Origin of the sequence: Nocardia sp. NPDC059195 (assembly GCF_042754695.1) — a bacterium.
Classification (GTDB): domain Bacteria; phylum Actinomycetota; class Actinomycetes; order Mycobacteriales; family Mycobacteriaceae; genus Nocardia.
This window is the reverse complement of the sequence record NZ_JBHZBG010000010.1, coordinates 75,598-131,021: the sequence shown is the minus strand read 5'-3', so window position 1 is coordinate 131,021 and position 55,424 is coordinate 75,598. Positions and strand designations below refer to the sequence as shown.

Annotated in this window: 55 protein-coding genes, 1 tRNA gene and 1 pseudogene; 19 read left to right on the top strand and 38 right to left on the bottom strand. The window is 66.8% G+C overall.

The genetic code is table 11. From position 1 onward, the window contains the following. Both ACFXKN_RS15530 and ACFXKN_RS15525 read right to left on the bottom strand, forming a co-directional pair. Positions 1–423 (bottom strand): hypothetical protein, encoded by a 423-nt coding sequence (locus ACFXKN_RS15530; protein ID WP_379433215.1) that lies wholly within the window; start codon positions 421–423, stop codon positions 1–3. A 129-nt stretch (positions 424–552) separates the two neighbouring features. Beyond that, positions 553–1,383: a helix-turn-helix domain-containing protein gene (locus ACFXKN_RS15525; protein WP_378956587.1), complete on the bottom strand. Its 831-nt coding sequence runs from the start codon at positions 1,381–1,383 to the stop codon at positions 553–555. Positions 1,384–1,445: 62 nt separating this feature from the next. On the opposite strand from ACFXKN_RS15525, the gene ACFXKN_RS15520 reads away from it, so the two are divergent. Continuing rightward, positions 1,446–1,913: a VOC family protein gene (locus ACFXKN_RS15520; RefSeq protein WP_379433214.1), complete on the top strand. Its 468-nt coding sequence runs from the start codon at positions 1,446–1,448 to the stop codon at positions 1,911–1,913. A 116-nt stretch (positions 1,914–2,029) separates the two neighbouring features. Here ACFXKN_RS15520 and uvrB read toward each other — a convergent pair whose 3' ends face one another. Continuing rightward, complete coding sequence (gene uvrB / locus ACFXKN_RS15515; protein WP_379433213.1) at positions 2,030–4,210, bottom strand: excinuclease ABC subunit UvrB; 2,181 nt, start codon at positions 4,208–4,210, stop codon at positions 2,030–2,032. Between the two features lie 370 nt (positions 4,211–4,580). On the opposite strand from uvrB, the gene ACFXKN_RS15510 reads away from it, so the two are divergent. Continuing rightward, positions 4,581–5,201: a DUF402 domain-containing protein gene (locus ACFXKN_RS15510; protein WP_378956614.1), complete on the top strand. Its 621-nt coding sequence runs from the start codon at positions 4,581–4,583 to the stop codon at positions 5,199–5,201. A gap of 46 nt (positions 5,202–5,247) precedes the next feature. Continuing rightward, positions 5,248–5,799: a DUF402 domain-containing protein gene (locus ACFXKN_RS15505; RefSeq protein ID WP_378956620.1), complete on the top strand. Its 552-nt coding sequence runs from the start codon at positions 5,248–5,250 to the stop codon at positions 5,797–5,799. Positions 5,800–5,826: 27 nt separating this feature from the next. Here the strand turns inward: ACFXKN_RS15505 and ACFXKN_RS15500 are convergent, their stop codons facing one another. Together ACFXKN_RS15500 and coaE are read right to left on the bottom strand one after the other, a co-directional pair. After that, positions 5,827–6,258: a hypothetical protein gene (locus ACFXKN_RS15500; protein ID WP_378661173.1), complete on the bottom strand. Its 432-nt coding sequence runs from the start codon at positions 6,256–6,258 to the stop codon at positions 5,827–5,829. A 120-nt stretch (positions 6,259–6,378) separates the two neighbouring features. Beyond that, a complete protein-coding gene (gene coaE, locus ACFXKN_RS15495) occupies positions 6,379–7,581 on the bottom strand; it encodes a dephospho-CoA kinase (RefSeq protein WP_379433212.1) in 1,203 nt (400 codons plus the stop codon). Between the two features lie 149 nt (positions 7,582–7,730). Here coaE and ACFXKN_RS15490 point away from each other — a divergent pair, with 149 nt between their 5' ends. Further along, positions 7,731–7,943 (top strand): hypothetical protein, encoded by a 213-nt coding sequence (locus ACFXKN_RS15490; protein WP_379433211.1) that lies wholly within the window; start codon positions 7,731–7,733, stop codon positions 7,941–7,943. 36 nt (positions 7,944–7,979) lie between these two features. On the opposite strand, the gene ACFXKN_RS15485 is transcribed toward ACFXKN_RS15490, so the two are convergent. Next, on the bottom strand, positions 7,980–9,521 hold the full coding sequence (locus ACFXKN_RS15485; RefSeq protein WP_379433210.1) for a phospholipase C: 1,542 nt from the start codon (positions 9,519–9,521) through the stop codon (positions 7,980–7,982). 69 nt (positions 9,522–9,590) lie between these two features. After that, positions 9,591–10,295, bottom strand: coding sequence for a TetR/AcrR family transcriptional regulator (locus ACFXKN_RS15480; protein WP_379433209.1), 705 nt, complete (start codon positions 10,293–10,295; stop codon positions 9,591–9,593). Positions 10,296–10,386: 91 nt separating this feature from the next. Between ACFXKN_RS15480 and ACFXKN_RS15475 the strand changes: the two genes are divergently transcribed. Then, positions 10,387–11,061 carry an NAD(P)-dependent oxidoreductase gene (locus ACFXKN_RS15475; protein WP_378956708.1) on the top strand — a complete coding sequence of 225 codons (675 nt, stop codon included), beginning with the start codon at positions 10,387–10,389 and terminating at the stop codon, positions 11,059–11,061. A gap of 96 nt (positions 11,062–11,157) precedes the next feature. Here ACFXKN_RS15475 and rpsA read toward each other — a convergent pair whose 3' ends face one another. Continuing rightward, positions 11,158–12,636, bottom strand: a complete 1,479-nt coding sequence (gene rpsA / locus ACFXKN_RS15470; RefSeq protein WP_056824523.1) for a 30S ribosomal protein S1 — start codon at positions 12,634–12,636, stop codon at positions 11,158–11,160. Between the two features lie 228 nt (positions 12,637–12,864). Between rpsA and ACFXKN_RS15465 the strand changes: the two genes are divergently transcribed. After that, positions 12,865–13,713, top strand: coding sequence for a class I SAM-dependent methyltransferase (locus ACFXKN_RS15465; protein WP_379433208.1), 849 nt, complete (start codon positions 12,865–12,867; stop codon positions 13,711–13,713). Here the strand turns inward: ACFXKN_RS15465 and ACFXKN_RS15460 are convergent. Beyond that, positions 13,710–14,264 (bottom strand): hypothetical protein, encoded by a 555-nt coding sequence (locus ACFXKN_RS15460; RefSeq protein WP_379433207.1) that lies wholly within the window; start codon positions 14,262–14,264, stop codon positions 13,710–13,712. The two genes, ACFXKN_RS15465 and ACFXKN_RS15460, sit on opposite strands and share 4 nt — an antisense overlap. Positions 14,265–14,295: 31 nt before the next feature. Beyond that, on the bottom strand, positions 14,296–14,646 hold the full coding sequence (locus ACFXKN_RS15455) for a hypothetical protein (RefSeq protein ID WP_379433206.1): 351 nt from the start codon (positions 14,644–14,646) through the stop codon (positions 14,296–14,298). A 103-nt stretch (positions 14,647–14,749) separates the two neighbouring features. Here ACFXKN_RS15455 and ACFXKN_RS15450 point away from each other — a divergent pair, with 103 nt between their 5' ends. Continuing rightward, complete coding sequence (locus ACFXKN_RS15450) at positions 14,750–15,781, top strand: LuxR C-terminal-related transcriptional regulator (RefSeq protein WP_379433205.1); 1,032 nt, start codon at positions 14,750–14,752, stop codon at positions 15,779–15,781. Positions 15,782–16,012: 231 nt separating this feature from the next. Here the strand turns inward: ACFXKN_RS15450 and ACFXKN_RS15445 are convergent, their stop codons facing one another. The 3 genes from ACFXKN_RS15445 to ACFXKN_RS15435 are packed head-to-tail and all read right to left on the bottom strand — an operon-like array spanning position 16,013 to position 18,762. After that, positions 16,013–16,453, bottom strand: coding sequence for a Dabb family protein (locus ACFXKN_RS15445; protein WP_379433204.1), 441 nt, complete (start codon positions 16,451–16,453; stop codon positions 16,013–16,015). After that, complete coding sequence (locus ACFXKN_RS15440; protein ID WP_379433203.1) at positions 16,450–17,304, bottom strand: NAD(P)H-binding protein; 855 nt, start codon at positions 17,302–17,304, stop codon at positions 16,450–16,452. Before ACFXKN_RS15440 ends, ACFXKN_RS15445 begins: the two co-directional genes overlap by 4 nt. A gap of 27 nt (positions 17,305–17,331) precedes the next feature. Beyond that, a complete protein-coding gene (locus ACFXKN_RS15435; RefSeq protein ID WP_379433202.1) occupies positions 17,332–18,762 on the bottom strand; it encodes an MFS transporter in 1,431 nt (476 codons plus the stop codon). Between the two features lie 97 nt (positions 18,763–18,859). Here ACFXKN_RS15435 and ACFXKN_RS15430 point away from each other — a divergent pair, with 97 nt between their 5' ends. Beyond that, the gene (locus ACFXKN_RS15430; protein WP_379433201.1) at positions 18,860–21,535 is read left to right on the top strand and encodes an AAA family ATPase; all 2,676 of its coding nucleotides are present in this window, start codon (positions 18,860–18,862) and stop codon (positions 21,533–21,535) included. 60 nt (positions 21,536–21,595) lie between these two features. On the opposite strand, the gene ACFXKN_RS15425 is transcribed toward ACFXKN_RS15430, so the two are convergent. The 3 genes from ACFXKN_RS15425 to ACFXKN_RS15415 all read right to left on the bottom strand — a co-directional run bounded on the left by ACFXKN_RS15425 (position 21,596) and on the right by ACFXKN_RS15415 (position 24,073). Next, a complete protein-coding gene (locus tag ACFXKN_RS15425; RefSeq protein ID WP_378956797.1) occupies positions 21,596–21,766 on the bottom strand; it encodes a toxin-antitoxin system HicB family antitoxin in 171 nt (56 codons plus the stop codon). A 9-nt stretch (positions 21,767–21,775) separates the two neighbouring features. Beyond that, complete coding sequence (locus tag ACFXKN_RS15420) at positions 21,776–22,663, bottom strand: SPFH domain-containing protein (protein ID WP_379433200.1); 888 nt, start codon at positions 22,661–22,663, stop codon at positions 21,776–21,778. Positions 22,664–22,729: 66 nt separating this feature from the next. After that, the gene (locus ACFXKN_RS15415) at positions 22,730–24,073 is read right to left on the bottom strand and encodes an FAD-binding oxidoreductase (RefSeq protein WP_379433199.1); all 1,344 of its coding nucleotides are present in this window, start codon (positions 24,071–24,073) and stop codon (positions 22,730–22,732) included. Between the two features lie 71 nt (positions 24,074–24,144). Between ACFXKN_RS15415 and ACFXKN_RS15410 the strand changes: the two genes are divergently transcribed. Both ACFXKN_RS15410 and ACFXKN_RS15405 read left to right on the top strand, forming a co-directional pair. Further along, the gene (locus tag ACFXKN_RS15410; RefSeq protein WP_379433198.1) at positions 24,145–25,080 is read left to right on the top strand and encodes a LysR family transcriptional regulator; all 936 of its coding nucleotides are present in this window, start codon (positions 24,145–24,147) and stop codon (positions 25,078–25,080) included. A 107-nt stretch (positions 25,081–25,187) separates the two neighbouring features. After that, on the top strand, positions 25,188–26,735 hold the full coding sequence (locus tag ACFXKN_RS15405) for an acyl-CoA carboxylase subunit beta (RefSeq protein ID WP_379433267.1): 1,548 nt from the start codon (positions 25,188–25,190) through the stop codon (positions 26,733–26,735). A 168-nt stretch (positions 26,736–26,903) separates the two neighbouring features. Here ACFXKN_RS15405 and ACFXKN_RS15400 read toward each other — a convergent pair whose 3' ends face one another. Both ACFXKN_RS15400 and ACFXKN_RS15395 read right to left on the bottom strand, forming a co-directional pair. Next, positions 26,904–27,356 (bottom strand): ABA4-like family protein, encoded by a 453-nt coding sequence (locus ACFXKN_RS15400; protein ID WP_379433197.1) that lies wholly within the window; start codon positions 27,354–27,356, stop codon positions 26,904–26,906. Continuing rightward, positions 27,353–28,300 (bottom strand): hypothetical protein, encoded by a 948-nt coding sequence (locus ACFXKN_RS15395; RefSeq protein ID WP_379433196.1) that lies wholly within the window; start codon positions 28,298–28,300, stop codon positions 27,353–27,355. The genes ACFXKN_RS15400 and ACFXKN_RS15395 overlap by 4 nt, the downstream gene beginning before the upstream one ends. Positions 28,301–28,403: 103 nt before the next feature. Here ACFXKN_RS15395 and ACFXKN_RS15390 point away from each other — a divergent pair, with 103 nt between their 5' ends. After that, positions 28,404–29,045, top strand: coding sequence for a MerR family transcriptional regulator (locus ACFXKN_RS15390; protein WP_379433195.1), 642 nt, complete (start codon positions 28,404–28,406; stop codon positions 29,043–29,045). Positions 29,046–29,100: 55 nt separating this feature from the next. Here ACFXKN_RS15390 and ACFXKN_RS15385 read toward each other — a convergent pair whose 3' ends face one another. The 4 genes from ACFXKN_RS15385 to ACFXKN_RS15370 form a co-directional block, all read right to left on the bottom strand. Further along, a complete protein-coding gene (locus ACFXKN_RS15385) occupies positions 29,101–29,853 on the bottom strand; it encodes an amino acid ABC transporter ATP-binding protein (protein ID WP_378957520.1) in 753 nt (250 codons plus the stop codon). Positions 29,854–29,879: 26 nt separating this feature from the next. After that, positions 29,880–30,818, bottom strand: coding sequence for an ABC transporter permease subunit (locus ACFXKN_RS15380; RefSeq protein WP_379433194.1), 939 nt, complete (start codon positions 30,816–30,818; stop codon positions 29,880–29,882). 1 nt (position 30,819) lies between these two features. After that, entirely contained in the window at positions 30,820–31,725 is a 906-nt protein-coding gene (locus ACFXKN_RS15375; RefSeq protein ID WP_378956892.1) for an ABC transporter substrate-binding protein, read from the bottom strand. 126 nt (positions 31,726–31,851) lie between these two features. Further along, the gene (locus tag ACFXKN_RS15370; RefSeq protein WP_379433193.1) at positions 31,852–32,931 is read right to left on the bottom strand and encodes an isocitrate/isopropylmalate dehydrogenase family protein; all 1,080 of its coding nucleotides are present in this window, start codon (positions 32,929–32,931) and stop codon (positions 31,852–31,854) included. Positions 32,932–33,024: 93 nt separating this feature from the next. Here ACFXKN_RS15370 and ACFXKN_RS15365 point away from each other — a divergent pair, with 93 nt between their 5' ends. Together ACFXKN_RS15365 and trxA are read left to right on the top strand one after the other, a co-directional pair. Continuing rightward, positions 33,025–33,525 carry a 2'-5' RNA ligase family protein gene (locus tag ACFXKN_RS15365; protein ID WP_379433192.1) on the top strand — a complete coding sequence of 167 codons (501 nt, stop codon included), beginning with the start codon at positions 33,025–33,027 and terminating at the stop codon, positions 33,523–33,525. 49 nt (positions 33,526–33,574) lie between these two features. Further along, complete coding sequence (gene trxA, locus ACFXKN_RS15360; protein ID WP_379433191.1) at positions 33,575–33,952, top strand: thioredoxin; 378 nt, start codon at positions 33,575–33,577, stop codon at positions 33,950–33,952. A gap of 72 nt (positions 33,953–34,024) precedes the next feature. Here trxA and ACFXKN_RS15355 read toward each other — a convergent pair whose 3' ends face one another. Continuing rightward, positions 34,025–34,444, bottom strand: a complete 420-nt coding sequence (locus tag ACFXKN_RS15355) for a 2-keto-3-deoxygluconate kinase (protein ID WP_379433190.1) — start codon at positions 34,442–34,444, stop codon at positions 34,025–34,027. A 318-nt stretch (positions 34,445–34,762) separates the two neighbouring features. After that, positions 34,763–35,146 (bottom strand): DUF488 domain-containing protein, encoded by a 384-nt coding sequence (locus ACFXKN_RS15350; protein WP_378956940.1) that lies wholly within the window; start codon positions 35,144–35,146, stop codon positions 34,763–34,765. Between the two features lie 11 nt (positions 35,147–35,157). On the opposite strand from ACFXKN_RS15350, the gene ACFXKN_RS15345 reads away from it, so the two are divergent. Further along, positions 35,158–35,421 carry a DUF6191 domain-containing protein gene (locus ACFXKN_RS15345; protein ID WP_379433266.1) on the top strand — a complete coding sequence of 88 codons (264 nt, stop codon included), beginning with the start codon at positions 35,158–35,160 and terminating at the stop codon, positions 35,419–35,421. Between the two features lie 64 nt (positions 35,422–35,485). Here ACFXKN_RS15345 and ACFXKN_RS15340 read toward each other — a convergent pair whose 3' ends face one another. After that, a complete protein-coding gene (locus ACFXKN_RS15340; protein ID WP_379433189.1) occupies positions 35,486–36,262 on the bottom strand; it encodes an acyl-[acyl-carrier-protein] thioesterase in 777 nt (258 codons plus the stop codon). Positions 36,263–36,504: 242 nt separating this feature from the next. Between ACFXKN_RS15340 and ACFXKN_RS15335 the strand changes: the two genes are divergently transcribed. Together ACFXKN_RS15335 and ACFXKN_RS15330 are read left to right on the top strand one after the other, a co-directional pair. Further along, positions 36,505–37,365: a haloalkane dehalogenase gene (locus ACFXKN_RS15335; protein ID WP_379433188.1), complete on the top strand. Its 861-nt coding sequence runs from the start codon at positions 36,505–36,507 to the stop codon at positions 37,363–37,365. 193 nt (positions 37,366–37,558) lie between these two features. After that, positions 37,559–37,897: an LGFP repeat-containing protein gene (locus tag ACFXKN_RS15330; protein WP_378956971.1), complete on the top strand. Its 339-nt coding sequence runs from the start codon at positions 37,559–37,561 to the stop codon at positions 37,895–37,897. 74 nt (positions 37,898–37,971) lie between these two features. Here the strand turns inward: ACFXKN_RS15330 and polA are convergent, their stop codons facing one another. The 8 genes and pseudogenes from polA to ACFXKN_RS15290 all read right to left on the bottom strand — a co-directional run bounded on the left by polA (position 37,972) and on the right by ACFXKN_RS15290 (position 47,516). After that, positions 37,972–40,710, bottom strand: coding sequence for a DNA polymerase I (polA, locus tag ACFXKN_RS15325; RefSeq protein ID WP_379433187.1), 2,739 nt, complete (start codon positions 40,708–40,710; stop codon positions 37,972–37,974). Between the two features lie 197 nt (positions 40,711–40,907). After that, positions 40,908–41,603, bottom strand: a complete 696-nt coding sequence (locus ACFXKN_RS15320) for an ABC transporter ATP-binding protein (RefSeq protein ID WP_378957527.1) — start codon at positions 41,601–41,603, stop codon at positions 40,908–40,910. A 156-nt stretch (positions 41,604–41,759) separates the two neighbouring features. Beyond that, a pseudogene (locus ACFXKN_RS15315) lies at positions 41,760–42,581 on the bottom strand (ABC transporter ATP-binding protein); the annotation flags it as partial. A 107-nt stretch (positions 42,582–42,688) separates the two neighbouring features. Continuing rightward, positions 42,689–44,113 carry a branched-chain amino acid ABC transporter permease gene (locus ACFXKN_RS15310; protein WP_378957003.1) on the bottom strand — a complete coding sequence of 475 codons (1,425 nt, stop codon included), beginning with the start codon at positions 44,111–44,113 and terminating at the stop codon, positions 42,689–42,691. After that, a complete protein-coding gene (locus tag ACFXKN_RS15305) occupies positions 44,110–45,147 on the bottom strand; it encodes a branched-chain amino acid ABC transporter permease (RefSeq protein ID WP_378957023.1) in 1,038 nt (345 codons plus the stop codon). Before ACFXKN_RS15305 ends, ACFXKN_RS15310 begins: the two co-directional genes overlap by 4 nt. Positions 45,148–45,219: 72 nt before the next feature. Beyond that, complete coding sequence (locus ACFXKN_RS15300) at positions 45,220–46,377, bottom strand: branched-chain amino acid ABC transporter substrate-binding protein (RefSeq protein ID WP_378957098.1); 1,158 nt, start codon at positions 46,375–46,377, stop codon at positions 45,220–45,222. A 272-nt stretch (positions 46,378–46,649) separates the two neighbouring features. Continuing rightward, positions 46,650–47,261, bottom strand: a complete 612-nt coding sequence (locus ACFXKN_RS15295; RefSeq protein ID WP_056824610.1) for an ANTAR domain-containing response regulator — start codon at positions 47,259–47,261, stop codon at positions 46,650–46,652. A 168-nt stretch (positions 47,262–47,429) separates the two neighbouring features. Then, positions 47,430–47,516 (bottom strand) — tRNA-Leu (locus ACFXKN_RS15290). Positions 47,517–47,628: 112 nt separating this feature from the next. Between ACFXKN_RS15290 and ACFXKN_RS15285 the strand changes: the two genes are divergently transcribed. The 3 genes from ACFXKN_RS15285 (at position 47,629) to ACFXKN_RS15275 (ending at position 49,500) form a co-directional block, all read left to right on the top strand. Then, the gene (locus tag ACFXKN_RS15285; RefSeq protein ID WP_379433186.1) at positions 47,629–47,910 is read left to right on the top strand and encodes a hypothetical protein; all 282 of its coding nucleotides are present in this window, start codon (positions 47,629–47,631) and stop codon (positions 47,908–47,910) included. A gap of 427 nt (positions 47,911–48,337) precedes the next feature. Then, positions 48,338–48,958 (top strand): low molecular weight phosphatase family protein, encoded by a 621-nt coding sequence (locus ACFXKN_RS15280; protein ID WP_379433185.1) that lies wholly within the window; start codon positions 48,338–48,340, stop codon positions 48,956–48,958. Positions 48,959–49,116: 158 nt separating this feature from the next. Next, on the top strand, positions 49,117–49,500 hold the full coding sequence (locus tag ACFXKN_RS15275; RefSeq protein ID WP_379433184.1) for a hypothetical protein: 384 nt from the start codon (positions 49,117–49,119) through the stop codon (positions 49,498–49,500). Positions 49,501–49,545: 45 nt separating this feature from the next. On the opposite strand, the gene ACFXKN_RS15270 is transcribed toward ACFXKN_RS15275, so the two are convergent. From ACFXKN_RS15270 to lgt, 5 genes are all read right to left on the bottom strand, one after another. Beyond that, positions 49,546–50,442, bottom strand: a complete 897-nt coding sequence (locus tag ACFXKN_RS15270) for an acyl-CoA thioesterase (RefSeq protein WP_379433183.1) — start codon at positions 50,440–50,442, stop codon at positions 49,546–49,548. Positions 50,443–50,444: 2 nt separating this feature from the next. After that, complete coding sequence (gene pyk, locus ACFXKN_RS15265) at positions 50,445–51,863, bottom strand: pyruvate kinase (RefSeq protein WP_379433182.1); 1,419 nt, start codon at positions 51,861–51,863, stop codon at positions 50,445–50,447. A gap of 205 nt (positions 51,864–52,068) precedes the next feature. Beyond that, complete coding sequence (locus tag ACFXKN_RS15260) at positions 52,069–53,217, bottom strand: RNA-guided endonuclease InsQ/TnpB family protein (protein ID WP_379433181.1); 1,149 nt, start codon at positions 53,215–53,217, stop codon at positions 52,069–52,071. A gap of 140 nt (positions 53,218–53,357) precedes the next feature. Next, positions 53,358–53,909 (bottom strand): NINE protein, encoded by a 552-nt coding sequence (locus ACFXKN_RS15255; RefSeq protein ID WP_378957240.1) that lies wholly within the window; start codon positions 53,907–53,909, stop codon positions 53,358–53,360. A gap of 222 nt (positions 53,910–54,131) precedes the next feature. Further along, on the bottom strand, positions 54,132–55,298 hold the full coding sequence (gene lgt, locus ACFXKN_RS15250) for a prolipoprotein diacylglyceryl transferase (RefSeq protein ID WP_379433180.1): 1,167 nt from the start codon (positions 55,296–55,298) through the stop codon (positions 54,132–54,134). Positions 55,299–55,424 lie beyond the last annotated feature (126 nt).

The window sequence follows — 55,424 nt, the reverse complement described above, 5'->3', positions numbered from 1 at the left end:
TCAGCCGGAGAAACTGGGGAATCCGCAGGCGGCGCTGCCGGTACCGGTATTCGGCGCGACGGTCACCGTGGCGGGGGTGATCCACCAGATACGCCCATAGCCGTCGACTTTCGCCGTCACTTCGTGTGAACCGGCCGCGGAGGGGCGCCAGGAGGTCTTGGTCTCGCCGAACGCCGGGACCGTGACCGTGTCGATCACCTCGCCGTTGTCATAGAAGGTCACCGGCGCACCGGCGTAGCCGGAGCTGTAGCCGACGACATTGACCGCGACCAGCGTGTAGGAACAGCCGGCCTTGGGGTCCTGACTCGAGACGCTGACCCACTGGCCATCGGCATGCGCGGTCGGTGCGAGCAATGCGGTGGCGACCAGGGCGGTCCCGAGGGCGGCGCCCAGACGGGCGGTCCGGTCGAAAGATGTTGTCACTGTTGATGTCCTGACTTCTCCACGCAGCAATGGCCGCCGCGAATGCGGTGACACTATCGACGAATACCGCCACACCAAGTTGAAACGTCAATATTTCAAACCCCCCGATTCTGGGGTCGTTCCACCCGGTCACCGTGCCGTGGAGACCACCTGTGCGCTGCGGGCGTATTCCGTCGGTGACATCCCGATCTCGGCGGTGAATTCTCGGCTGAAATGCGCCTGGTCGAAATAGCCGAGGTCGGCGGCCAGTACCGCGAGATCGAGGCGGCCACGCGCGAGCAGGTCTGCCGCGTCTTGCAATCTGAACCGGCACAGCACCCATTTCGGGCCTGCCCCGACGTAGCGGCGGAACAGCCGTTGCAGGGTGCGGATCGGGATCGCGAAACGGTCGGTGACCTGGTCGACCCTGGTGAGCTCCGGATCGTTCGCCATGGCTGTGACGATGCGCGTCACCAGTGCGTAGTGCGGATCGTCGGTGCGACCGCGGCCCGCGAAGAACTCCTCGACGATGACCTGCCTTCGCTCGTCGGACTGTTCGGCCAGCACCCGTTCGGCCAGCCCCGCGGCCTCTGGCAACACCGCACTCAACGGCGCCGAATCATCGCGTAGCGCTCCGACATCCATGCCAGTGAAGGCACCGAAGCCGCCGGGAGCGAACCGGATGCCGAAGGTCTCGCCTTCCCCCTCGAGCTCGCGCACGTACTTCGTCGTGCACACACCGTTGACGAACCCGCCGGTGCGGGTGGTGCTGCGTTCGAAGGTGACATTCACACACGGGAACGACAGCACCTCGGCCGAATAGCTGGGCTGCCCACGCAGATCCCAGCGCACCACCCAATAGCGGTCCGCGAATTCGGCCAGCGCGGGCCCGACCCCGAGCCGGTGCAGCGACCGGTGTCTGGCCTGCTCGTCGGGGTGCAGGATTCCTTTCACATCACCGGGATCCGGCGCCGCTGTCATCACCGGCCGATCTGTCGCGTTCTTACAAGACGGGTCGCCGGTGGCGGAGCAGGATCGTAGCCATGACCAATCCCGTTGCGCCCATTCCGGAGGGCTACCACTCCATCACCTGTTTCCTGGCCGTGCCGGACGGTAACGCGGCCATCGACTTCTACACCACGGTCTTCGACGCGAAGGTACTCAGCCGGGCCGATCGGCCCGACGGCCAGCCCGCGCACGCCGAACTGCTCATCGGCGATTCCACGCTGCAGCTCGGGATGCCCATCCCCGACAACAATGTTCGTGCCCCCGAGGACTGGGTACACACCTCGGTGGTGCACTACTGCCCCGACGTGGACGCGGTGATCGCCCGTGCGCTCGCCCACGGTGCCCGCAGCGCCGAGGAGCCGCAGACCTTCGTCACCGGCGACCGCTTCGGCGTGGTGATCGACCCCTTCGGCCACCGGTGGGCGGTGATCACCCGCGTCGAGGACGTCTCCAAGGAAGAGGCCGACCGCCGGGTGGCCGCGTGGATGGCCGAGCAGGCGTAGCGACGCACCCGGCTCGGCCCCCGACCGCGCGGGCCTCGCATCCGAGCAGCACGTGCGCGATCGGTCGCGCAGCTCGGGTGCGAGGCCGCCGCTAAGAGCCCGTGGCGTCGGCATGGTCAGGAAATCCCCGCGGCGTCCATGCCGCGCAGCTCCTTCTTCAGGTCGGCGATCTCGTCACGCAACCGGCCCGCCAGCTCGAACTGCAGTTCGCGGGCCGCGTTCATCATCTGCGCGGTGAGTTCGGTGACCAGGTTGGCCAATTCGGCGCGCGGCATCGACTTCACGTCGCGTTCGGCGTAGATGCCCGAGCTGACCGCCCGGCCCGGCTCACCCTGAGCACGCCTGCCGCGGCTGGCGTTGCGACCCGATCCGCCGACGGCCACCTCGTCCTCGGCTTCGGTGTACACCTGGTCCAGGATGTCGGCGATCTTCTTGCGCAGCGGCTGCGGATCGAGGCCGTGTTCTTCGTTGTAGGCGACCTGTTTGGCACGGCGACGGTCGGTCTCGGAGATCGCGTGCTGCATCGAGTCGGTGATCTTGTCCGCGTACATGTGCACTTCGCCGGACACATTGCGCGCCGCGCGGCCGATGGTCTGGATGAGGCTGGTGCTCGACCGCAGGAACCCTTCCTTGTCGGCGTCGAGGATTGCCACCAGGGACACCTCGGGCAGGTCGAGACCCTCGCGCAGCAGGTTGATGCCGACGAGCACGTCGTATTCGCCGAGGCGCAGCTGGCGGAGCAATTCGACGCGGCGCAGCGTGTCGATCTCGGAGTGCAGGTAGCGGACCTTCACGCCCAGGCCGAGCAGGTAATCGGTGAGGTCTTCCGACATCTTCTTGGTGAGCGTGGTGACCAGCACCCGCTCGTTGCGCTGGGCGCGCTCACGGATCTCGTGCACCAGGTCGTCGATCTGGCCCTTGGTCGGTTTGACCACGACCTTCGGGTCGACCAGGCCGGTCGGGCGAATCACCTGCTCGACCACCTCACCGCCGACCTGACCCAGCTCGTAGTTGCCGGGTGTCGCCGACAGATACACCGCCTGACCGATTCGGCCGGCGAATTCCTCCCAGGTCAGCGGGCGGTTGTCGACTGCCGAGGGCAACCGGAAGCCGAAATCGACCAGGTTGCGCTTGCGCGACATGTCACCTTCGAACATGCCACCGATCTGCGGCACCGTGACGTGCGATTCGTCGATCACCAGCAGGAAATCGTCGGGGAAGTAGTCGAGCAGCGTGGCCGGTGCCGAACCCGCCGGACGCCCATCGATGTGGCGCGAATAGTTCTCGATACCCGAGCAGAAGCCGACCTGACGGATCATCTCCAGGTCGTATTCGGTGCGCATGCGTAACCGCTGCGCCTCGAGCAACTTGCCCTGACGCTCCAATTCCGCCAGCCGCGCGGCCAATTCGGCCTCGATGTCGACGACCGCCCGCTCCATCCGCTCCGGACCGGCCACATAGTGGGTAGCCGGGAAGATGCGCGCCGAATCCACTTGGCGCACAACATCACCGGTGAGCGGATGCAGATAGTAGAGCGCCTCGATCTCGTCACCGAAGAACTCGATGCGGATCGCCAGCTCCTCATAGGACGGGATGATCTCCACGGTGTCGCCGCGCACCCGGAACGAGCCACGGGTGAACGACATGTCGTTGCGGGTGTACTGCACGTCGACCAGCAGCCGCAGCAACGCGTCGCGATCGATCTCGCCACCGACTTCGAGCTGCACCGACCGATCCAGATACGACTGCGGGGTGCCGAGGCCGTAGATGCACGACACCGACGCGACCACCACGACATCGCGACGCGAGAGCAGACTCGAGGTCGCCGAGTGCCGTAGCCGCTCGACGTCGTCGTTGATCGAGCTGTCCTTCTCGATGTAGGTGTCGGTCTGGGCGATGTACGCCTCGGGTTGGTAGTAGTCGTAGTAGGAGACGAAGTACTCGACCGCGTTGTTGGGCAGCATCTCGCGCAGCTCGTTGGCGAGCTGCGCGGCGAGGGTCTTGTTCGGCGCCATCACCAGAGTGGGTCGCTGCAACTTCTCGATCAGCCACGCGGTGGTCGCCGATTTACCGGTACCGGTGGCACCGAGCAGGACAACGTCCTTCTCCCCCGCGTTCACCCGGCGCTCGAGCTCCGCGATCGCCGCGGGCTGGTCGCCTGCGGGCGAGTACTCGCTGACCACCTCGAACCGGGCGCCCGTGCGCTCGATCGTGCCGACGGGGCGGTGCTCGGAATGGGCGATCGGGTGACCCCGCTCTTCGTACCCTTCCGTCGGGATCTCGGTTGCGAATGCCATGGACCAAGCTTAGGCGCGACCACTGACACGTTTCGGCGCCGGCGAACCACCGCCCGTTCGCCACGCCCTGCGCCGCGCCGATGACCGTCGGTCGGGACGTGGTCGTTCGGGTGAACTTCTGCTCATCGATACCGTCACAGCGCTGCGCGAACGTGACAGCAACCACTGCAGGCAAACCGGCGGCGACTGCTGTTTCGCCTGGTAGAGGCATCAAGCCCCAACTCGGCGAATTCCGGGCACCTCGACTGATGTCCGAAAAGTCGCTTGCCCCAAAGATATTCGCCGATCGCGGTACCGAATCGAACACGCCATACGGCCCGATGCGGGCGTACCCTGAGTTGATCATCGGCACGTGGTGAAGGACAAGGCCATGAGCGTTCTACTTCCCCTGCTCGTCGCGGCTCCCGCGGTAACCGGATTCGCCGGATACTTCGCCAGAGAGATACGCGGCCCGCACACACCGACCACTGATTCGACAACCGTTTCACCGGCCGCCAGACCCCGGGTCGAATACTTCGACCTCGCCGAGCTGACCGTTACCGATGCCAAGGGCTACATCCACTCGGTCGACCGGTACCGAGTGCAGCCATGGGGCATCTACCTGGCCCGCATTCTCGACCGGCCGCACGGTCGCTACGAGGAGTCGTGGATGTTGCCCGGCCACGCGATTCGCGCCACCATCAGCCACGACCGGCCCGGCCATCACCGCAGCCACGACTACGTGCTCGACATCGTCGAGTTCGCCCAGGTCGGGCCGAAACGGTGGATGGCAACCGACTACTTCCTCGACGTCGCGGTGCGGCGCGGCCGGTCGTCGACGTTGTCCGGATCGAGCGAACTGCTCGCCGCGCACGCCGCGGGCCATGTCGACACCGAGCACGCCGACCGGGCATTCGAACGCGCCGCGCGCGTGCTCGACGGTTTGGCGGCCAACGACCACGATGTCGAACAGTGGTTGCGCTCCCGGGACATCACGCTGACCTGGATGTAGCCGGCGACCGGGCGAGGGTGGGCACGCGCCGGTAGATTCTGCGCTCATGACGCAGGCATCCACCGTGCACGTGCATCCACCCAAGGTCGAGTACTTCGACGTCGCGGCCAAAACGAACACCGACCCCAAAGGGTTCATCCGACCGGTGGAGATCTATCGGGTGGAGCCGTGGGGCCTGTACATGGGTCGTCACTCCGATCACGCGCACTTCCACTACCTGGAATCGTGGTTGCTCCCCGAGCTGTCGCTGCGCGCGTCGAAACTGCACTACAACCCTGGTGTCGATCAGTGGCAGGACATCTATGTCGATGTCGGCGCGTTCACCAGGGAGTCGCCGACGCTGTGGCGCTCGATCGACCATTACCTCGATCTGCTGGTCCGCACCGGGCGTGATGTCCGGCTCGTCGATGTCGACGAACTGCTCGGCGCGCACGCCGACGGCCTGCTCGACGCCGCCCAATGCCAGGCCGCGATCGAACACGCCACCACCGCGATCGACGGGATCGCCGCGCACGGGTATTCGCTGGAGAATTGGTTGAGCACCTTCGGGATGACCCTGACCTGGCGCCGAAACGACGAACCGCCCGGACCTCGGTAGGGGTCCGGGCGGTGCGGGGAGTCGGTGTCAGCCGGCCGACAGGCTCGGGAACAGATCCGCGAGGCCGCCGCCGCACGACGCGCTACCGGTACTGCCCGCCGCACCGACCGTGACGGTGATCGAGTCACTGATCAGCAGCTGACGCGCCTCGAGCTTGTGCTGGCCCGCTGTGGTCGGCTTCCAGGTGATGCTCACCGTGCCCGACAGCAGCGACGGCGACACCGGGCTGCCCGGGATATCCACGCCGTTGTCGGTGAACTTCACCGAGGTCAACCGGTCGACCTCGACGCTCGCGGTCAGCTTGTAGCTGCAACCGACCTTGTGGTCGGTTCCGGCCACGCCGAGGTTGCCGACCCAGGCCGAGGCCTGCGGAGCGGCCAGCACGAGGCTGGCGGCGACGGCGCCGAGTGCGGTGATACCGAAGCCCGCACGGCCGAACTGACGGTGATGTGTTGTCATACGCGCTACAACTTCCCTGTGAATTGAGTCACCCCGTGGTGACTTCGCACAATTTACACAGCGCGCGACAGCATGCGGACGGTTTCCGAAACAATGATGTTTAACAGTTTGGTACGCGGTTCACGCGCGGGCGTGCGCCCACTCGGTGACCACCGGATAGACCGCGTCGAACCACGGTTCCTTCACCACGTAGTAGGCATCACCGGCCGCGTCATCGGTCAGATCCGCCGCCGCGAGTTCGGCCCCACGCTTGACCGCCAGGTACTCCGACCGCACGCTTTCGTTGGCCCGCAACCAGTCGCGCAGGTCGAGCGCGAACCGCTGGCCGAGCGAATCCCGCACACGCAGATGAATATTGGCGGGTCGACCGGGATCGGCGTTGCCGTGCAGGCGCTTGCCCCAACGGGCGAGGTCGGTGCCTTCGGGATCACCCTGACTCGGTTTCGGATTGTCGTGCGTCACCCCCGCGGCCAGAGGGAACCCGGCCGCCGTCAACGCATCGGTCAGCGATTCGGCCGTGGCCATGTCGGCCACCGTCACCTGGATGTCGATGATGTCCTTGGCGGGTAGTCCGTGCACCGCGGTCGATCCGACGTGATCGATGCGCACCGCCGACGCACCACACGCCAGATGCAGCCGGGCGATGATCCTGCGCGCCTGCATGTCCCATTCCTGGTCGGTGACGAGGCGGTAGTCGGCGCGCGCGCGGACGCCCTCGCGCTGATTGCGCTCGAACGGCACCAGCCGTCGCGTCCACAGCTCCCGGACCTGCGCCTCGACCACCTCCGGCGCACCGTTGTTGTCGAGCCACACATCAGCGACCGCGCGGCGCTGTTCGTCGGTGGCCTGCGCGGCGATCCTGACTCGCGCATCCGCTTCGGCTACCCCGCGGTGTTCGACCAGTCTGCGCAGCCTGGTCTTCTCCTCGGCCCCGACCACAACGACGAGTTGCATCAGCGGCGCGAGACCGTTCTCGACGAGCAACGGAATGTCTTGCACCACAACGGCATCCGCGGGCGCGTCGCCGATCAGTTCCGCGGTGCGGGCACCGACCAGCGGATGGGTGATGGCGTTGAGCTTGCCCCGCGACTCGTCGTCGGCGAAGGCCACCGCGGCCAGCGCGGGCCGATCCAGACTGCCGTCGGGGCTCAGGATCGCCGCACCGAACTCCTCGACCAGCGCAGCCAGGCCCGGCGTGCCAGGGGCGACGACCTCGCGAGCGATCGCGTCGGAGTCGATGAGCACCGCCCCGAGCTCGACCAGCGTCCGCGCCACTGTGGATTTACCCGCTCCCATGCCTCCGGTGAGGCCGATCCGCAACATGGGCCCAGTCTCGCATCTCGACCGCCGGGTCGGGGCAGCTCCTGCGACACGCCCACCCCCGGAGCGGCGGAAGGTCCCGGGCCGGGCGCGTCGCGTGGATTAATCTTCCGCGCAGGCGAGAAGGCCGCACCACTACCGACAGGATGATCATGGGTACCAGGAACCACCGGGCGGCCCGCCACCGCCTCGGCATGCAGGGCGGTGTGCACTGCATCGAATTCCCCGCCGTCGCAGCGACTCTCGCCGAATACCGGCGCTCCTGGTTCAGCACCCTGCTCTCCCCCGCCAGACACAGCTTCGCCGCGACGCGCAAACACCCCAGCATGGCCACCGGATACTGGTCCCCCGCTGCCGCGAGCTGACGGTGGGCCCGGCCTGATACCGAGCCCACCCCCGGCTCACACGCCGACGAGACCGCTCGGCGCGCGCCGAGTCCCCGGCTGCTGAGCCGGCATCGCGTTCGGCGGCACCGGGTACGGCACACCCTGTCCCAGCGTGCCCGCCGCGATATTCGGACCGCACTGCGCGATCGCCGCGTCGGCCTTGGGACGCGGGTCGGGCAACACCGGTTTCGCGGCATCCGGCGCCGCCGCGAAGTCGAAGGTGGAGGTCATGTCACCGGTGACGCCGCGTCGCCAGGCGGTCAGGTTCGGCACGTCGACGCCGAATCTGGTTTCCAGCAAACGCAATTGGGAGGTGTGGTCGAACGTCTGCGAGGCGACCAGCCCACCGCGACTGTACGGCGAGATCACCATGCACGGCACCCGGTAGCCCAGTCCGATCGGGCCGGTGATCCCGCCCGCCGCGGGCACCCGGTCCAGTGGCACCGTCAGGGATTCGCCCGCGGTGCCGGGCGGCGGGGTCGGCGGGGTGACGTGGTCGAAGAAGCCGCCGTTCTCGTCGTAGCTGATGATCAGCGCGGTCTTCTCCCACACCGCCGGATTCGAGGTGAGGATATCGAGAAGCTGCACTATCCCTAGCGCGCCGAAAGCCGCCGGCAGCGCGGGGTGTTCGCAGTGCAGCACCGACGGGACCACCCACGACACCGCGGGCAGGGTGTTGTCGGCGACGTCGGCCTGGAAATCGTTCGGATAGGTCGGGGCGATACCGCGGCGCGCCAGTTCGGAATTCGGGTCGGCGGCCTGGGTGAAGCAGCCCATCATGCCGTCCAGAATCATCGACGAGGCCTCGCCGATATCGCGATTGCTGTAGATCTTCCACGGCACCCCACCCTCGGACAGGTTCTCCGGGTAAGTGCGCCAGCTGTAGACGTTCTTCGGGAGCAGGAGGGGCGTCTCCACCAGCGGACCGCCCGCCAGGCCGTCGGGGTCGATACTCGCACTCATCCAGTACAGCCGGTTGGGGTCGGTGGGGCCGAGCACCGAGCAGTGGTAGTTGTCGCAGAGGGTGAATGCCTGCGCGAGCTCGGTATGGATCGGAATGTCCTCCGGCAGGTAGTAACCCATCGCCGCGGGCGCGTTACCCGGCCCTACCGAGGCCACCGACATCGGCATCCAGCCGTCGTTGCGCCCGTTGTTGAATGCCTTGTGCATGCCGGGCCAGGTGTGGTCGGGGTCGTTGATGCACTCCCCGTCCAGGGTGGCGCCGCGAGTGGTGTCGAGCCGAAACGGTTCGACGAAACCCTCTGCGGTGGGCCCGATTCCGGGCGACCACCCGAACTGACGCCACGAAGCCGACGCCTCACCGAACCCGCGCACACCCGACATGGTGCCGAAATAGTGGTCGAAGGACCGGTTTTCCTGCATGAGCAAGACGAAATGCTCGATATCGCCGAGCCCACCCATACCGGCTGGATCGGCGGCAAAAGCTCGGTCGATAATCGGATTCGCCCAGGTGGCAAGCGTTCCCACCGCACCGGCGGCCATCGCCTTCGCAAGGAACTGCCGCCGGTTGAGACCGGCGAAGGGACCAGAACTCATCGGATTGGAGCACCTTTCCCGTAGGGGGATGGAGCAATCGCGCACACGGTACTCCACCTGGGAATGGGCCTATTCTCGCAACCCGAGTGAACGGACCAGATCGAGCATCTCGGCCCGGTAGAGCTTGTCCGGATGTTGCGCCCGAGGCCCGAGATGACCGTAGATCTCCAGCGCGAGCAGCCCGTGCATGCGCCCCCACATCCGCAGTGCGAGAGCCAATCCCGCAGCAGGCAGGTCGGGGAAGTCGCCGCGCACATGATCGACGAGCCCGGGATCGAAATCCGACCAAGCCGGCGCACCAATGGTCTGCAAGCCGGCGGCGTAGGGCCACGCCGCCGCGGCCAGACCCACCAATCCGCTGCACGCCCGCAGTTCGGCATCGCGAGAAGGACCACCGACCGGCGGCTGGTAGCCGAGGACAGGATCGCCGTAGATCAGTTTGAACCCAGCCGGATTGGCGACCGCCCACTCGCGGACGGTCTCACCCCAAGCCACGATCCGACCGGCCGGATCGGTATCGGGTATCGCATCACGCGCGGCTACGGCCCGGTCGACGAGCGAGGTGTAGACGTCGGCGATGAGGGTGGTGATCAGGTTGTCCCTGGCCGGGAAGTAGCCGTACAGCGCACCCGCGGTCATCCCCATCTCCCTGGCGATGGCGCGCAACGAGATCGCGTCGGGGCCACCTTCGGTCAACAGCCGCAACGCGATCGCCTTGATCTCCGCTGTCGCTTCCTCGCGCAATCGCTCGCGCCGATTCCTCACCTCGACCACGGTTGACACCTTACAGTGTTCGTCTACTATCAGCCGTGTCATTACTGAACGCCGTGTAGTAATCGAACACCACGCAGAAACGAGTGGCATTGTGAATATCGGAGTATTCGGCGCGACCGGCGTCATCGGCTCCCGAGTAGTCGCCGAAGCACAGTATCGGGGACACCGGGTGACAGCGTTCACCCGCGATTCGGCCCGCTTTCCTACCGAGCGTGGAGACACAACATGGCGAGCCGCCGACTGGCTCGACGCCGACAGCATCGCCACGGCGATCGCGGGACTCGACGTGGTGATCAGCGCAGTCAACGCGGGGCACGGCATCGCCGACACCATCGCCAAGGCCGGTAATTTCGTCGTCGGCGCGCGGGCGATGGTCGATGCGCTGCAACGACATCCGGAGATCCGGCTGATCGTCGTCGGTGGCGGCGGCAGCCTGGAGGTCGCCCCCGGCCTGCAGCTGGTCGACACCCCGGACTTCACCCGGGTGCTCACCGAGGAACTGCGGGTACCGACCGAGTATCGCGAACCCGTACTCGCCGGTCGCGACGCACTGAACATCTACCGCCAGTCCAATCGGCACTGGACCTATCTGAGCCCGTCCTCGGGCCGCATCGAACCGGGCCCGCGCACCGGGCGCTACCGGCTCGGCGGTGATCAGCTCCTCGACTCCGACACCGATATCTCGGCCGAGGATCTCGCCGTCGCGCTCCTCGACGAGGTCGACCAGCCGCGCCACCTCCAGCGTCGCTTCACTGTCGGACGCTGACGGGAACTTACCCCCGAAAAAAGGCCGAAGGCCCTGGTCCGTGTGGACCAGGGCCTTCGGTAATGCAGTTGTTGATTCAGGCGTTAGCCGACTGAATCAGGCGTTGCCGCTGAGCTTCTCCCGCAGAGCCGCGAGCTGGGCATCGCTGGCCAGCGAGCCGCCCGTGGACTCGGCCGGGCCGGAGGTGGACGCAGCCGCGCTGCCACCGGTCTCGGAGGAGTAGTTGCCCGCGACGGGACCGCCAGCGGCGGCCTCGGCGGCAGCGTCGGCTGCCATCTTCTCCATCTGAGCAGTGTGCATCTTGTGGCGACGCTCGGCCTCGGCGTAGCGGCCTTCCCACTCTTCACGCTGCTTGTCGAACCCGTCGAGCCATTCGTTGGTCTCGGGATCGAAGCCCTCGGGGAAGATGTAGTTGCCCGCATCGTCGTAGCTGTCGGCCATGCCGTACTTCGACGGGTCGAACTCGGCGTTGTAGTCCTCGTTCGCCTGCTTCAGCGACAGCGAGATACGACGACGCTCGAGGTCGATGTCGATGACCTTGACCATGGCGTCGTCGCCGACGGCCACAACCTGGTCCGGGACCTCGACGTGGCGCTCGGCCAGCTCCGAGATGTGGACCAGGCCCTCGATGCCCTCTTCGACGCGCACGAAGGCACCGAAGGGAACCAGCTTGGTGACCTTGCCGGGCACGATCTGGCCGATGGCGTGGGTCCGGGCGAACTGACGCCACGGGTCTTCCTGAGTCGCCTTGAGCGACAGGGAGACACGCTCGCGGTCCAGGTCGACGTCGAGAACCTCGACGGTGACCTCGTTGCCGACCTCGACAACCTCGGACGGGTGGTCGATGTGCTTCCAGGACAGCTCGGACACGTGCACCAGGCCGTCGACGCCACCCAGGTCCACGAAGGCACCGAAGTTGACGATGGAGGACACGACGCCCTTGCGGACCTGGCCCTTCTGGAGCTGGTGCAGGAACTCGCTGCGGACCTCGGACTGGGTCTGCTCGAGCCAGGCGCGACGCGACAGAACCACGTTGTTGCGGTTCTTGTCGAGCTCGATGATCTTGGCCTCGATCTCCTTGCCGACGTACGGCTGGAGGTCGCGGACACGACGCATCTCGACGAGCGAGGCAGGCAGGAAGCCACGGAGGCCGATGTCGAGGATCAGGCCGCCCTTGACGACCTCGATGACGGTGCCCTTGACGGCCTCGTCCTTCTCCTTGAGCTCCTCGATCGTGCCCCACGCGCGCTCGTACTGCGCCCGCTTCTTCGACAGGATCAGGCGGCCTTCCTTGTCCTCCTTCGTGAGGACCAGGGCCTCGACCGCGTCGCCCACGGAAACGACCTCGTTCGGGTCGACATCGTGCTTGATGGAGAGTTCGCGGGAGGGGATGACACCTTCGGTCTTGTAACCGATGTCGAGCAGGACCTCGTCACGATCGACCTTGACGATGGTGCCTTCGACGATGTCACCATCGTTGAAGTACTTGATCGTTGCGTCGATGGCGGCCAGGAAATCCTCGGCGGAGCCAATGTCGTTAATGGCTACCTGCGGCGAGGTGACGGTGGTGGGCATATGTGGGTTTGCTCCGGACGGATTGTGGTCGGTTGCGGACATTGGATCTTTCGGTACGCTGCGAGATCACCGCGACGACGCGACGAAGGGATACCGGTAAAGTATCGCATGGACTGTCGCACTTGCCGCTGATCAACTTCAGCGTCCCTCTACAGCGTGTGTCAGCCTACGCGACCGGCGCCGAGCCGGGCAAACCACCCCCCGCACCACGCCGATACCCTGTTCGGCGTGTCCGACGACGAACGCCATGCGCAGGCCAACGCGCTGCTGGGTACCTCAGCGACCACCCGAACCAAGATCGACTCGCGCGACAGCGAACGCGCGAATCGCCGCTGGTGGGACGCCGACGCCGAGCAGTACCACCAGACCCACGCCGACTTCCTCGGCGTCGACTCCCCCGGCGGCGAGTTCGTGTGGTGCCCGGAGGGCCTGCACGAGGGTGACATGGGCTTCCTCGGGGACGTGACCGGCAAGACCATCCTGGAGATCGGCTGCGGTTCGGCGCCGTGCTCGCGGTGGCTGGCCGGTCACGGCGCGTTCCCGGTCGGGCTCGATATATCGATGGGGATGTTGGAGCGTGGCGTGGCCGCGATGGATCAGGGCGGACCGCGGGTGCCCCTCGTGCAGGCGGGGGCCGAGGCGCTGCCCTTCGCCGACGCGTCGTTCGACCTGGCGTGTTCGGCGTTCGGCGGGGTGCCCTTCGTCGCCGATTCGGCGCTGGTGATGCGCGAGGTAGCGCGGGTGTTGCGGCCGGGCGGGCGCTGGGTGTTCTCGGTGAACCATCCGATGCGCTGGATCTTCCCCGACGATCCGGGCCAGGGAGGCCTGACCGCCACGATCCCCTATTTCGACCGCACCCCTTATGTAGAGGTCGACGGTGACGGTGTGCCGACCTATGTCGAGCACCATCGCACGATCGGGGACCGCGTCCGCGAGATCGTCGGCGCCGGCTTGCACCTGGTCGACATCGTCGAACCGGAGTGGCCGGAGTGGCTCGACCGCGAATGGGGTCAGTGGTCGCCGCTGCGCGGGCAGATCTTCCCCGGAACCGCCATCTTCATCGCCGAGAAGCCCTAGAACGCCGGTAGCGCGGCGAAGGACGCGTCGACCCGCACGCTCGGCACCGTGTCGGCGACCCAGCGGCGCGCCCTGGTCAGCGCGTGGTCGGGGAACTCGGCATCGAAGCGGACGTCGTCGGACAATAGATAGGGCAACCGTCCACGCAGGCCGGGCGCGTACGGGTGGGGCGGACACATCTCGCTGCGCCGAACCTGCCTGCCGATCGAGGTTTCGCGCGCGCCGGGCGGACCGGTCTCGGGGCACATGATCTGGAATACCGCCGAGCACCGGTCCTTGGGCACCACGATCGACGCCGCGAAAACGAGTTCACCGCGCGGACCCGGCAGCTGAGTCTTCTCCACCCGGAGCAGGGCGGGCAGCTGGTCGACCCACACCACGAACGCTTCGATCAGGCAGCCGGTCCGCGCGTGGTGCTCGGCCAGCCGCCTGCGTAACCGCGTCAAGTCGTCGAGTCGAGCGGGTAGGTCAGGCGCGCCGTAGACATAGTTCAGCGCGACGACGTCACGAGTGGCCGGATTCCCCCAGGTCGTGTCGTCCAACTGTTGCATTCCAGGAATGTCGAACGAGATGGGCACCCGATCAAACTACCGGCGCCGCCGACTTCGGTTGTCCCCGTGCGGCGCTCGGCGCGTCGATCAAGGGAGAAACGCGCTCGTCTACCACGTCGACGAGCCAGGCTTTGTGGCTGATCACCATCGCGGTGCTGCGCGGGGTGGCGAGCACGGTCGCCAGCGCGGTGCGAAACGCCTCAGCGGCCGCGCGGTCGTCGAAATCGAGGTCGATGAGCACCCGCGGTGGCGTGCCGTCGACCCGGCCGACACGGTAGGCGCGCACGCCGTGGCCGGCGCGGAACCGCTCGTACTGGTCGAACGCGGCCTTCCAGTCGTCGTAGTCGCGAACGGTGTTGTCGATGTGCAGGGTGATGGCCATGATGACCTCCGTCGTCGTGCCGAATGGGATACCTCGATCATCGGCCGGTCCGATGCGCCGGAACATCCCTGATCCTGGGGGGATCGCGCCGTAGGCTGGATAGGTGCCGAGTATCTTGGCCGACCGGATCGGCCGTTTGTGCCGCGCCGATCACTCCGCCAAACGACTGCGGGAACTCGTCCTGGTCGAGATCCGCGCGGCGATCCCGTTCGCCGGTCATGTCTTCGCGCTCACCGATCCTGTGACCGCCGTCGCGACGGCGCCGCTCGCCGATCTCCCCGGACTCGACCTAGGGCTCGTGCCGGACTTGATCCGCGCCCGCTATCTCACCCCGCTCAATCGCTGGGACACCGTGCGCGGCACCGGCGCCCATTCCCTGCTCGGCGCCACCGACGGCGACCCGGACCGTTCCCTGCTGTGGCGCACCGCGCAGCGCGATCTCGGCATCACCGATTCCGCCACCGTCACCTTCGCCGACCGCTACGGCTGCTGGGGCTTTCTCGAACTGCTCCGCTACACCGAATCCCCGTTCACCAGAGCAGAACTCGCTGCGCTGAGCACGCTGACAACCACGGTCACCGTCGGCCTGCGCCGGACCGTCGGCGCCACCTTCGTCGAATCCGACGCCCGGCTCGCACCCCTCGGCCCCGCCGTTGTACTCCTCGACGACACCCTGCGCGTGCGCTCCCAGACAGCAGCCGCCGCGGATTCCCTGCTCCGCCTGCTCCCCCCGGACGATCCGATTCCCCCCGTCCCCGCCTCGGTCTACAACGTAGGCGCCGCCCTGCTCGCCATCGAGGCAGCCACGCCCCTCGGCCCCGCCACTGCCCGCGTCCATCTGGGCGGTAACCGCTGGCTCACCGTGAAAGCCGACCGCATCGGCACCGACATCGCCGTGGCCCTCGAACCGAGCACCGCCGCCGAACGCCTCGACCTGTTCGCCCGAGCCCACGCCCTGTCCGCCCGGGAATCCCAGGTCCTGGCCCTCGTGGCGACCGGCCTGGATTCCCACGAACTGGCAACAGAACTATTCCTGTCCGAACACACGATCAACGACCACGTCAAAGCCATCCTCGCCAAATCCGGCACCCGAACCCGCCAACGCCTCCTCTCCCGAGTCCTGAGCGTCGGCTGACCGATCGTCCCGTCAGCCACGATTCTGCACACCGGGCAAACCACCAGTGGGCTCGCGACGGGCACCGCGGGTCTCAGCGATCTGCTTCAGCGCCCCGTATCTGGCGTTCCGCAACGCGACCATCCCCTAGCTCGGCGTCGCAGGCGGATGGTTCGGCACCTACTCAGGATTCCGGTCAGACCGACCCAGGTCCGCTGGCGGCACGCGCTCCAGCGGACCTGTGATGCGGTCTCAACCCGCTGTGGCTCCCGGCAGCGCAGGGCCGTGTTCGCCGGGCGCTGCGCTGCCGGTGTATTCGGCTAGGCCGGAGACCAATTCGGCGATATAGGGGACGTTGTCGAACCTGCGTCGGTGGATCTCGGCGATCTTCGCGCCGACCTCCGGATCCGGATCGTCGGTGATGTCGAACGACACGAACTTGTTTACGAGCGGCAGCCCGGCCCGGTCCATCGCCAAGTGCGCCGGGTGGTTCATGTACTCCTCGTAACCCTCGAGATCCTCGATCAAAGACACAGCGCCGTACTCGAATTCACCGCCGAAGTCGGGGCCGACGACGCGTGCCTTGATCGACGGGATGGCGTTGATGTGCTCGCGCATTTGCGCGAGACCGATCACCTTCTCCTCTTCCGAGACTCCGGGCCGGAGGGTGAATCGAATGCAGTGGTAGATCATGCCGGAGTGAAGGCGGCTGCGTAATCGCGGGCGAAGTCGGTGATGTCGCGTGCGGGGCGGCCGGTGAGGTCGGTGACACACGTGTGCACTTCGGCGGCTTCGCCTCGCGCGTAGTGGGCGTAGTCCTCGACGAGGCCGTCGAGCTGCCACGGCGGCAGAATCCCGGTCAGCACGGCGGCGAATTGGTCGGCGGGTGCGTCGTGGAACGTGATGTCGCGCCCGGTGGCGTCGGCGATCGCGTGGGCGATCTGGGCGTGGGTGAGGGCGCGGGGTCCGGTCAGGGTGTAGGTGTGGCCGGTGTGTCCCGTTGTTGTCAGCACGGCGGCGGCGGTATCCGCGATGTCTCTGGTGTCGATGAGGCTGACAGCCGCATCGCCGATGGGTGCGGCGAACCAGCCCTGCGAGATGGTGCCGGCGAAGCCGAGTAGTGCCTGCAGGTAGAGGTTCGGGCGCAGCACGGTGTAGTCGAGGCCGAGCTCGCTGACATGTGCTTCGACTTCGGCATGCCAGCGCAGGAACCGCACCGGCGAGTCGATGCGTGCCGCGTACTGGGAGAGCAGCACGAGCCGGTGCACGCCCGCGTCGCGGGCGAGGTCGGCGAACTGGATCTGGAGCGCGGCGGCGTCGGGTGCCGATGGACTGTTGAGGAAAACCGCGTCGATGCCTTGCAGCGCCGCGGCGACCGAGGCTGGATCCTGCAGGTCGGCGACAGCGGTCTCGACGCCAGGGACGCAGTGGTCGGGGTTGCGGGTCATTGCGCGGACGGTGACGCCGCGGGCTCGCAGTGCGGGGATCAGTGCGGATCCGACGGTTCCGGTCGCGCCGGTCACGAGGACGGTGTGGGTTTTCATCGTCATATGTCCCTTCGGTGGAGGAGATCAGCGCGCGACCAGGGCCGACGTGGCCTGCCGGTTGCTGACAGTGGAAATGAGCGCCAGTGCGAGGGCGATCAGGATGAGCGCGGCCTCGCCGAGGAACGCGGTGGTGAACGAGATGTCGCCGTCTGTCCCCGCGGTGCCGATCGCGATTCCGGCGAGCGCGGCGAGCCCGACCGCGCCGCCCAGCTGCTGCGCGGCGTTGACGAGTCCGCTGAGCAGACCCGATTCACCGTCGGCGCTGTCGCGCACCGCCATCGCCGTGGCGTTGACCGCACCGAGTCCGAGGCCGGTGCCGATCAGGAGGAACGCGCCGAGCAGGCTGACGGAGAAGCCGCTGGTCGTCGGGTCGAGCGCCAGCCATAAGAAGCCGACGAGCAGCACGGCGAGGCCGACCGGCAGCGCGCGAGCCACTCCGAGTCGCTGAGCCAGCAGGGGTGCCACGATGCTGCCCACGATGATCATGACGGCGATCGGGATCTGCGCCATCCCGGCGGCGAGCGGGCTCATCCCGAGAATGTCTTGCTGGTATTGGGGCAGGAAGAAGAACAGGCTCGTCAGCGTGCCGCCGATCAGCAGCATCACCGGGTTCGCCGTGGCCACAGCCTTGCGACGGAATACGCCGAGCGGGACGAGTGGACGGGCCGCGCTGCGCTCGACGATCACGAACGCCACGAGCGAGGCGAGGCCGACTGCGAGGCCGGTGACCGTGGCGGGCGCGGTCCATCCGGCGTCAGCGGCGGCGACCATGCCCAGCGCGAGGCCGGAGATCGCGGTGGTGATGGTGACGGCGCCGAGCACATCGAACTGGCCTGGCCTGCCGGGAACCGACGGCACCGCGCGCACCACGACGATCACCCCGATGATGCCGAACGGCACCGGAGCCACGAATACCGACTGCCAGCCGAGCAATTCGGTCAACGTTCCACCGAGAAAGACACCGAGGAGACTGCCTGCCCCCGCGACGGCGCCCCAGATGCCCATCGCCCGAGTGCGTTCCGCGGGAGACGGATAGAGGGCGAGCACGAGCGAGAGCGCCGCGGGCATCACGATCGCGGCACCGATACCCTGCCCGATCCGTCCGGCGATCAACATCGTGCCGCTGGTGGCGGCCGCGCAGAAGGCCGAGGCAGCGAGGTAGACAGCTATTCCACCCAGGAACACTTTTCTGGCGCCGAGCACGTCGGCGAGCCGCCCGCCGAGCAGGAGCAGACCGGCGAACGCCACCAGATAGCTGTCGACGACGATCGTGAGTTCCGCGGCCGTCAGCGCGAGACCGTCCCGGATCGTCGACCCGGCGAGGTTCACCATCGCGGCATCGAGAATGACCAGGAACATGGCCGTCGCGAGGCCGATCATCGCCACTGGGCGGGGTATCCCCGAACGGGTCAGCACTGTCGGCGGCGCTGATGTGCTGCGAGCTTGTGTCGTCATGCCACCACGATCCACTGGGCACGCCCCTGCTCGCGTCGGCGACAATTACCTACTTCCGCCGGTACACCGGTCGTCGCGGACCCCTATTGTTCGCATCATGCGCACGACGTCACGCGGCTCGCTCGTCGGCAGGCACACCGAGATCGATCGCCTCCTCGCCCTCGTCCGCGCGGCCGAACAGGGTGCGGGCGGCGTGCTCGTCCTGCGCGGCGAACCGGGCATCGGCAAGAGCGCGCTGTTGGACCACGTCGAACACGCGACGCCGGCCGGGTTCCGGATAATCCGAGCCTCCGGGGCCGAGTTCGAGGGTGAAATGCCGTTCGCGGCACTGCATCAGGTGTGTGTCCCGGTGCTCGCGCACCTCGACGAACTGTCGGCTCCCTACCGTGACTTCCTCCTGGTCGCCTTCGGGATGGCCGACGGAACGCCGGACCCGTTCCGGGTCGGCCTCGCCGCACTCGAACTGCTGGCGGCCGCCGCCGCGGATCGCCCGATGCTGTGCCTCATCGACGACGCGCACTGGATGGACGGCGCCTCCGCGCGGGCGTTGACGTTTCTGGCCAGGCGCATCGCGGCGGAGCCGATCGTGATGGTGTTCGCCGCGCGCGACGATGCCACCCGCGGGCTCGACGAGCTGCCTGCGCTGACCATCGGTGGCCTCGGCGACGCCCACGCGCGCGAGCTGCTGGCCGCGGAGCAGACCGGGACACTCGACGAGCGGGTGCGCGACCGCCTGCTCGCCGAGGCACGCGGAAACCCGCTGGCCCTGATCGAATTGCCGAAAGCCGGTGGCTTCGCGCTGCCGACGCCGTCGCCGGTCGCGAACCGGATCGAGCGGAGCTTCCTGGCCAGGATGGCGGAACTGCCCCCGAACGCACGGCTGCTGCTGACGGTCGCGAGCGCCGATCCCACCGGCGACCCCGCTCTGCTGTGGGCGGCCGCGCGGCGGCTGGGCATCGACGTGCCCGCCGCGAGCGCCGCCACCTCGGCATCCGCGCTGATGCAGGTCGATACGCGGGCGCGCTTCTGCCACCCGCTCGCGCGTTCGGCCGCCTACCGGGCGGCCGAACCGGAACAGCGTCATGCCGCGCATCGAGCGCTGGCCGATGCCACCGACCCGGACGGCGCTCCGGACCGGCGGGCCTGGCACCGTGCTCAGGCCACCAGCGGGCCGGACGAACAGGTCGCGGCGGAGTTGGAGTCGGCGGCGTGGCGTGCGCAGGCACGGGGCGGCATAGCGGCGGCCGCCGCGTTTCTCGAACGTGCGGCGGCGCTGTCGCTCGACGCAGGCAAGCAGACCGAGCGGACGCTGACGGCCGCTCGGGCGACACTCGAAGCAGGCGGAGCGAGCGCGGCGGCCGATCTGCTCGCCAGTATCGATACCGAGACGCTCGATGATCGTCGGCACGCGTCGGTCGACCTACTGCGCGGACGGATCGCGTTCGTCCAAGGTGACGACGGGGCCGTCCGGGGTCCAGAGCTCATCATGAGCGCAGGTCAGCGGCTCGCCGACGTCGATCCGGAACAGTCGCGTGCGTGCTTCGTCGCGGCACTGGAGATGGGGCTCGTCGTCGGGCGGGCCGCGGGGGTGATGGACCGGGTGCTCGACGCGGCCCGCTCGGCGCCGACGGCCACGCGAGCGCCGGATCTGCTCGACGCGCTCATGCTGTTGAGCACCGCGGGACACAGCGCCGGAGTACCTGCGCTTCGACGGATTCTCACCGGCGACGATGCCGGTTGGACTCAGGCGCCCGCGTTGGCCACGGTGCTCGCGGGCGAACTGTGGGACATCGACCTGCACGCCACGGTGACCGAGTGGCTGGTGCGGACCGGGCGGGACACGGGGTCGCCGATCACCATCCGGCTCGGCCTGTCGCAAACGGCAGTATCGGCGGTGTTCGCCGGCGACTTCGGGCAGGCGATGGCCGCGATCGCCGAAGAGGAAGCGATCGCCGACGCCCTCGGCGATCTGCCGCAGCTGTACCCGAGAGTGCACGTGGCGGCGATGCGTGGCCGCCGCGAGGAGGTCCTGGACGTGTTCGCCGAGGTGATGAGCCGTGGCACCGGTCAGCTGACCGCGAACGCTCACTGGGCGACGGCCGTGCTGTACAACGGCCTGGCCGAATACCCGGCCGCGATGGACGCGGCCACGCGGGCGGTGGCGGGCGGCGACCTCTTCCTCGCCGGATTCGCGCTGCCCGAGTTGGTGGAGGCCGCGGTCCGGTGCGGCGACACCGCCGTCGCGCGGTCGGCGCTGGCGTCGCTGATCGAGCGCACCGAGCCCGCGGGAACCAGCTTCGCCCTCGGCGTGGCGGCAGGTGCGCGAGCGCTGGTCAACGATGCCGAAGAGGACCACATGGCGGCACTCGAGTACCTGGCGGACAGCGCGCTGATGGCGCACCTCGCGCGGGCACACCTGCGGTACGGGGAGTGGCTGCGCCGCGCGGGCCGCCGTCGTGACGCACGCGAACACCTGCGTACCGCGCATGAACAACTCTCGAAGATCGGCATGGAGGCGTTCGCGCGACGGGCCGCGGACGAGCTACGCGCGACCGGCGAAGTGGCCCGTGCCCGTTCCGAGCACACCTACGACCGCCTGACCATGCAGGAGATGCATATCGCTCGCCAGGTCGCGGCGGGCGCGACGTCGAGGGAGGTGGCCACGCACCTGTTCCTCAGCCCCCGGACGGTCGACGCCCACCTGCGCAACATCTTCCGCAAGCTCGGTATCACCTCGCGCAGACAGCTCAAGAACATGCCCGATCTCGGATGACGCGAGCCAGGCGATTCTCCACGGGACCATCACCCCTCCCGTGGAGTTCATGACCCTGACTCAGTCCCGCTTGGGTTTACGTCCGGCCTGCTCGAGGGCCATGCGCAGCGCGTACTCGATCTGAGAGTTCACGCTGCGCAGGTCGTCGGCCGCCCATTTGGCGAGTGCCTCATGGACGGCCGGGTCGAGCCGCAGCAGGATCTTTTTGGGTTCCTTCTTCGGCTGGGTCATCGCCGCGGCTCAGGAGTAGAGGGATCCGGTGTTGACGACCGGCTGGGTGGCGCGATCGCCGCAGAGGACGACGAGCAGGTTGGAGACCATGTTGGCCTTGCGTTCCTCGTCGAGTTCGACGGTGCCTTGTTCGGCGAGGCGGTCGAGAGCGAGCGCGACCATACCGACGGCGCCTTCGACGATCTGGGTGCGGGCGGCGACGACCTGGGCGGCCTGCTGACGCACGAGCATCGCCTGGGCGATCTCGGGAGCGTAGGCGAGGTGGGTGATGCGGGCCTCGATGACCTCGATGCCGGCGGTGAGGGTGCGTTCGCGCAGCTCGGCCGTCAGTTCCTCGGCGACTTCGGCTCCATCGCGCAGACTGGTGCGCGCGTCGTCGTGGGCGTCGTAGGGGTGGGTGGTGGCGAGGTGGCGCACGGCGGCTTCGGACTGGGTTTCGACGTATTCCTCGTAGTCGTCCACAGCGAAAGCCGCCTTGAAGCTGTCGACGACCTTGTAGACCACGACCGCGGCGATCTCGACCGGGTTGCCGTCGGCGTCGTTGACCTTCAGCTTCTGGGTCTCGAAGTTGCGCACCCGCAGCGAGATCGACTTGCGGTCGGCCATGGGAACCACCGAGAAGAACCCGGGATCGCTGACCGAGCCGATGTAGCGGCCGAAGAAGGTGACGACCTTGGCCTCGTTGGGGTTGACGATGGTCAGCCCGGTGGCAAGCAGCATCATGACAAACGCGGCGATCGAGGCAGCCACCGCACCGATCCAGGCCGGCGCGCCGCCACCGTGTTGCGCGGCCGCGACGAACGCGAAAACGGCAGCGGCACTGAACAACAGGGTGAGCACCAGGCACCCCAGCAAGACGACGAATCCATTGACGCGGAATGCGGATCGCAGCTCCATGACATCCTCCCGATATCTGAGTGATATCACCAAGATAGTAGATATCGGGAGGCCGAGCAAGAGCCGCTAGGCGCTGGGAGCGATGTTGCGGTTGGCCCGGAACATGTTTCGCGGGTCGTACTCCGCTTTCGCCGCCGCCAGCCAGCGGTAGGTGTCCGGGGAGTACCCGGCCGCGGTCTGGGCCGCGTCCGCCGCACCGCCCGCACCGTAGAGGAACGCGAGGCTGTGTCCGATCGTCCACGGCGCCAACGCTTCCCGGACCAATGCCAGCCCTTCGGGCGCCGAGTCACCCGCGCCGGGACCGGTGATCACCCGCACGATGTACTCGGCATCACGATGATCGATCGAGGCCGGGCCGCCGTGCCGGAGGGCGCCACCGAGGTGGCGGATGTCGATCACCGCGTCGACCTGTCCGCCCGGCGCGGTCAGTGCGCGCAGCGCGGACAGACCCTGCGGTGCCAGCTCCGAGAGCAGCGCGTTGGTCGCGGCGTAGGCGTGCGGGAAGGGCGGATCGCTGTGGATGGTGTGCGATTCGGCGTAGGGCATCGTGCGCAGGTCCTCGCGCAGCCGAGGTCCGATCTGCCGCAGCGGCGCGACCCACCGCTCGCCCTCCTCGTCCGACCCGTCGAAGGCCACCCGGATCGAGGCGACGTGACGGCCCCGCAGGGATTCCGGCACGGGCGGGATGTCCGGGTAGGTCATCACCGCGATCGTCGAGGTCAGCGCGCTCGGTACAGTCGCGGTCCACGCCCGCCAGGTCTCCAGCACCAGATCGACCAGTGGTGCATCGAAAACCAGCTGACCACCATAGATTTCGTCGACCGGGACGAGATCGAGTTCGAGCCCGGTCACCACACCGAAGTTCCCACCGGAACCCAGTACCGCCCCGAACAATTCGTCTCGCGGGCCGAGCGAGCGCATTCTGCCGTCGGCGGTCACGAGCTCGATGCGGCGCACATGATCGGCGGCATAACCGAATTCACGCGCCAGCAATCCGAGCCCACCGCCGAGCACATACCCGACGACACCGACCGACGGCGACGATCCGTTCAAGGGCGCCAGCCCATACCGAGCGGCCGCCTCCACCAACGCACCCGCGCGCACCCCCGCACCGATGTGGGCAGTACGGGCCTGCGGGTCCACGGCGATGTTGTCCATGCGTCCGGTCGTGATGAGCACCCCGCCGTCGGCCGCGACCGACAACCCGTGTCCGGTCGCCTGCACCGCCACCGAGAGCCCGTGCCGCGCGGCGAATTCCACTGCGGCGCGCACGTCCTGACCGTGCAGGGCGCCGACCACGAACGCCGGACGGTGGGCGTAGGCGGTTTGGAAACCGGCGATCTCCTCGGCGTATCCGGGGTCGTCCGGGGTGAACACCGGACCAGCGAACTTCATTGCGATATCGGTCATGTCCTCGACTCTGCGTCGCGCGAGGAAATAAGTAAAAGAGATAGTTCTTCTGTAACCTATAATTGATAGTTATGGAACTGCGGCAGCTGCGCTACTTCGTGACAATCGTCGACGAAGGCGGGTTCACCAAGGCCGCCGAACGGCTGCACTTGACCCAGCCCGGCCTCAGCACCCAGATCCGGCAACTCGAACGCGAACTCGGTCAGCGCCTGCTCGACCGCGGCGCGCGCACCGTGACGCTCACCGACGTCGGCGCCGCCGTGCTCGAGCACGCGCGGGCCGCCCTGGCCGCCACCGACCGGATCGGCGACACGGTCGGGGAGTTCACGGGCTTGCTGCGCGGGCAGGTGCGGCTCGGCATGATCTCCGGGGCGGCGTCGGAAGTATTCGATGTCGCAGGAGTGCTGGCCGATTTCCACCACGATCATCCGCAGGTCGGGATCAGCCTCACCGAGGACACCGCGGAAAGGATGCTCACCGCCGTCGAGCACGGCGACCTCGATATCGCGCTGACCGGATTGACCGGCGCCCCAACAGGTTCCGGTATCGGCCTGCACGTGATCCTGGAGACCCCACTCGTCGCCGCCGTCGCCCGCGACGCACCCGTCGACCCTGCCGAATCGGCGAACTCCATCACCCTGGCGACTCTCGCCGACCGCCGGCTGATCTGCCTCACCAGGGGCACGGGTCTGCGCGGAATATTCGAACGATCCTGCACCGCAGCCGGTTTCACCCCGAACGTCGCTTTCGAAGCCGCCGCTCCCCCGTTGCTGCTCGAGCTCGCGGCGCGCAGCCTCGGCACCGCGATTGTCCCCGCGCTCACCCCCGCCGAAGCCGCCGAGTTCGGCGTCCGAACCCTCGACATCGTCGCCCCACGAATCCACGGCAGACTCGCCCTCGCCTGGCGCACCGACCGCCCACTCGGCCCAGCCGCCACGGTGCTGCTCGGCCAATTGCGCATCGCGTTCGGCGCCCGAACCCCGGACGCCGACGCCGATCTCCGATGATTCGTCAGGTATCTGACGCCGTGCCGCTGATGTCGCGCAGGACATCGGGTTACGCTGTGGCTAACCGATGGAGGCGAGCTCGACCAGGACGAGGAAGGGCGTGCGTGGTGGAGTCGAATACTGCTGCGAAACTGCAAGAGCTGCGGGACAATCTGACGGCGGCGCGGGAACCGGCGGGAAATGCGGGGATCGCCAAGCGTGCGGCGAAAGGAATTCCCAGCCCACGCGAACGCATCGAAATACTGCTCGACCAGGGCAGTTTCACCGAAGTCGGCGCGCTGGTGAAGCAGCCGGGCGCGGCCGACGGGCTCTACGGTGACGGTGTGGTCACCGGGCACGGCAGGATCGACGGGCGGCCGGTGGTGGTGATCGCCCACGACCAGACCGTGTTCGGCGGCTCGGTGGGTGAGATGTTCGGGCGCAAGGTCGCGATGGCGATGGATCTGGCGGCCGATATCGCGTGCCCGTTCGTGGCGATCAACGACTCCGGCGGTGCGCGGGTGCAGGACGCGGTCACCTCGCTGGCCTGGTACGCGGAGATGAGCAGGCGCCAGACGCGGCTGTCCGGGGTGGTGCCGCAGGTGTCGGTGATGCTGGGCAAATGCGCTGCGGGCGCGGTGTATTCGCCGATCAACACCGATGTGCTGATCGCGACCGAGTCGGCGTATATGTTCGTGACCGGTCCCGAGATCATCCGTGAGACCACCGGCGAGGAAGTGACCCTCGACGAGCTCGGCGGCGCGTTCAACCAGGCGAACAACGGCAATATCCACCACGTAGCGGTGGATGAGAAGGCCGCGTTCGAGTGGGCGCGAACATATTTGAGCTTCATGCCGTCGAACTGCTACGAGCGGGCACCGCTGGTCAATCCCGGTCTGGAACCGGAGATCACCGACTCCGATCGCGAACTCGACTCGCTCATACCGGATTCCGATCGCATGGGTTACGACATGTACGAGGTCTTACTCCGGATCTTCGATGACGGGGAGTTCCACGAGATCGGCGACGGCGCCGCCCGCAATCTGATCACCGGATTCGCGCGGGTCGACGGACGCAGTGTCGGGGTGGTCGCCAATCAGCCGCTGGTGGCCAGCGGCGCGATCGATGCGCGCGGATCGGACAAAGCCGCGCATTTCATCCGCCTCTGCGACGCGTTCGACATTCCGCTGGTGTTCGTCGTCGATACCCCGGGCGTGCTGCCGGGCGTCGAGGAGGAGCGGATCGGCGTTATCAAACGCGGCGGCCGATTCTTCTTCGCGGTTGTCGAGGCCACCGTCCCGATCGTCACCGTGGTGGTTCGCAAGGCCTACGGCGGCGGTTACGCGGTGATGGGGTGCAAGCAGCTCGGCGGCGATATCAACCTCGCCTGGCCGACCGCGCGCATCGCCGTGATGGGTGCCGAAGCCGCGGTGGGTCTGACGCAGCGCAAGCAGCTCGCCGCCGTTCCGGCGGCCGAGCGGCCTGCTGTGCGACAGCAGATGGTCGACTTCTACAACGCCGCGGTCGCGACACCGTGGACCGCCGCCGAACGCGGTTACATCGACGCGGTCATCGAGCCGTCGACCACGCGGCTGGAAATCCGCAAAGCGCTGCGACTGCTCGGCGACAAACACGTCGAGCAGGCCCCGCGCAAACATCGCCTGATGCCGTTGTAGCGCCGGGCGTCACCGCCCCGACGCGGTGGCCTGCACGCACGCTCGCACATCACTTTCGACGACAACTGACAGCGCCTGCTTGGCACCGCTCGGTGAACCGGAGGGCCTTGCCGACCCCGCCTAGGCGAACAACGTGAGCCGGACTCCTCGGAGTCCGGCTCACGGCGACTATGTGCTGACCGAACTCGCTTGCGGCACAGGCGAAGTACCGAGCCGTGCGACTTCGCACACCATTAGGTAGATCGGAAACACGATGGGCGACAACAGGATCGTGCCGACCAGTAGCGGCCCCATCAGCAGCGGATGGATATCGCGCTCGCGGCTGTCGAGGTAGACCCAGCGCCCGAGGAACAGATCCCACGCGATGATCTGCGCCCACAGCGCGGTCAGTACGGCAGGGTCGGCGGTGGCTTCGGTGATCGCGTCCAGCGAGGGCGAGGTCACCAGCGACCACATCGCGCCGAGCACCGGCACCGCGACGATCGCCCATACCACCAAGGGCACCAGCACAATCCACGGTGAGGAGATGATCGCGCGGGTCCAGCGCCAGGTCGGGGCGAAGATCATCAAGGCCCAGAACGGCACCGTGACGAGGAACGACAGGTCGAACAGCGTGCTCATGCGGTGACCACCTTTCGGGCACCGGCCGCGCTCGCGACCGAGATCAATACTCCGACAACAACTCCGGTGACGATCGCGGCCGCGGCGGTGAGCGTGGCCTGATCGGGGTGGATCAACGGCTGCCCACGCAACGCCTGCCAGGTGACCAGGGCGAGGACCGCCGCGTAACCCGACGACGCGGTGATGATCAGGCCCAGCCGCACCCGCGTCGGCCGCAGTGCGGGGATCCGTGGCGCCAGGAACACCAGCAGCGCGGCGAGTAGCGGCAACGCCTGTAGTGCGTGCATGCCGAAGAAGTGCGGAATGCGCAAGTCGCCGTCGGTCGTACTCCACCCGGTCAGCGGCATGCCGGGGGTACCGTCGGGAGCTCCGACAGTGTGTGCGCCCGCGATTGCCTCGACGCCGGATTCCTGCTGCGGCATCAGATTTCCCAGCGCCAACCCGACCAACGTGATCGCGATGCCGAGACGAATCGACCAGGTGATCGAGGCGTCGCCGAGGCGTACGCGCATCAGTCCGATCCCGATCACCAGAGTTGCCAGGAACAAGATGATAATGGTGGATCCCATGATCACCCAGAGGGTGCCGTCCAGGGCGGTGGTCATGTTGTAGTGGCTGCGAGTCCCGCGGATCACCTGCCCGAAGATGATCGCCTGTTCGATCACCCCGGCGACCACGATCACCGTGGCCATCCACGAGGCGAGCCGAGAAGGCTTGGGCCGCAACGACATCAACCAAGCCAGCGCCACGCCGTAGAACACGAACGAGATCGCGAACTTGGTCGGCTTGAACCAGGCGGCCGACCCGGCGATCACCCGGTCATCGACCAGCATCCCGATCAGGCCGACCACGACGAGCGCGACGTTGGCGGCGGCGAAATATATCAGTGGCCGATGCAGGGGGGCGTTGGGGCGGGGTAGCGAGGGGACGGTCAGGGCTGACATTCGAATCTCCCAGAGATAGATAGCTATACTATCCGTTATGGATAGTTAGACTATCCGCTACGGGTGACGTAGGCAAGGGGGTAGAACGAAATCGGAGGTAACAGTGCGGATCTCGGAGTTGAGCGAACGCAGCGGCATCGCGGTGGCGACCATCAAGTACTACTTGCGTGAGGGACTACTGCCCGCAGGCGAACGCAGCAGCCCCAACCAGGCCAGCTACGGCGAGGACCACCTTCGCCGACTGCGCCTGATCCGCGCGTTGATCGAGGTGGGCGGGATACCGGTCGCCACCGTCGCCGATGTCCTCGCCGCGATCGACTCCCCCGAGATGCCCCTGTTCCACGTGCTCGGAGTGGCACAGGACAGTCTGTCCACGCCCGTACCCGCCGCCCACGACGCCGACTGGGACCGTGCGTACGAGGCCGTGCGCGCGGAGATGGACCGCCGCGGCTGGGATATGAATCCCAGCCCACAGGCCATCGAAACCCTCACCGGAGTGATCGTTCGACTCGCGCAACTCGGATACCGGGACTGGGCCACCACCACCCTGCCCACCTATTTCGACAGCACGCGCGCAGTCGCGGAGACCGACGTGGCGGCCGCCCTGTCCGCGGGCGGACGCGACGACATCATCGACGCGGTCGTGGTACTCACCGTGCTCGGCGACACCGCCCTGGCCGCCATCCGCCGCATCGCCCAGGCCCAGGTTTCCCTCGAACGCCTGAAGAACCAGGACACCCACTGAACGGACAACGGCCCCGCGAGAACCCAAGAATCCGCGGGGCCGTTGTGTCGTTATCTCACAGCAGGCGGGACAGGAAGGCTTGGGTCCGCTCGTGTTGTGGATTGGCCAGCAGCTCACGTGGCGGTCCCGATTCCACGACCACACCGGCATCCATGAACACCAGTTCGTCGGCCACCTCGCGGGCGAAACCCATCTCGTGAGTCACCACCAGCATGGTCATGCCCGAATCGGCCAGCTCCCGCATGACGGCGAGCACCTCACCGACCAATTCGGGATCCAGCGCCGAGGTCGGCTCGTCGAACAGCATCAGCTTGGGATCCATCGCCAGCGCTCGCGCGATGGCCACGCGCTGCTGCTGACCGCCCGACAGCTGCGCGGGGTACGCGTTGCGCTTGGCCGAGAGCCCGACCCGCTCGAGGAGCTCCTCGGCCCTGGCGATCGCGTCGGACCTACGGATCCCGCGCACCTGGATCGGCGCCTCGATCACGTTCTCCAGCGCCGTGCGGTGCGGGAACAGGTTGAAATGCTGGAACACCATGCCGATATCGCGACGCTGGATCGCGGCATCGCGCTCGTGCATCTCGTAGAGCTTGCCGTTCTTCTCCCGGTAGCCCACGAGGTCGCCGTCGACGTAGAGTCTGCCCGCGTTCACCTGCTCGAGGTGATTGATGCACCGCAGGAACGTCGACTTGCCCGAGCCCGACGGACCGACCAGGGTCAGCACCTTGCCGCGCTCGACCTCGAGCGAGATGCCCTTGAGCACCTGCAGCGCGCCGAAGCTCTTGCACACCCGGTCAGCCAGCACCATCGGCGGGACTGTCACAACTTGTTCGGTCATTTCGCCTTCACCGCCGCCTGCGCCGTGGCCAGTTCCTGCAGCTGCTTGGCCGTGAGCTGCCGGGTGGCACCGCGCGAGTAATAGCGTTCCAAGTAGTACTGGCCGACCATGAGGATGCTGGTGATCGCCAGGTACCAGGTGGCGCAGACGAGCAGCAGCGGGATCGGCTGGAAGTTCACGCCGTAGATGTCGCGGGCGCGGCCGAACAGGTCGGTACTCAGCGGAATCGCGGTGACCAGCGAGGTTGTCTTGAGCATGCCGATCAGCTCGTTGCCGGTGGGCGGGATGATCACCCGCATGGCCTGCGGCAACACCGTGCGGCGCATCGTCTGCGGCCACGACATGCCCAGTGCCACCGACGCTTCGCGCTGACCCTCGCCGACGGAGTTGATGCCGGCGCGCACGATCTCGGCCATGTACGCGGCCTCGTTGAGGCCGAGGCCGATCACGGCGAACAGGAACGCGGCCTGCAGGCTCTGCACGTCGAGATGGAAGAACTGCGGGCCGAACGGCACGCCGAGGTCGATCTGCTTGTAGAGCGAGGGAACCAGGCCCCAGAACACCAACTGCACATAGACCGGGGTCCCGCGGAAGATCCACAGATACACCCAGGCCGCCGTGCGCAACACCGGGTTCGGCGACAGGCGCATCACCGCGAGGACGGTGCCGAGGCCCACCGCGATCGCCATCGCGAGCACGGTGAGTTCCAGGGTGACGATCGCGCCGGCGGTGATCCGGCTGTCGAACAGGTACTTGCCGTAGGTGTCCCACCGGTAGGCGGGATTCGTGGCAGCGCCGTAGACGAACAATCCCACCAGGATCAGGATGATTGCCGCCGCGATCCAGCGGCCCGGCCTGCGCAGCGGGACCGCTTTGATCGGTTCGGGTTCGGTGCCCGGTCCGGGCACCTCCACCGTGTCTTTCTCGTCGGTCACGTCAGCTCACTGCACCGTTGATCACCGAGGTCTTGATCTGACCCTCCTGTACACCCCAGTTGGTGGTGATCTCGCCGTACTTGCCGTTGTCGATCAGGTGCTGCAGCGCCTTCTGCAGGGCCACCGCCAGCGGGGAGGACTTCTGCACCGCCCAGCCGTAGGGCGCGGAATCGAACAGCGGGCCCGCGGCCTCGATCTTGCCCTCGCTCTGCTTGATCGCGTACGCGGTCACCGGGGAGTCCGCCGACATCGCGTCGACCTGGCCGAGCACCAATGCGTTGGTCGCGGCGCTCTGCTCGTCGAAAGCCTTCATATCGATGGCGGGCTTACCCTCGGCGACACACTTGGCGCTCTTGGCGGGAATCTCGTCGGTGTGCTCGACCGTAGTGGACTGTACGGCGACCTTCTTGCCGCACGCATTGTTCGGATCGACCGCTTTACCGGTTTGCTGGGCCCACTGGATACCGGCGGAGAAATAGGTCGTGAAATCGACCTGCTGTTCGCGTTCACGCGAATCGGTGATCGAGGACATACCCACGTCGTAGGTGCCTGCCTGAATGGCGGGAATGATCTTCTCGAACGAGGATTCGACATAGTCGACCTTCAGTCCGAGGGTGCTGGCGACCGCATCGAGGAGGTCGACATCGAAGCCGACGATCTTGCCGCTCGCGTCCTTGTACTCGTTCGGCTGGTACGGCACGTTCACACCGACTACCAACTTGCCTGCCTGCTTCACCTTGTCGGGGACGGCCGCGGCGAGCGCGTCGACCTTCTCCGCCGACACCTTGTTCACCGAGGCGCCGTCGCCCTCGGTGTTCTCGGCGCAGCCGGTCAACAACAAGGCACCGCCAGCGACGGTACACAGCAGCCGCACGGCACCACGGCCGAGGACAGTTCGAACAGACAAAGGAGCCTCCACATTTCACGTCGACGCCGGCCACGTGTCAGCGCCTGTTTGGCAATGTATGCGAACCGGACACAGCGTGGTGCGACAGTAACCGAAGATTAATCAGCCAATGTGAAAGGGGTCCCTTCACCTCCGGTGCACGCGGGCACTGACCTGCTCGGTGAATTCGCTGGTGGAAGCCAGGCCGCCGAGATCCGCGGTCGCGATTCCGGCTGCCAGTGTCGCCGTCACGGCGTGGGTAATGCGGTCGGCCGTATCATGGAGCACCCTATTGTCGTCACGAACCGCCAACCAGCGCAACAACATTGCCGCCGACAATTGCAGCGCGGCGGGATTGGCCCGATTATGTCCGGCCAGACCCGGCGCCGCGCCGTGCACGGCCTGTGCCATCGCGCGCGTATCGGAGCAGTTGAGCGAGGCGGCCATGCCCAGGGAACCACTGAGCTCACCGGCCAGGTCCGAGAGGATGTCGCCGAACAGGTTCTCGGTGACGATCACATCGAACTCCGCGGGCGAGCGGACCACGTGCGCCGCCATCGCGTCGACGTGTTCGTCGTCGACCCGCACGTCCGGATACTGCTCGGCCACTTCGTAACAGACGTCACGAAACAGGCCGGTCGTCATCGGCAGCACATTGGCCTTGTGCACCACGGTGACCCGCTTGCGCCGGCCCTGCGCCAATCGCAGCGCCTGATGCGCGATCCGCTCGCACGCCTTGCGCGTGATCACCGCGACCGCCATCGCCACGTCCTCGGTGGGGCGGAACTCCCCCGAGCCGGCGAACATATTGCGGTCGGCGTAGAAGCCCTCGCTGTTCTCCCGGACGATCACCAGATCGATATCGGGCGCCATCGCGCGCACCCCGGTGAACGCGGCGGCGGGGCGGATGTTCGCGTAGAGCTCGAGCCGTTTGCGGATGACGCCGCCCGGTGCCACTCGCATATCCGACGGGTAGGAGGCGTTGTCGTGCGGACCGAGGATCCAGGCGTCGAGATCCTCGAGGGCGGTCAGGGTCTGTTCCGGCAGCGGGTTGCCGTAGGCGGCGATCGCCTCGTGCCCGATCAGCAGCGGCACCCACTCCACCGGCGCGAGCCCGGCCGCGCCGATCGCTTCGTCGACGACCGCTCGGGTCGCGGCCACCACCTCGGGGCCGATTCCGTCGCCGTCGATCACACCGAGTCGCAGGTTCGCCTTCACACCGTTCACTCCCCCATCCTCGCGCGTGTCCGGGCCTTATCGAGCGAGTGGGCGGTGCGGACACGCCGCAGCGACTAGTTTCTGCAGATCATGGTGCAGTCGGTGGAGTTGCTCCTCGACGATCGCGGCGAGACGGAGATCCGCAGGCAATGGGCGGTTCTTGCTGAAGCAGGCCTCGGCAATCGCCGCGCCGAGACCTATCGGCCCCACATCACCGTCGCGGTGGCGCGCGAGATCTGGCCGCGCATCGACCACGCGCTGGAACGGCTCGCGTTCGAGCCGCTGCCGATCCGATTGGGCGGACTGCTCGTCTTCGGTGCGCGCCGACCGATCCTGGTCAGGGCGGTCGTCGTCACCGCGGACCTGCTCGCCCTGCATCGCCGGGTCAGCGAGGTGATCTCGCCCTGTCCCGGCAGACCGGCGACCATGGCTCCCGGCGCGTGGACACCGCATGTGACCCTGGCGCGGCGTGTGCCCCCCGAACGGCTCGGCGAGGCGGTGCGGGCGGTCGCGGCCGACACCGATTTCCGGTCGCTCATCGTGGGGGTTCGCCGCTGGGACGGGGAGGCGCGGCAGGAGCGAATCGTGATCGGGGGAAGATAGTAGGACGCCCCGGCGTTACAGCCGAGGACACCGACAAGGAGAGGACGTCATGGCCACCCAGACGCTGACCCAACAGAACTTCGACGAAGTCATCACCGGAAACGACGTGGTCCTCGTCGATTTCTGGGCTTCCTGGTGCGGTCCGTGCCGCAGTTTCGCGCCGACCTACGAGACCTCGTCGGAGAAGCACACCGACGTCGTGCACGGCAAGGTCGATACCGAGGCCGAGCAGGGGCTCGCCGCTGCCGCCAACATCAAGTCGATCCCGACCATCATGGCCTTCCGCGAGGGCGTGCTCGTGTTCGCCCAGCCCGGCGCGCTGCCGCCCGCCGCGCTCGAGGATCTGGTGACCCAGATCAAGGACCTGGACATGGACGAGGTGCGCAAGCAGATCGCCGAGCAGCAGGAGTCCTCCCCCGCCGAGTAGTTCGGCGCTGCGTAACGCAAAGGGCCCGTTCACCTTTCGAGGTGAACGGGCCCTTGTGTGTGCTGTGTGGTGTCAGCCCGCGAGCAGGTTGACGCCGGCGATCATGGCGCGCACGGTGGATTCCGCACTGTCGGCGGCTGTCGCCACCGCCCAGCCGCGCCTGCCGTTGAACTCGCACTGCATGAAAGTGGCGATGCCGTCGGCGGTCGGGCGCTGATGGAAGTGCAGGATCTCGAGGGGGTAGCCCTCGTCGTAGAGCGCGGAGGTCATCGCCGCGACCGGGCTACCGGTGGCGATGACAGTGCGCAGGTGGTCGGCGAATTCCAGGGTGGCGGTGAAATCCGTTCCGGAACAAGACCATTCGCGCAGGGCGATGGATCCGTCGGGGCGGGTGTACCGGTCGAGGAAGGCGGCGGGGTCGAGGTCGGTGAGCTCGGCGCGCAGGCCCTTGGGGGCAGCGGCGAACAGGGCATGGTCCAGTGTCAGCGTCATTGCAGGTGAGGTCTTCCCGAAGATGTCTTCGTTGGCAGGGTGGGACCAGCAGAACGATGAAATACAGCCCGCAGCGTAGGGGCTGGTCCGAATCAGACCCCGCTACGGCGGATTACTACGAGAAGAATTCGCCGTGAAGCTTCCTGCGCGGTCTGCGCAGCAGCGACCGCGAGGTCGCGGTCAGCGACTAGCAGCGCGGCACAGCGGGCGGGATTCGGCACGCAGTCGAGGATAGGGCTGTTGTCACGAAATCGCAACCTCATGCCTTTCCCTACTTGCGCGCGTGTCTACTGGCGAGTACCTTGACCCCTCTTTTCGTTATGCCGAGTTTCCTCCCATACGGCGGGAACAGAGCGCATCCAGCAAAATCGCGACGTGACTGTGTTCGAGATCCTTCTCGGAGGTAATCAGGGTGACCGGCTGCCGGGCAGCGCGAGAACGCAACTCCCGCAACCCTTCCTGTTGCCTCTCCCCTGCTAGTTCGGTCTTGTACCGACGGGTCAAACCCGCGAAACTCGCGCCAGGATCGTGGTGAAACCACTGCCGCAGGTCAGGCGACGGCGCGACGTCCTTTGCCCACTCATCGAGGTCCGCGCGTTCCTTGCTGACTCCGCGCGGCCACAACCCATCCACGAGCACTCGGTATCCATCGGTGTTCGCGGGTTCGTCATAGGCTCGTTTGACGTGAAAACCGTCCGGCATCCTGGTCTCCGATCGGTCGCCGATCTCGGCGGTGGACCTCCCACGCCGACCACTGCTCACCAAAATGTGACACGACGCATTCCATAATAGCAATCATCTGGCTATTTTCCGCAGGCAATCGGTGGCTCGCCGACGGCGGCGAACTGGTTCAGGAACAGTTCGAACAGCGGCAGAGCACGCTGATGCATCGAGAGGACCCGCCGGAGGGTGCGCCGCCGCGGGATCAGGTGGATCTGACCGGCAGCTCGGCACGGCTCGTCGCCCGCGAGCGCTGAGGCCGCACGCCTCACCCGCCGGCGAAAGCCGCAGCGCCACGGGGATTTCGACGAATTGCCACGGTCAGCGTCCCGGCACATCGCCGGGTAGGGGTTCCACAGAGGCGAGGGCACGCGCCGAGCCGTCGACGTCGACCTGGACGCGCAGGCTGTCGGACTGCGAGCTCGTCCGCAGCACCACCTTGTCGCCCATCATCACCGGGCCGACATGTTCGACGATCGCTCGGTACGGCAGCCGGTGACGGTCCGGGTGCGCGGCGAGCGCTTCCTCGACCGCCTCCCAGTACACAGCGTTGTTGACGTGGCCGAGCCGGTCGACGTCGGTGACGCGCAGCGGGAACGGCACCGACTCCACGTGCGGGTCGTCGAGTTCGGCGAGGGCCGCCTTCCAGCGCAGCCGGTGTTCGGTGGTGCTGGCCAGCATCGGCGCCATGAACGCGTCACTCATGCGGGCGGGGCGGCCGGCGACAGGGTCGATATGGATCAGGAACGCCGCGGCTTCGATGTGCCCGCCCCTCTCCCCTCGCAGCTGAATTCGCATGTCGCACCAGCGATTCGAGAGCGCGTCGGCCCAGCGGCGTAGCTGAACACGATCGCCGAACATGATCGGCTCGTACACGTCGATGACCGTGCGCCGCACGATCCACGCCTGATGGGTATCGCCGTCCTCGACCGCGTCGAGGTGATCGAATCCGATGTCCTGCAGATACCGCGCCACCGCGTCGAGCCGCAACCGGTCGTCACCGTCGGTGTCACCCAGCCGCACGGGCCACGACATCGCGAAGGCCTGTTCGATATCGAGGCAGTCGGGCAGCGGGGTCGCGATGACGGGTTCGGTCATACGGGCGATGCTGCCACAGTTCGCCGCGCCCGCGTCGATGCAACAGGCCTGGGCGTGGACTGGTTGCCCACCAGGAGCAGACCCGGCCCGTTCGTGACCGAGGGAGCACACACAGTCGAGTCGGTCCGGGGCCATCACCGCATGCGTGGCGAGCATCTCAGCGGCATATCCACCGAACGCATTGAACCGCAGATCTTTTCGTCCGTATGGTCGGATCGAAACCCTCGGACAGGATGGATGCGATGCTGATCGATTTCACACCGGACAAAGCGCTCTACCCCTTCGAGTCCCGGTGGTTCGCTGCCTCCGCAGGCCGGGTGCACTACATCGACGAAGGCTCCGGAATCCCCATTCTGTTCTGTCACGGCAGCCCCACGTGGAGCTTTCTCTATCGCAAGATCATCGGCGAGCTGGGCGACCGATTTCGTTGCATCGCAGTCGATTACCCGGGTTTCGGCCTGTCCGAGCGGCCCGCGGGCTACGGCTACACCATCGCCGAACATGCCGCGGTGCTCGGCGAGCTCGTCGACCATCTCGGGCTCGATCAGTTCGTGATCATGGGCCAGGACTGGGGCGGGCCGATCGGCGCCGCCGTGGGCACCGAGCGGGCCGACCGGGTTCGTGGACTGGTACTCGGCAACACCACGTTGTGGCCGACGGAGACCTGGCCCCAGAAAGCCTTCAGCCGGGTCATGGGCAGCAGGCCGATGCAGCGGCGGATCCTGGACAACAACCTGCTCGTCGAGCGGTTTCTGATCGCCGAGCTGCGGAACACGATCAGCGCCGCCGAGGCCGACCACTACCGCAAGGTGCAGCCCTCACCCGAAGCCAGGCGCGGGATCGCCGCTATGCCCGGGCAGATCCTGGCTGCGCGCCCGCTGCTCGAGCAGCTGGCCACCGACGTGCCCGCTCGACTCGGCGCCAAACCCACCTTGCTGGTCTGGGGCATGAAGGACATGGCTTTTCGCGCCCCGGCGTTCCTGCCGCGGATGCGCGACACGTTCACCGATCACCAGGTCCTCGAGCTGCCTGATGCCAAGCACTTCATCCCCGAGCACGAGCCCGGCAAGATCGCCGAAGCTATCGGCCAGCGTTTTCTCTAGCGCCGCAACAGGTTTCCCGATGACGGCAGGTAGATCGTGTGCCGACTCCAGCCGTCGGTCACGAGCAAATCATCGGCTAACGAAGTGTGACCAGATCGTGAATCTCCCGCGAGTCGCCGCCCAGAACGGGCGATGGCACTGTAGCGTCGCCGCCGCTAGGCCAATTGTTACTGCGTGAAAGGAATTGTTCGACATGGCATTCGAAGTCACTGGGGCTATCGGCGATCACTACAACGAAGCCGGTGGCGCTTCCAGCCCGCTGGGTGAGCCGACCTCGGCAGAGCAGGACGCCGCCAACGGTGGCAAGTTCCAGGAATTCACCGGCGGAGTCATCTACTTCAAGCTCCCGACCGGAGCAAAGACCGTGTACGGCGCCATCCGACTGGCATGGGAAGCCGAAGGCGGCGCGGGCGGTCGTCTGGGCTACCCCACCACTGACGAGCAGGACATCGACGGCGGCAAGGTGAGCCAGTTCGAGAACGGTTCGATCAGCTACTCGATCGCCGACGATGCCGTGACGGTCAACGCGTAATCAGCGTTCCCTGACACGCCCACAATGGGCACCTACCCCGCGCGGGTCGGTGCCCATTGTGCTGTGTGGCCGGGTCAGTGCGCGGCCGCGTCCCAGCTGCGGCCGGTGCCGACGGAGACGGTGAGCGGGACCGAGAGGTCGATCGCGGCGGACATCTGTTCGCGCGCAAGGGCTTCGAGTGCTTCGCGTTCGCCGTCGACCACCTCGAAGACGAGTTCGTCGTGGATCTGCAGGAGCATGCGTGAGCGCAGTCCTGCCTCGCGGATCGCGTTCTGCACGTTGATCATCGCGACCTTGATGATGTCGGCGGCGGTGCCCTGGATGGGAGCGTTCAGCGCCATGCGTTCGGCGGATTCGCGGCGCTGACGGTTGCTGGAGTCCAGGTCGGGGAGGTAGCGGCGGCGACCGAACAGGGTTTGGGTGTAGCCGACCTTGCGGGCCTGATCGACGACGTCGGACAGGTAGTCGCGGATGCCGCCGAAGCGGTCGAAGTAGACGTCCATCTGCTCTTTGGCCTCGGTCGTGCTGATCTTCAGCTGGGCACTCAGGCCATAGGAACTGAGACCGTAGGCGAGGCCGTAGGACATGGCCTTGATCCGGCGGCGCAGCTCGGGGCTCACCTCCGCGATCGGGATGTCGAAGGCCTTCGACGCGACGAAGGTGTGCAGGTCCTCGCCGGAATTGAACGCCTCGATCAGGCCCGCGTCACCGGACAGGTGCGCCATGATGCGCATCTCGATCTGGCTGTAGTCGGCGGTCATGAGTTCGGCGAAGCCAGGACCGACCACGAACGTGTCGCGGATCTGGCGGCCGGTGTCGGTGCGGATCGGGATGTTCTGCAGGTTCGGCTCGGTCGAGGAGAGACGACCGGTGGCGGCGATGGTCTGGTTGAACGTGGTGTGCACGCGGCCGTCGTCGGAGACCGACTTGAGCAGGCCGTCGACAGTCACCTTGAGCCGGGTCGCGTCGCGGTGGGCCAGCAGGTGCTCCAGGAACGCGTGGCCGGTCTTCTCGAACAGCGATTCCAGCGCATCGGCGTCGGTGGTGTAGCCGGTCTTGGTGCGCTTGGTCTTCGGCATGTCGAGCTCGTCGAACAGCACCACCTGTAGCTGCTTGGGCGAGCCCAGGTTGATCTGCTTGCCGATCACGTCGTAGGCGGAGTTCGCGGCCTCGCTGACACGGTCGGCGAACTGCTGCTGGAGGTTTTCGAGCTGGGCGACATCGACCGCGATGCCTGCTTCCTCGAGTTGACCGAGCACGCCGAGCAGCGGCAGCTCCATCTCTGTGAGCAGCGGGGTCGATTCGATGGCCGCGAGTTCGGTGTCGAGCGCGTCGGCCAGGTCGGCGACCGCGCGGGCGCGCAGCATTTCCTCGCGGGCGACGTCGGCGGCGAGGGTGTCCTCGTCGTCGAGCAGCGAGAGCTGACCGGTGTCGACGGTCTCGACCCGCAGCTCGCGCTTGAGGTAGCGCAGCGACAGGTCGTCGAGGTTGAAGCTGCGCTGGCCGGGGCGGACCAGGTAGGCCGACAGGGCGGTGTCGGTGGTGAGACCGCCCAGGGTGAAACCGCGCCCGCGCAGCGCGTGACCGGCGGACTTGGCCTCGTGCAGGGCCTTGGGCACCTCGGGGTCGGCCAGCCAGGCTGCCAGCGCCGTCTCGTCCTCGGGCGTGAGCACGGTCAGGTCGATGTAGCCGCCCTCTCCGTCGGCGGCGGCGATGGCGAGGGCCCGCGCGTCACCGTGGACGGGAGTGCCGACGCCGACGATCGAGAGACCGTGGCGCACACCGGCTTTCGCGTGCTCGGCCAGCCAGTCGGCCACCGCGCCCTGTTCGAGCGCGGCACCGCTGATCTCGAAACCCGACTCGGCTTCCGGCTCGGGGGATCCGAGCGTGTCGAACAGCCGGTCGCGCAGCACCCGGAACTCGAGGTCGTCGAAGAGCTGGTGGATCTTGTCGCGGTCCCACGGCGCCTTGATCAGCTGGTCGGGGGTGTAGGGCAGCGGCACCTCGCGCACCATCTCGGTGAGCTGGCGGTTGAGCACCACACTCGACAGATTCGCGCGCAGCGAGTCGCCGACCTTGCCCTTCACCTGGTCGACCCGGTCGACCAAGGTGGCCAGGTCACCGTATTCGCGGATCCACTTGGCGGCGGTCTTCTCCCCCACCCCGGGAATGCCGGGCAGATTGTCGCTCGGGTCGCCGCGCAGGGCCGCGTAGTCGGGGTACTGCGCGGGGGTGAGGCCGTATTTGGTCTCCACCTCGGCCGGGGTGAAGCGGGTCAGGTCCGAGACACCCTTCTTCGGGTAGAGCACGGTGACGTCATCGTTGACCAGCTGGATCGCGTCGCGGTCGCCGGTGACGATGAAGACCTGGTAGCCCTGCGCGACGGCCTGAGTGGTGAGGGTGGCGATCACATCGTCGGCCTCGTAGCCGTCGATGGCCATCACCGGAATGCCCATCGCGCCGAGCACGTCCTTGGTGAGTTCGACCTGCCCACGGAACTCGTCGGGGGTGGCGCTGCGGTTGGCCTTGTACTCCGGGTACGCCTCGGTGCGGAAAGTCTTGCGCGACACGTCGAACGCCGCGGCGACATGGCTCGGCTTCTCGTCGCGCAGCAGATTGATCAGCATCGAGGTGAATCCGTACACCGCGTTGGTGGTCTGACCCGTGACGGTCTTGAAGTTCTCCGCCGGTAGCGCGAAGAACGCGCGATAGGCGATCGAATGCCCGTCCAGGAGCAGCAGCGTAGGCCGCTCGCCGTCAGGGGCAGTGGTCGTAGTCGATGCCTGCGCAGTCGTCGGTGAACTCACGCGCATGAGTCTAGGCACCCCCACCGACAGAATTATCGGCGGCTGGCGCCGCGGGTTTTCGGCCTATTAACCTCGATCTTCCCTCCCGCCGGGCACTCCTTCGTCGCACCCTCTGGTCAGTCCAGATCGAGGCGGCCGAAAACGACGTCGGCCCCCGCCTGCCCGAGCTGAGCTGACAGGGGCCGACTATGCCGAATCCAGGGTCAATCGACGCCGAGGTAGGCCGACTTGACCGCCGGGTCGGTCAGCAACGCCGCGCCGGGGCCGGACTTGGTGACCTCGCCGGTTTCCAGGATGTAGGCGCGATCGCTGCGGGTCAGGGCCTGTTGGGCGTTCTGTTCCACGAGCAGCACGGTGGTGCCCTGGCGGTTGATCTCGCTGATGATCCGGAAGATCTGCTGGATCACCATGGGGGCCAGACCCATCGACGGTTCGTCGAGCAGCAGCAGCTTGGGACGGGCCATCAGGGCGCGGCCGATGGCGAGCATCTGCTGTTCGCCACCCGACATCGTGCCGCCGACCTGCTTGCGGCGTTCGGCCAGGCGGGGGAACAGTTCGAAAACCCAATCCAGGGTCTGCTGGTATTCGGTCTTCTTCTCGAAAGGCCTGCCGTAGCAACCCATGTCGAGGTTCTCCGCGACCGTCATGCCGGGGAACACCCCGCGACCTTCGGGTGCCTGGATGAGACCCTCGACCACCCGATCGTGTGCCTTCATCGTGGTGATGTCTTTGCCCTGGAACAGGATCCGGCCCGAGGTGAGCGGGAGCAGGCCCGACATCGCCCGCATAGTGGTGGTCTTGCCCGCGCCGTTGGCGCCGAGCAATGTCACCAGTTCACCCTCGGCGACCGAGAGCGAAATGCCGTGCAGCGCTTCGATCCGGCCGTAGTTCACCACCATGTCCTGCACCTCGAGCAGCGGCACCGCCTTCTCGACAACGGCTTGCGGCTCGTCCTCGCGCGCCTGCGCCACAACCGGCGAAGGGGTCGCCCCCTCCTCCGCAGCGGCCACGGATTCCTCGCGCACCTCGTCGATGGTGTCCGCGTCGGGCACACCGAGGTAGGCCGCGATCACCGCCGGGTCCTCGCGCACCGCGGTGGGCAGGCCGTCGGCGATCTTGCGCCCGAACTCCAGCACTACGATCCGGTCGGTCACGCCCATCACCAGGCGCATGTCGTGCTCGATGAGCAGCACGGTGTAGCCGTCGTCGCGGATCTTGCGGATCAGATCCATCAGCGCCGACTTCTCGCTGGGATTGAAACCAGCAGCCGGCTCATCCAGGCACAGCAGTTTGGGCTCGGTGGCCAGCGCCCGCGCGATCTCGAGTCTGCGCTGATCGCCGTAGGACAGGTTGCGGGCCTTCTCCACCGCGCGTGGCGCGATGCCGACGAACTCGAGCAGCGCCATGCCGCGTTCGATGGCGTCACGCTCCTCACGCTTGAACTTCGGCGTGCGGAACACCGCGCCGGGCACCGAGGTGGTGTGGCGAGCGTCGGTGCCGACGACCACGTTCTCCAGCGCCGTCATCTCGCCGAACAGCCGCACGTTCTGGAACGTGCGCGCGATACCCATCCGGGTGATCTCGTTGCGCTTGGTCTTGGCCAGTGGCCGACCGTCGAAGTGCACGCTGCCCGACGCGGGCTTGTAGACACCGGTGATCGCGTTGAAGCAGGTGGTCTTGCCCGCGCCGTTGGGGCCGATCAGGCCGAGGATCTCGCCGCGGCGGATCTCGAAGCTCACCCCGTCGAGCGCGGTCAGACCGCCGAACTTGACGGTGAGACCGTCGGTGCGCAGCAGCGGCTCGCCGACCGCGGTCTCGATCGCTCGATGCGGCGCGACCACCTCGGCGACCGTCTCGGCATCGGCGAGTTCGGGCATCACCGCGGTGACGTCGACCTCGCCCGTCGGCTCGACCTCGGGCGGCGGCTGGTAGCCCGCCTTCATGTCTTCGTTGTCGTACAGCGCGTCTCCCGCGCCCGGCCCCGTCATTGCCCTGCTCCGATCGATTCGGCCGCCGGCTTGCGCACGACGGCCTGGTACACCTGTCTGCCGTAGGCGAGCAGCTTCTGCCGCACCGGGAACAGACCCTGTGGCCGCAGAATCATCATCACCACGAGCGCGATGCCGAAGTAGAGGTACTTCAGGTCACCGAGGTTCTGCGCGCCACCCTTGCGGAACAGCAGCACGCTGCCGAACAGCAGCAATCCGGCGATCACCGCGAAGATCGCGAGTGCGATCACCGCGCGTCGGACCCATGTGCCCAGCGAGTCCCTGCGCCACCGCCACAGCAACCACAACCCGATCAGCAGCGCGATATCGAGGCCGAGCAGCAGATAGCCGGTCGACTCGTTCGACACCAGCTGCACCGACTGCAACCGCATCGGCAGGTACGCGATGAGGAACGCGCCCACGATCACGCCGAGCTTGTTACCCGAACCACCGAGCACGACCGCGCACAGGAACAGCATCGACAAGATGATGTCGAACTGTTTGGGGTTCACATAGGTGACCTGACCGGCGTACATCGCACCGGACAGACCGCCGACCGAGGCACCGATCACGAACGCCCACAGCTTGAACTTGAAGGTCGGCACGCCCATGATCTCGGCGGCGTCCTCGTCCTCGCGGATGGCGACCCAGGAGCGGCCGACCCGGCTGCGCTCGAGATTGCCGATGATCAACAGCACCACGATCACCAGGACCATGCCGAGCCAGAACCACCAGGTGCCGCTACTCGCCCGATCGAACGGGTTCCAGCTGCTCTTGTCACCGAGGTTGCCCGGGGAGAAGTAGCCACCGGGATGCGCTTCGGATTCACCGACCTCGGGGTAGGCGATCTTGGACAGGCCGAGGCTGCCGTTGGTCAGCTCGCCCAGGTTGTCGGCCATCAGGCGCACGATCTCACCGAAGCCGAGCGTCACGATCGCCAGGTAGTCCCCGCGCAGCCGCAGGGTCGGGGAGCCGAGGATCAGACCGGCCAGCGCGGTCAGCGCGACCGCGATCGGCAGACAGGCCACCCACGCCCAGCCCGAGCTGAGCCATCCGCCGTCGGTTTGGTTCCACGGACTGTTCGGGCTGGTCAGCAGGCCGACCGTATAGGCGCCGACAGCGTAGAAGCCGACATAGCCGAGGTCGAGCAGGCCCGCCTGGCCGACCACCACGTTCAGGCCGATGGCGATCAACGCGTACATGGCGAACTGCGCCATCACACCGCCGAAGCTCACGCCCGGAGTGTCGAGCAGCGGGGGCGGGAACAGCGGCATCAGCGCCAGCAGGGCGAGGATCGGCACCCCGACGGCCCACTGGGCAGGCCGCGAGAGCCCGTCCCACCAGCCGCGGATCGCGTCGCCGACGCCACGTCGATCCTTGGGTGCGGCGGGAACTTCCGGAGTTTTCGTCAGGTCTGTCATGCGCGTGCCCTCCCCAGGCTCTCGCCGAGGATGCCGGTCGGCCGGAACATCAGCACGGTCACCAGCAGCACGAACGCGACCACGTCACGCCATTCGGTGCCGAACAGGATCTGCCCGTATTGCTCGGCGACGCCGAGGAGCAGACCGCCGAGCAGCGCGCCACGCAGGTTGCCGATACCGCCGAGCACCGCGGCGCTGAACGCCTTGATGCCGAGGATGAAACCGCCGGAGAAGATGATGCCGGTGGGAATGTAGAGCGTGTACAACATCGCGGCGGCGCCGGCGAGCAGACCGCCGATGAGGAAGGTCAGCACGATGACCCGCTCGCGCGAGACGCCCATCAGGGTGGCGGTGTCGGGGTCTTGGGCCACCGCGCGGATGGCACGGCCGAATTTGGTTCTGTTGATGACGATTTCGGTGGTGACCGCGAGCACGATGGCCGCGGCGAAGATCACCAGCGCCACATTGGTGACCTGCGCGCCGAGGAAGGTGAACTGCACCTTCGGCTCGACGAGCCGGATTCCGGTCTGAGCGTTGGAGCCGCCGAGACCCGGCTTGATCTTGGGCAGGATGTAGTGGACGAACTCCTGGATCACGAACGACATACCGATCGCGGTGATCAGGAAGGCCAGCGGTTTCGCGCCGCGCCTGCGCAGCGGCCGGTAGGCGATCCGTTCGAGCCCCACCGCCGCGATGCCCGAGACGAGCATGCCGAACAGCATCGCCACGCCGAGGTAGAGAACCGTCAGCGCGACACCCTGGGAATACACGTTGCCGCTGGGCGCGAAGCCGAGCAGTTCCAGTCCCACGTAGGTGCCGAACATGCCGAGCATGAAGATCTCGGAGTGGGCGAAGTTGATCAGTCGAAGCACGCCGTAGACCAGCGTGTAGCCGACAGCCACCAGAGCGTAGATCGAGCCGTAGGTGAGGCCGTCCACGGTCAATCGCCAGAACTGGTCGATCACCCCGGAGACGTTGAAATCGATGGACCCCTCGGCCAACAGGGTCACACCGAGCGAAGCCGCTGATGTCATGGTTACTCTCGCGTCAGGCGCGCGGTGCGCGTGGCATCACAGCCACGCGCACCGCTACACACGTCTTCGGAACTACTTGACCTGGTACATCCAGATCTGGATGTTGGCCAGCTCGCCGGTCTCGCCCCACTTGTACTGGCGGGCGACACCGGTGCCGTCGTAGTTTCGGACGAAGTCGACGAGCTCGGCGCGGGTGACCTTACCGGCATCGATTCCCTTGAGCAGGATCGTGGTCAGGTCGTAGCCCTCGACGGAGTAGACGCCGGGCGCCTGGCCGTTGAGCGCCTTGTAGTCGGCGGCGAACTTCTCCGGCGCGGGGCTGCACGGGCACGACAGCAGCGCGTCCTTGGACGAGGAACCGGCCTGGCGGACGAACTCGGGATCGTTGGTGCCGTCGGCGGAAACGAAGGCCGCGGTCACGCCACCGGAACGCAGCTGCTGCACGAACGGTGCTGCCTCGGCGTAGTAACCGGCGTAGAAGATGGCGTCGGGCTTGGCCGCGGACAGCTTCGAGACCGCTGCCGAGAAGTCCTTGTCACCTTCCTTGACGCTGGTCCCGCAGGAGGCGTCGGCCGCGGGACCCGCGGCGGTGATGAAGGCCTTCGCGAGACCGGCACCGTAGTCGGTGTTGTCCTGCACGACGCAGATCTTCTTGAAGCCCTTCTCGCCGGTCAGATAGTTGGCCACGGCCGGACCCTGCGAGTCGTCGTTGCCGAGACCACGGAAGAAGGTCTTCCAGCCGTTGGTGGTCAAGGCGGGGTTCGTGGCCGATGCCGTCAGCGTGGGCATGCCTGCCTCGCTGAGGATCTGGCCGGTCGCCTTCGTCTCACCCGAGAAGGTCGGGCCGACCAGGGCCACGATGTTCGGGTCGGCGACGATCGTCGGAACCACCTGGCTGGCGATCTGCGGCTTGCCCTCGGTATCGAACTGCTTCACCGAGACCTGACAGTCCGGGTTGGCCTTGTTGTGCTGGTCGAGCGCGAGCTTCACACCCATGATGATGTTGATGCCGAGGGCGGCATTACCGCCGGTCAGCGGGCCTGCCATCGCGAGGGTCTGTGGCGCGCACTTGGCCTTTCCGTCGCCAGCGGGGTCCGCGGCTTTGCCGGCATCGGTTGTCGCGACCGCCTTACCCTCGGTATCGAGCTGAACGACCGACTGGATGGAGAGATCAGTGTTGCCGCCACCGCCGCCATCGGACGACTTGTCACTGCATCCGGACAACACCAACGACGCGGCAGCTCCGATAACCAGAACTCCTCGCGTCGACCGACTGCGCCATGTCGAACTGAGCACGTCTCACCTCTATGTCCTGTGCTCCCCGGGTTCACCGAGGGGGCCGACCACGTTCAGCCCGCAGAGAACATATCGCCGCTTTGTTAGATCCGCATCACATTCGCATCATGTCGGAGGTCAGTTGTCCAGCAATAGTTCACATTATTGTTTCGCTTGCGTAAACATTTTCTGCTTTCGACCCGCGCGGCAGTGAGAGCCGAACCGTGTCACTGCGGGGTGAGGTTCTCCAGCACGACTTCGGCGACCGCCTTCATCGTCGTGCGGCGATCCATCGCGGTGCGCTGAATCCATTTGAACGCTTGCGGTTCCGAGAGCCCCTGGGTCTGCATGAGCACGCCCTTGGCCCGCTCGACCAGTTTGCGCGTCTCCAAACGGTCCGACAGATTCGCGACTTCTGTTTCCAGCGCGGTGATTTCGTGAAAACGACTGGCCGCGAGTTCGATCGCGGGGACCAGATCGGATTTGGTGAACGGCTTGACGAGATAGGCCATCGCGCCGGCGTCACGTGCGCGCTCGACCAGATCACGCTGACTGAACGCGGTCAGAATCACCACGGGCGCAACACGTTTCGACGCGATCTCGGCGGCGGCGTCGATGCCGTCACGGCGCGGCATCTTCACGTCCATGATGACCAGATCGGGGCGCAGCTCCTCGGCGAGCTCGACGGCCTGCTGCCCGTCGCCCGCTTCGCCGACGACGTCGTAGCCCTCTTCCTTGAGCATCTCGACGAGGTCCATCCGGATCAAGGCCTCATCCTCGGCGACGACGACCCGCTTGGCCGCGGCCTCACGCGTGGCGCCGGCTGCATTCGTGCTCATAGGTTCGACCCCTCTGGATTGGAGATGCCTGTCGATCACACCACGACGGGCGATGTAAAGAGTACCTTTTGCTTCCGCGCAGAAAATGCGCCTGCGATGAGATCGCGCACACACCCTGCGCCGGATACTCCCCCGCGGAGCGCGGCTGCCTTCGCCGCGCTTCCGCCGTGGTGCCGAGTGTGGGACTCGAACCCACACGTCCTTCCGGACAACGGTTTTTGAGACCGTCGCGTCTGCCAGTTCCGCCAACCCGGCGCACCGCGGTCACTATAGCGTCTCGGCGCGCCGGGAAGCGAACCGCCGGTCGAACCGGACGCCCGCCTGCCCCGTAGTACCCCGAAAGGGCACCACGGAAGGGGCCGCGATCATGCGCGTGCACAGCACTGCGGTCGACCCGGACGCCTACCCCGACCTGGTGATGATCCTGCTCGGGACGCGGGTGCGCACCCCACGCGGCATGCTGCGGCCACTCGGCGTCGGCCCGAAGTTGTCTCGCTCACATACCGACCGGCCCGACGGATTGCCGCGCCACGAAGACATCGTGTGGTCGATGTTTCCGCCGCAGTGGGGCGCCCGGCAGTACTGGCGGGATCCGGATTCGATGGAGCACTGGACCCGATCGCCGACCGCGGCGGCAGTGGTGGGGTGAATGCCTCCGCGATTCCGGCGGCACCGGCTTCTGGCACGAGGCCTACTTCCGCCGTGGCGGGATCGACGCGGTCTACGACGATGTCGGCACCGACCGGGCCGGCGGCATTCGCCCCGCGGGTGCCGGCGCGCGGCCCGATGTTCTCCACTCGCGGCCGGGTACACGGCACTCCACCAGCCGTACCGCCGGTTATTACTGAATCGAATTATTACAGAACGAATGATTATAATCGGAACGAGTGATGATCGACACATATAACCGCGAGGTTTTCACTCCATATCTCACGGGTATCACGGTGGCACACAACGGATTTGCGCATCATGATTGATGTACGGCGTTCAACCGAGAGGTGAATAAGTAGTACCGCGTTTGTGATGGTTACAATTCTGACCTACTGCACGACAATCGACCCGATTACGGTGTCGGTATGCACGTGCTCTTCGTCTGCAACTCCAATGTCTGCCGGTCGGTGATGGCCGAACGGCTCACCCGGGCGTTCGCGGCGGAGCACGGCCTACCCGACCTCACCGCGGAGAGCGCAGGCACCCGCGCCTTGGTCGGTTTCCCACCCGAGCCACTGGCCGTGGAGACCATCGCGAGCCTCGGCGGTGACACGACCGGCTTCAAAGCCCGAAAGCTCAAGCCCGAGATGGTCGATCGCGCCGACCTGGTGCTGACGATGACCGATTCTTTACGCGACCAGGTCGGTGAACTGGCCTTCGGCACCACACCGCGGACCTTCACCCTCGCCGAGGCCTATCGCATCGCCAAGGTCACCGGCGCGAAATCCATTGCCGCACTGCATGACGCGCGTAACAACCTGGCCTACGTCGGCCGGGAGAACATCGCCGATCCGATCGGCCTTTCCCCGGAAGCCTTCCTCGAGGTCGGCGACCGCATCGCCGAATTGCTGTTCCCCGTTCTGGGAGCGCTGGCACCGCACGAGCAGACGAAACTCTCCGGCGAGGGCGATCGCGCCGGCCTGGTGATAGCGCCCGGCGGGCCCGGCCCACTATCGGCATTCCTCGCCGCGCAGCGCAGGCGCTGAGGCACCCCGCCGTGTCCTGACGCTCGCTAAGGCTGTTCGCGGCGGCGCGCAGGGATTACACTTCGGCGCGGACGTGGGTGTTACCCCTTGCAGGTTCGACACACGACGGGACTACAGACTTGCCGAAACGCATTTCGGATGTTTCGCTCCATGTGTATGTGACACCGGAGATCCTCGACCGCATCGTCGCCAGTGTCCGGACGGTCCTCGACGACCATGTGCACGACCGCGATGTCTATGCCTGGCGGTTCACCATGCCCGTCGACGCGAGCGACCCGGTCCATCGCGATCTCGAAGCACAGTGGCGCGGTTGCTCTCCCGGCCTGGAGCCGAGCGCGGAGAGCACCTATGAGATCGCGCTGAGTCTGGTCGGCGACCCGGCCGATCTCACCGACGCCGACATCGCCGACCTCGAGCACGGTCTCGCATTGGCCGTGTACGGCGCCGCCCCACCGCATCCTGGCCGCGGCGTGCCCTTCATTTTGCGCGCGCATCAGCGCACCGATGTCGTCGAACCGGCACTCGACCACGAACTGCGTTGAGCTCGGCCCGCCACGGGAGCCCTCAGCGGGGCCGCCCAGCGGCGCTCAGCGGGCCGGGAAGTGCCGGATAACGCCTTCTTGCACGGTGGTGGCGATCAATTCGCCTGTGCGCGAATAGAACCGGCCGGTCGCCAGCCCACGCGAGCCCGCCGCGACCGGTGACTCGGTGGCGTAGAGAACCCAGTCGTCGAAGCGGAACGGACGATGGAACCAGATCGAGTGGTTCACCGTCGCCGCGAGAATCCGGTCCAGCCCCCACGACAAACCGTGCGTGGTGATGATCGAATCGAGCACGGTGGTGTCGGAGGAATAGCCAAGCGCGGCCACGTGGAGGAGCTGATCGTCCGGCAGCGAGCCGTCGGTGCGCATCCAGACCCGGTTGTGGTTGAGCTTCTCGCCGGTGCCCTTGAGGATCCACGCCGGATCGTTGGTATAGCGCATGTCGATCGGGTGCGGCGCCTTGATGAACATCTCCAGCTTGTCCTCGAAGCCGGCGAAGCTCTCCTCCACCCGGGGCAGGGTTTCGGGATCGGGCACGTCCGGGCCGTCGTGGGCGTGCTCGAGGCCCTTGCCGAAGTCCTGGAACGCGGCCAGCATGACGAACAGTTCCTGGCCGTCCTGGCTGGCCGTCACGGTCCGGTTGGCCAGCGAGCGACCGTCGCGGTGGCGCTGCACGTGGTACTCGATCGGCTTCTTCACATCACCGCCGCGCACGAAATGCGCGTTGATCGCGTGCAGCGGCCGGTCGCCTGCCGTGCGGCCGGCCGCGATGATCGCCTGCGACACCAACTGCCCGCCGAAGGTGCGGCTCCACACCTTCTCCGGGTGCTTGCCCAGGAAGGTGTCCTCGCCGATCGCCTCGAGGTCGAGCAGGTCGAGCAACACCCGCAGATCGGGTGTCGGCTCGCCCTGCGTGGTCTCGATGTCGATCGAACTGCTCACTACTAGTGGTCCTCTTCGCCGATGCGGTGCACGTGGATCAGGTTGGTGGAACCGACGGTACCCGGAGGCGAACCGGCGACGATGACCACCAGGTCACCCTTGCGATAACGGTCCAGCGACAACAGCGCCTGATCCACCTGGTGGATCATCGCGTCGGTGGTGTCCACCATGGGCACGATGAACGTCTCGGTGCCCCAGGTCAGCGTGAGCTGGCTGCGCACCTCCGGCAGCGGGGTGAACGCCAGCAGCGGCAGCGGGGTGTGCAGGCGGGCCAGGCGGCGCACGGTGTCACCGGACTGGGTGAACGCCACCAGCGCCTTGGCGTTGAGCCGCTCGCCGATGTCGCGGGCGGCGTAGGAGATCACGCCACGCTTGGTGCGCGGCACGTGGGTCAGTGGTGGCACCCGGGACGTCTCGGACTCGACCGCGGTCACGATGCGGGCCATGGTGCGCACCGCGTCGATCGGCCACGCGCCGACCGAGGTCTCCCCCGACAGCATCACCGCGTCGGCGCCGTCGAGCACCGCGTTGGCGACGTCGGAGGCCTCCGCGCGGGTCGGGCGCGAGTTCTCGATCATCGACTCGAGCATCTGGGTGGCGACGATGACCGGCTTGGCGTTCTCGCGCGCCATCTGGATCGCGCGCTTCTGCACCAGCGGCACCTGCTCGAGCGGCAGCTCCACACCGAGGTCACCGCGGGCGACCATCACCGCGTCGAAGGCCAGCACGATCGCCTCGAGGTTCTCGATCGCCTCGGGCTTCTCCAGCTTGGCGATCACCGGAACACGGCGGCCGACGCGGTCCATGATGTCGTGCACGAGTTCGATGTCCGACGGTGAGCGCACGAAGGACAGTGCGATGAAGTCGACACCGAGCTCCAGCGCGAATTCCAGGTCGGCGATGTCCTTTTCGGACAGGGCGGGCACCGACACGTTCATGCCGGGCAGCGACAGGCCCTTGTTGTTGCTCACCGGGCCGCCCTCGGTCACCCGGCAGACGACGTCGTTGCCCTCGACGGATTCCACCGTGAGGCCGACCTTGCCGTCGTCGACGAGCAGCCGGTCACCGGCCTTGGCGTCCTGCGCGAGCTCTTTGTACGTGGTCGAGACGCGGTCGTGGGTGCCGTCGACCTCGTCGACGGTGATCCGGACCTGCTCGCCGTTGACCCACACGGTCTTGCCGTCGGCGAAGCGGCCGAGGCGGATCTTGGGGCCCTGGAGGTCGGCGAGGATGCCGACCGCGCGGCCGATCTCGTCCGAGGCCGCGCGGACCATCTTGTAGTTGTCGGCGTGGTCGGCGTGGTCGCCGTGGCTGAAGTTCAGCCGGGCCACATCCATGCCGCTTTCGACGAGCTCACGAATACGATCCTGGGTAGCAGTGGCCGGCCCCAAGGTGCACACAATCTTCGTCCGTCGCATCACGGCCCCCAGCCTAGTACTGGTCCGCCACAGGCCTACGACGGCGGTGACAACTGATTTCGTGAACACATGGGTAACTCCCCGGGTACGCCCGGCCCTGCCACGAATGATCGAGATTTGACGTCCTCCCCGGCCTGAAGGCCGGGCACTCCTACCAGCACCAATAGCGCTCTCGGTGGGTTCCTGTTTCATCGAGTCGTGCTCCCCGCTAAGCGGACAGGCTTACCGTCTCTCCGCAGGCGTTTCGCCTCTCCGCCCGTCCGGCGGCGAGGATGTTCTTCGCGGCATTCAAATCCCGGTCATGGACCGCCCCGCACGGGCAAGCCCAGGTACGGACCGACAACGGCTTCTTCCCGTCGACTCGCCCACAGTCCGAGCAGGTTCGCGACGACGGGAAGAACCGGTCGACCTTCAGCACCGTCCGGCCGTATCGTGCGGCCTTCTCCTCGAGCATCCGGGTGAACATGCCCCACCCGGCGTCGTGAACCGATTTCGCCAACCTGGTTCGCGCCAGGCCTTTGACGCACAGGTCCTCGACGTAGATCGCTTGGTTCTCGCGGATGATCGTCGTGGAATGTTTGTGCGCCCAGTCTTTGCGAGCGTCGGCTACCTTCGCGTGGGCCTTCGCGACACGGATACGTGCCTTGATCCGGTTGTTGCTGCCCCTGTCCTTGCGGGACAGGGCTTGGTGCGCTTTGCGGAGTTTGCGTTCTGCTTGGCGCAGGAACTTCGGGGAGGTGATGGTCTTGCCGTCCGACAGGACCGCGAACGTGGTTAGCCCCAGATCGATACCGACCTCCGCGTCCACCAAGGGCAGCGGCTTGCAGGTCGTCTCGACGACGAACGACGCGAAGTATCGACCGGCCGCATCCTTGATGACCGTCACGCTCGACGGCTCCGACGGCAACAGTCGGGACCAGCGGACCGTCACGTCGCCGATCTTCGGCAACCGCAGCTTCCCACCTGCCGTGATCTGAAAGTGGGCGTTACGGGTGAACCGGACCGCCTGCCGGTTGTCACGGCGCGACCGAAATCTCGGCGCCCCGAGCTTCGAGCCCTTGCGTTTGCCGGTAATCGAGCCGAAGAAGTTACGGTAGGCAGTGTTCGCGTCGGCAAGAGCTTGCTGCAACACGACCGACGACACTTCGCCCAGCCATGCCCGTTCGGGTGTTTTCTTCACCGCGGTCAGGGCTTTCGACAGTTCCGAGTCCTTCGGGTACGGCAACCCGTCACGGCGGGCCTGCTCGCGTGTGTGGATCGCGTCGTTGTACACCACCCGCGCGCACCCGAACGCCCGCGCCAACGCTATCTGTTGGCCGGGCATCGGGTAGCTGCGCAAGTTGTACCGCAACTGCATGTTCGGAGACTATGCCAAGGGTCCGACAGGCCGTCCCGTCTAGGGCACGCTCGGCCCTGGGGGCCTCCGCGTGGGAAAACGCGAAACGGGCACTCCGCGTGAGCAGAGCACCCGTCTACCTCCCCGGTGTGGGCATGGAATCAGTCGCGCAGTGGACGACCCTGCGGGTCGGGCACCTTGCCGGTGAGCATCATGATGCCGTCGATCAGCGGCCAGATGGCGCCGAGGCCACAGGTCAGCCAGGTGACCGCGATCTGGGCGATGCCGAGACCGGTGTAGCCGAGGTAGAAACGGCCGACACCGAAGCTGCCGAGGAAGATCTGCAGCAGACCGGCCATCAGCTTCTGCTTGTCCGACAACGGCACGCCGTACATGTCCCGGCCCCAGGGCGCCTCCGGGTCGTTCGGGTTGTAGCCCTGCGGCATCGCACCGTACTGCGGTTGGCCGTAACCCGGCTGCGGCTGGCCGTAACCCGGCTGCGGCTGCTGCGCGTACGGATCGGCGGGCTGGCCGTACTGCGGCTGCGGCGCACCGTACTGTGGCTGGCCGTAGCCGGGCTGCTGCGGCTGCTGGGCGTACGGATCGGAGGGCTGACCGTAGGCAGGCTGACCGTATTGCGGCTGCGAGCCGCCATCCTGCGGCTTGCTCAGGTCAGGTCCGTACTGGGGATTGGGGTTATAGGGATCGGTCACTCATGTCCTCCTCATTCGTGCGGGTACCCGTCGTGGCCCCCGGCCCGTGGCGATCGGCCGAACGGCGGTGCGCGCGCGACGATCACGGCCATTGTGGCCGGTACTGCCCACTGTTGTCTTGTCGGGTACCACCCGATCGGCCCTCGCCACACATTCGAAATATCGCGACGGGCGCCCGCAATGTTGCCGGACGCCCGTCGGTTCGACGAAAACCGTGGTGGATCAGGACTTCTTCGCACCTGATTTCGACGGCTCCCCGTCGGCGCCGGTCGCGGACTCGGAGTCCTCACCGGACACGTCCGCGACGGCCTTCGCGTCGGTGACGTCCTTCGCGTCGGTGACGTCCTTCGCGTCCTCGTCGGCGGGAGTGGTCACACCGTCCGCATCTGCCGAATCATTTTCCACCGCAGGGGAATCTGCCTTCTTCGTGACGTCGACCGTCGTGGTCGCGGAGTCCGTCGCCGCACCGGCGCCGGCCGCACCGGCGGCCCGCAACGCGGAGAACTGCCACGGCCACGGACGCGGCTCACCGTCCGGCTGCAACTGCGCGGGCGTCTCGCGGCCCTTGGTCGCCAACGCGAAGTAAGCCATGGCGCCGAGGAAGACGAGTGCGGAGGTGAACGAGTTGATCCTGATGCCGAGAATGTGGGTGGCTTCGTCGCTGCGCAACAGTTCGACGAAGAACCGGCCGAAGCTGTAGCCCGCGACATAGAGCGCGAACAGGCGGCCGTGACCGATTTTGTAGCGCTTGTCGAGCAGCACCAGCCCGATAACGACGAGCACGTTCCAGACGAGCTCGTAGAGGAACGTCGGCTGCACGACCTCGAGCACTCGCCCGGTCGACACCCCGTTCATCATGTCGCGCGCGCCGGTCGCCGGGTCGAACCGTTCGTAGATCTCCAGACCCCACGGGACCTCGGTGGCGCGCCCGTAGAGTTCCTGGTTGAAGTAGTTGCCGAGCCGGCCGATCGCCTGGGCGAGCAGCACCGCGGGCGCGACCGCGTCGCCGAGCGCGGGCAGCGGGATCTTGTACATCCGGCAGCCGATCCAGGCGCCGATGGCACCGAAGAACACCGCACCCCAGATGCCGAGGCCGCCCTGCCAGATGTAGAGCGCCTCGACGGGGTGCTTGCCCTCGCCGAAGTACTTCTGCCAGTCGGTGGCGACGTGGTAGATACGGCCGCCGACCAGGCCGAACGGTACCGCGAACATCGCGACATCGAGGACGGCGCCCGGCTGACCACCGCGCTCGCGCCACCGGCGTTCACCCCACCAGATGGCGACGACGATGCCGAGAATGATGAACAGTGCGTACGCCCGCAGCGGGAAGGGTCCGAGGTGCCAGACCCCCTGAGGCGGACTCGGAATATAGGCCAGGACTGAGTTCACGGCCTCAGCATATTGGCGCGCTGGCGCGCGCGTGTCCGCGGCCCCAAGGGGCCGCCGGTTAGCGCTCGAGACTCGCGCCTGCGGCGCATGCGCTTTCGAGCGCTAACCGGCGACCCGGCCGCGGAC

What these genes read in the sequence shown, in the direction of transcription:
- ACFXKN_RS15510 (WP_378956614.1), top strand. Translation starts at nt 4,581, where the DNA reads ATGAGCGTTCTACTTCCCCTGCTCGTCGCGGCTCCCGCGGTAACCGGA.
- ACFXKN_RS15410 (WP_379433198.1), top strand. Translation starts at nt 24,145, where the DNA reads ATGGAACTGCGGCAGCTGCGCTACTTCGTGACAATCGTCGACGAAGGC.
- trxA (WP_379433191.1), top strand. Translation starts at nt 33,575, where the DNA reads ATGGCCACCCAGACGCTGACCCAACAGAACTTCGACGAAGTCATCACC.
- ACFXKN_RS15445 (WP_379433204.1), bottom strand. Translation starts at nt 16,453, where the DNA reads ATGATCTACCACTGCATTCGATTCACCCTCCGGCCCGGAGTCTCGGAA.
- ACFXKN_RS15415 (WP_379433199.1), bottom strand. Translation starts at nt 24,073, where the DNA reads ATGACCGATATCGCAATGAAGTTCGCTGGTCCGGTGTTCACCCCGGAC.
- ACFXKN_RS15350 (WP_378956940.1), bottom strand. Translation starts at nt 35,146, where the DNA reads ATGCCGGACGGTTTTCACGTCAAACGAGCCTATGACGAACCCGCGAAC.
- ACFXKN_RS15280 (WP_379433185.1), top strand. Translation starts at nt 48,338, where the DNA reads ATGCACGTGCTCTTCGTCTGCAACTCCAATGTCTGCCGGTCGGTGATG.
- ACFXKN_RS15455 (WP_379433206.1), bottom strand. Translation starts at nt 14,646, where the DNA reads ATGGCCATCACCCTGCACATCGACAACACCGTTCGCGACTACGACGAC.
- ACFXKN_RS15500 (WP_378661173.1), bottom strand. Translation starts at nt 6,258, where the DNA reads ATGACAACACATCACCGTCAGTTCGGCCGTGCGGGCTTCGGTATCACC.
- ACFXKN_RS15355 (WP_379433190.1), bottom strand. Translation starts at nt 34,444, where the DNA reads ATGACGCTGACACTGGACCATGCCCTGTTCGCCGCTGCCCCCAAGGGC.
- ACFXKN_RS15340 (WP_379433189.1), bottom strand. Translation starts at nt 36,262, where the DNA reads ATGACCGAACCCGTCATCGCGACCCCGCTGCCCGACTGCCTCGATATC.
- uvrB (WP_379433213.1), bottom strand. Translation starts at nt 4,210, where the DNA reads ATGGCATTCGCAACCGAGATCCCGACGGAAGGGTACGAAGAGCGGGGT.
- ACFXKN_RS15310 (WP_378957003.1), bottom strand. Translation starts at nt 44,113, where the DNA reads ATGACAGACCTGACGAAAACTCCGGAAGTTCCCGCCGCACCCAAGGAT.
- ACFXKN_RS15335 (WP_379433188.1), top strand. Translation starts at nt 36,505, where the DNA reads ATGCTGATCGATTTCACACCGGACAAAGCGCTCTACCCCTTCGAGTCC.
- ACFXKN_RS15430 (WP_379433201.1), top strand. Translation starts at nt 18,860, where the DNA reads ATGCGCACGACGTCACGCGGCTCGCTCGTCGGCAGGCACACCGAGATC.
- ACFXKN_RS15385 (WP_378957520.1), bottom strand. Translation starts at nt 29,853, where the DNA reads ATGGTGCTGGCTGACCGGGTGTGCAAGAGCTTCGGCGCGCTGCAGGTG.
- rpsA (WP_056824523.1), bottom strand. Translation starts at nt 12,636, where the DNA reads ATGCCCACCACCGTCACCTCGCCGCAGGTAGCCATTAACGACATTGGC.
- ACFXKN_RS15525 (WP_378956587.1), bottom strand. Translation starts at nt 1,383, where the DNA reads ATGACAGCGGCGCCGGATCCCGGTGATGTGAAAGGAATCCTGCACCCC.
- ACFXKN_RS15285 (WP_379433186.1), top strand. Translation starts at nt 47,629, where the DNA reads ATGCGCGTGCACAGCACTGCGGTCGACCCGGACGCCTACCCCGACCTG.
- ACFXKN_RS15320 (WP_378957527.1), bottom strand. Translation starts at nt 41,603, where the DNA reads ATGGTGGTGAACTACGGCCGGATCGAAGCGCTGCACGGCATTTCGCTC.
- ACFXKN_RS15435 (WP_379433202.1), bottom strand. Translation starts at nt 18,762, where the DNA reads ATGACGACACAAGCTCGCAGCACATCAGCGCCGCCGACAGTGCTGACC.
- ACFXKN_RS15440 (WP_379433203.1), bottom strand. Translation starts at nt 17,304, where the DNA reads ATGAAAACCCACACCGTCCTCGTGACCGGCGCGACCGGAACCGTCGGA.
- ACFXKN_RS15330 (WP_378956971.1), top strand. Translation starts at nt 37,559, where the DNA reads ATGGCATTCGAAGTCACTGGGGCTATCGGCGATCACTACAACGAAGCC.
- ACFXKN_RS15490 (WP_379433211.1), top strand. Translation starts at nt 7,731, where the DNA reads ATGGGTACCAGGAACCACCGGGCGGCCCGCCACCGCCTCGGCATGCAG.
- ACFXKN_RS15520 (WP_379433214.1), top strand. Translation starts at nt 1,446, where the DNA reads ATGACCAATCCCGTTGCGCCCATTCCGGAGGGCTACCACTCCATCACC.
- ACFXKN_RS15400 (WP_379433197.1), bottom strand. Translation starts at nt 27,356, where the DNA reads ATGAGCACGCTGTTCGACCTGTCGTTCCTCGTCACGGTGCCGTTCTGG.
- polA (WP_379433187.1), bottom strand. Translation starts at nt 40,710, where the DNA reads ATGCGCGTGAGTTCACCGACGACTGCGCAGGCATCGACTACGACCACT.
- ACFXKN_RS15420 (WP_379433200.1), bottom strand. Translation starts at nt 22,663, where the DNA reads ATGGAGCTGCGATCCGCATTCCGCGTCAATGGATTCGTCGTCTTGCTG.
- ACFXKN_RS15295 (WP_056824610.1), bottom strand. Translation starts at nt 47,261, where the DNA reads ATGAGCACGAATGCAGCCGGCGCCACGCGTGAGGCCGCGGCCAAGCGG.
- ACFXKN_RS15485 (WP_379433210.1), bottom strand. Translation starts at nt 9,521, where the DNA reads ATGAGTTCTGGTCCCTTCGCCGGTCTCAACCGGCGGCAGTTCCTTGCG.
- ACFXKN_RS15505 (WP_378956620.1), top strand. Translation starts at nt 5,248, where the DNA reads ATGACGCAGGCATCCACCGTGCACGTGCATCCACCCAAGGTCGAGTAC.
- ACFXKN_RS15425 (WP_378956797.1), bottom strand. Translation starts at nt 21,766, where the DNA reads ATGACCCAGCCGAAGAAGGAACCCAAAAAGATCCTGCTGCGGCTCGAC.
- ACFXKN_RS15305 (WP_378957023.1), bottom strand. Translation starts at nt 45,147, where the DNA reads ATGACATCAGCGGCTTCGCTCGGTGTGACCCTGTTGGCCGAGGGGTCC.
- ACFXKN_RS15260 (WP_379433181.1), bottom strand. Translation starts at nt 53,217, where the DNA reads ATGCAGTTGCGGTACAACTTGCGCAGCTACCCGATGCCCGGCCAACAG.
- ACFXKN_RS15395 (WP_379433196.1), bottom strand. Translation starts at nt 28,300, where the DNA reads ATGTCAGCCCTGACCGTCCCCTCGCTACCCCGCCCCAACGCCCCCCTG.
- coaE (WP_379433212.1), bottom strand. Translation starts at nt 7,581, where the DNA reads ATGTTGCGGATCGGCCTCACCGGAGGCATGGGAGCGGGTAAATCCACA.
- ACFXKN_RS15460 (WP_379433207.1), bottom strand. Translation starts at nt 14,264, where the DNA reads ATGCAACAGTTGGACGACACGACCTGGGGGAATCCGGCCACTCGTGAC.